Raw genomic sequence first — 57,216 nt, 5'->3', positions numbered from 1 at the left:
GAACCACGCCGACTTCCGCACGGGCCGCCTCCACGACCTCGCGGGCATCACCGCGGCGGTGCACGAGGCCGGAGGGCTCGCGGTCTGGGACCTGTGCCACAGCGCGGGCGCGCTCCCGGTCGGGCTCGACGCGCACGGCGTGGATCTGGCGCTGGGATGCACGTACAAGTTCTTGAACGGAGGCCCCGGTTCGCCCGCCTTCCTGTACGTCGCCGAGCGCCACCAGGACCGTTTCGACTCCCCGCTGCCCGGCTGGACCTCGCACGTGGACCCGTTCGCGATGGACCAGGACTTCGCGGCGGCGGACGGCGCGATCCGGGGCCGGGTCGGTACGCCCGACATCCTCTCCATGCTGGCGCTGGAGGCGGCGCTCGACGTGTGGGAGGGCGTGACGGTCGAGGCGGTACGGGCGAAGAGCCTGGCGCTGACGGACTTCTTCTTGGAGTGCGTGAGCGCGTACGCCCCGCCGGGCCGGGTCCGCTCACTCACCCCGGCCGCGCACGCGGAGCGCGGCAGCCAGGTGGCCCTGCGCTGCGCGGAAGCGCCCGCGGTGATGGAGACACTGATCGCACGGGGCATCGTGGGCGACCTGCGCCGCCCTGACGTGCTGCGTTTCGGCTTCACCCCGCTGTACGTCGGATTCGCGGACGCGGAACGGGCGGCCAGGACGCTCGGCGAGGTGCTGAACGCGGTGCCCGCGGAAACGGCCACGTCCGCGCACGCGCCGGGGTAGCCCAGGGCAGGCGGTTCACGGGGGTCCGCGGGGTCCGTGACGCTGTTGGTGACCAACAGCGTCGGGTCCGCGGGCGGGCCCCCGCTCCGTTTTCGTTGCCCTGAAGGGGGTGAGCGCCGCCCCGCGGGGCTGGTAGCGTCCCCGCTGATCAGGTCGATTCGGCCCTGTACCGAAAGGTTGGAGCAGTATGCCGGACCCCGCCGCGCACTACTCCGTCGCTCGTGACGCCGAGGAGGCCGATGCGGTTTTCACCCGTCCTGTCGTGCGGCCCGATGCCTCCGCCGCCTACGGCGACCACCCCGACCAGGTGATCGACTTCTATGCGCCCCGGGGAGACCAGGAGCGCGCGCCGCTCGTCGTCGTCCTGCACGGCGGTGCGTGGCGGACACCGTACGACCGCGCACACCTCACCCCGTTCGCGGACTTCCTCGCGCGGCGCGGTTTCGCCGTCGCCAACGTGGAGTACCGGCGGGGCGTGCCGGAGCGGGATGGCGAAGGGCCGCCGGTCGCGGGGCGCTGGCCCGAGACCTTCGACGACGTGGCGACAGCGCTCGACCGCCTGCCCGCGCTTGTCGCCGACGTGCTGCCGCAGGCCGACGCCCGGCGCATGGTGCTCACGGGCCACTCCGCGGGCGGCCATCTCGCGCTGTGGGCGGCGGCCCGGCATGTGCTGCCCGAGGGCTCGCCCTGGCGCCTGCCCGCGCCGCCGCCGCTGCGCGGAGTCGTGGCGCTCGCACCGATCGCCGATCTCGCGCGGGCGGTGGAGCTGGACGTGTGCGGCGGAGCGATACTCCAGTTGCTCGGCGGCGAGGCGGAATTCAAGGCGCGCAGGGAGAGCGCGGACCCGGCGCTGCTGCTGCCGACCGGCATCGCGACGGCGGTGGTGCAGGGCCGCAGGGACAGCACCGTGCCGTACACCGTCCCCGAGGCGTTCGTCGACGCGGCGGCGAACGCGGGCGAGACGGTCGGCCTGACACTGCTGGAGGACGTCGGCCACTTCCCGCTGATCGACCCGGGCGCGGACGCGTGCGCGGTGGTCGTGGAGGAGATCGCCCAGCTCGCCTGGTGACCGGCGCGCGGCCGTGGTGGGTCGCGCCGCTCGGGCGTGGGTCGTGGGGCACGGCGTGGGCGGGCGCGGAGCCGGCGGGGCGCGGCGTTTTCGGCGGGCGCGGGACCCCGGGCGCGGGACCCCGGGCGCGGGACCCCGGGCGTGGGACCCTTCGTGTCCGGACACGGGGCGGAGGACGACCGGGCATGTAGTACCTGGGACGGACGCCCAAGGATCCGCTTCGCTGGGGACGACCTCTTTTGCGCGGCCCCTTTACCGTTGCCATGTGACCGAGACAGATACCGGGGATCCCCGGAACACCGAGTTCCGCTTGGCCGCGGGCCTGCTCGGCGGCCTGCGCCAGGATCTTTTCCGCGGCGCCTTCTCCTTCCGCCCGCTCCCGCCCCTGCGGACGGACGGGATGCTCGCCCGGACGGTGCCACCCCGAGTACGTCAGTACGCGGCCTGGACGCCACACGCCGTGATCGTCGCGATCGCGATGTTGGTCCTCTTCATCGGCGTGGGCACCGGCAATCTGCTTGAGCTTTTCCCGGCGCTTCCCGTACTCCTGACGCTGGTCAGGCCGATCGGAGCCTGGTGGCTCTCCCTGGCCTGCTCAGCCGTCCTGAGTGTTTTCGGCTCCGTCCATGGAGGCGCCCCCTGGACGGCCAGCGCCTTCGTCGGCTACCTCAGCGTGATGACGATCGTGGCGATACGCACCCGGCCGCGCACCGCCGCCTGGATGTGGGTGATCACGGCTGGTTACGGCGTGCTGACCGAAGGGTATTTGGGTTACGCGTCCAGTTCCCCGAACTTCACCGGGCCCATGCTCTTCGTGTCCGCGCTCGTCCTGCTCGCGGTCGTGATCCTGCACGTCCGCCGTTCGGCAGAGCAGAAGGTCGCCGCCCAGCAGAGCGTCACCGCCGTCGAACGCGACCGGCGCACGCTGCTGGAGGAGCGCACCACCATCGCCCGCGAGCTGCACGACGTGGTCGCCCATCACATGTCGGTCGTCGCGATCCAGGCCGAGGCGGCCCCGTACCGCGTGGAGAACCCGCCCCCCGAGCTTGAACAGGCGTTCGTCACGATCCGCGAGAACGCCGTGGCCGCGCTGACCGAGCTGCGGCGCGTGCTCGGTGTCGTACGGGCGGCGGACTACGAGGCCCCCGAAGCTCCGCAGCCCACGCTCGCCGACCTCGGCGGTCTCCTGCGCAACGTCCGTGACGCGGGCCTGACCGTCGAGCGGACCACCACCGGCGCGGTCCGCGAGCTGCCGCCGGGCGTCGAGCTGTCGGCGTACCGCATCGTCCAGGAAGCGCTGAGCAACGCCCTGCGCCACGCGCCGGGATCGACCGCGACGGTCGAGATCTCGTACGTCCTCGGCGGCGTCGGCCTGCGGATCGTGAACACCGCGCCCCAGGGCCTGGTCAAACCCTCGCAGGGAGCGGGCCACGGCATCACCGGCATGCGGGAGCGGGTGTCCATGCTGAACGGCGAGATGACGGCGGAGCCGACTGCGGAAGGCGGTTACGAGGTCGCGGCGTTCATCCCCGTGGCCGCGTCCGTGCGGAACGGGGAAGCGGCATGACGATCCGCGTGCTCATCGTGGACGACCAGGTGATGGTCCGCGAGGGTTTCTCCGTCCTGCTGAACGCGATGCCGGACATCGAAGTGATCGGCGAGGCGGTGAACGGCCGTGAAGCCGTCACACAGGTCGCCGCCCTGCGCCCGGACGTGGTGCTGATGGACATCCGCATGCCGGAGCTGAACGGGATCGACGCCACCCGCGAGATCGTCGCGGCGGACGCCGAGGCGAAGGTCCTGGTGCTGACGACGTTCGACCTGGACGAATACGTCTACCAGGCGCTGCGCGCCGGAGCGTCCGGTTTCCTGCTGAAGGACGCCTCGGCCCGCCAGCTGGCGGACGGGGTACGGGTGGTGGCCTCGGGCGAGGCGCTGCTCGCCCCGACGGTCACCAGGCGCCTGATCACGGAGTTCTCGAAGCTCTCGGACACGCCGAAGACTCCGGCCCTGGCCCGGATCGGCGATCTGACGGAACGCGAGACGGAGGTCCTGGTCCTGATCGCCCAGGGCCTGTCGAACGCTGAGATCGCGGAGCATCTGGTGGTCGCCGAATCCACGATCAAGACGCACGTGAGCCGCGTCCTGGTGAAACTGGGCCTGCGGGACCGGACGCAGGCGGCGGTCTTCGCGTACGAGGCGCGGTTGGTGACACCGGGGTAGAGCGGCGCCGACCCCCTTGTCCACAGCCTGTGGACAAGGGGGTCGGAGGCCTTCCCCACCGGCTACCCGCGGTCCCGGCCGCCCGCCGCGGGCAGCGTGAGACCCCACGCACCGGGCCGCAGCGTCCACGTCCGCGTCCGTACCGGTCCCGTCACCCGGGCGTCGGCCCGGTACCGGAAGTCCGCGCCCGAGACCGTCACCGACAGCGCGCTCGCGCGCAGCGGCTCCGCGGGGGCCGACAGCCTGACCACGACCTCGGCCCGTCCGCCGTGCGACCGTACCGTCACCGCCTCGACCGGCGCGTCCAGATCGCTCAGCACCACTCCGTCCGCCTCGACCCGCAGCCGGTGCGTGCGCGAAGGACTCCCGCTCGCGGGAGCCGGACGCACCAGCGTCCGTACGAGCGAGCGGCAGGTGTCCCAGACGGACGCGGGCGACCCGGCGGCCGGGGCGGGACCGGGCGCAGAGCCGGAGCCCGGACCGGGCCCCGCGGCTCCCGAGGACACCGGAATCCGCAGGTCGGCCAGCACCACCCCATCGCTGTCGTCCACCAGCAGATCGAGCCGGCGCACCACGCCGTCCAGCACCGCCCGGGCCGCGGCGACCGCCCCCGTCGGCACGCCCAGCGCGTGCGCCAGCTCCACCGAGGCGCCGACCGGGACGAACGAGAGAGCCCCCGAAGAGGACAGCTCGCGCTCCCGGTGGAGCAGGGCGACCGTACGCAACAGCGCTCCGTCGTCGCCGATCACCACCGGCCTGCGGCTGCCACGTCTCGCGAGCACGCGGGCGAACTCCTCGGGTCCTCCGGGCAAACAGATCTTGACCGACGCACCCCCGCTCAATACGTCCTTCGCGATACGCACGGACTCGCCGTCGTTCCGGCGGGCGTCCGGGTCGATGACCACCAGAAGCTGCTGCGCGCCGTGATCGGCGGGCTCCGGAGCCGACACCTCGGTCCTTCCTCGGGTAGCATCTTTGTGCAAGAGCCCCTTGCGCTATTGCGCCAGGGGCTTCGTCTATTCCGGGGCAACCGGTTCGACGGTTCGGGCTGTGTCGTACAACGTGGTGCGATGTCATACGGCGCACAGGCGGCGTATGGAAGGCATCTGTGCGCCCCCCGACCTTGGACATGCCCCGCCCGGAAGGGGTGTACGCCTGTGCCCGCACTTGTGCTGCTCGGTGCTCAGTGGGGTGACGAAGGCAAGGGAAAGGCCACCGACCTGCTCGGTGGGTCAGTGGATTATGTCGTGCGCTATCAGGGTGGCAACAACGCCGGCCATACGGTCGTCGTCGGCGACCAGAAATACGCACTGCATCTCCTCCCTTCCGGAATCCTCTCGCCGAGCTGTGTTCCGGTGATCGGCAACGGAGTGGTAGTCGACCCGGCCGTCCTGTTCTCCGAGCTGAGCGGGCTCAACGAGCGCGGCGTCGACACATCAAAGCTCCTGATCAGCGGTAACGCTCACTTGATCACCTCGTACCACACGACGATGGACAAGGTGACGGAACGGTTCCTCGGTTCGCGGAAGATCGGCACGACCGGCCGTGGCATCGGCCCGACGTACGCAGACAAGATCAACCGCGTCGGGATCCGCGTCCAGGACCTGTACGACGAGTCGATCCTGCTCCAGAAGGTCGAGGCGGCGCTCGACTTCAAGAACCAGATCCTCGCCAAGCTCTACAACCGGCGCGCGGTCGACGCGGGCCAGATCGTGGAGGAGCTGCTCACCTACGCGGAGCAGCTGAAGCCGTACGTGGCCGACACGGCCCTCGTGCTGAACAACGCCATCGACGACGGCAAGGTCGTCCTCTTCGAGGGCGGCCAGGGCACGCTGCTCGACGTCGACCACGGCACGTACCCCTTCGTCACGTCCTCGAACCCGACGGCCGGCGGCGCCTGCACGGGGTCGGGGGTGGGCCCGACGAAGATCAACCGGGTCATCGGCATCCTCAAGGCCTACACCACGCGTGTCGGCGCGGGACCGTTCCCGACGGAGCTGTTCGACGACGACGGCGAGGCGCTGCGCCGCATCGGCGCCGAGCGCGGTGTCACGACGGGCCGCGACCGGCGGTGCGGGTGGTTCGACGCGGTAATCGCGCGGTACGCGACCCGCGTCAACGGGCTGACGGACTTCTTCCTCACCAAGCTCGACGTGCTCACCGGCTGGGAGCGGATCCCGGTGTGTGTCGCGTACGAGATCGACGGCAAGCGCGTCGAGGAACTGCCGTACAGCCAGACCGACTTCCACCACGCGAAGCCGGTGTACGAGTACCTGCCCGGCTGGTCGGAGGACATCACGAAGGCGAAGACCTTCGCCGACCTGCCGAAGAACGCGCAGGCGTACGTGAAGGCGCTGGAGGAGATGTCGGGAGCGCCGATCTCAGCGATCGGCGTCGGCCCCGGCCGTACGGAGACGATCCAGATCAATTCGTTCCTGTAAGGGCCCGCTTCACCGCACGGCCCGCTTCACCGAACGGTTCGCTTCACCGCACGCTGAAGCGCGTTCCACCGCACCGCCCCTGCGGCCTTTCCCGGCCGCCGGGGCGGTGCGCGTCTCAGTCCACCCGGACGAGGTCGTAGGAGTCCGCCCCGGCCGAGTCCGGATAACTGACGCGCAGGCCGTGGTTCGTTCTGGTGTACGTATGGCTGTACGACAAGGTGCAGGACGCGGCCGGTGCCGGCGCTTCCGCCGCGTACGGACCGAACACCAGGCTCGAATCGCTTACCGAGACCAGTACTTCGTCGTACGCGCACTGTTTGCCCCCGGTGGTCCTCACCGTCCTGGCGACCGCGGTGCCGATGGGGCCCTGCCTGATCGTGATCCTGTCCTTGCCGGCGGACCGGGGACCGGCGGGACGCCATGTCCCGAGATATGCCTCGGAGATGGGGGAGCTGCCGGTGACGGCCCGGGTGAGTGTCGCCGTCAGCCCGCCCGCGCGCCAGTTGAGCAACTGGCGGTTGGCCACCGTGCCACCGGCGGTCAGGGTCTGCTGAGCGAGTGGCGCGCAAGCGGTGGCGGGAGCGTTCGAAGGCGCGATGCTTGAGGTCGTGCCGGGGTTGAGCACCATCTTTCCCGCCGCCCTGGAGACGAGGGTGGACGCGCCCTCGCACAGTGCCTTGTCGCCCAGGAGGAGGAAATCGACGGCCTTCGCACCGACCGCGGCCTCGGAGACGACGATCCGTCCGAAGAGCGTGGCGCTGTCGGCGCCGCTGTCCTTGATGACCCCTTCCCAGGCGCCGGCGAAGGCGATGGGGGTGGTGTTGTCGTTGTCCGAGCGGGAGTCGAGCCCCGGGCCCGGACCGGGGTCCGGCGTCAGCAGGGCCACCACGCCGATGACCGCCATGGTGGCGAGGGTGGCCACGGCGGACGCCGTGAGGACCAGGGGGGTACGGCGGGTACGGGGCTGCTGCGTGGGCGGTGCGGACGGCGCGGGCGGCAGGAAGGGGAGAAGCGGGGGCGGCTGAGGACCGCTCAGGTCAACCGTGAAGGTGGGTACGTCTCCGAGCATTGGTACCAGTTGCGGGTCCGGCCCGGGCCCGGGATTCCGCTCCCGGTCCTGTCTCTCCCCGCGTCTCTCGCCGCGTCTCTCCCCTTGTCTCCGCTCTCGTTCCGGCTCGGGGTCCCGTTCTCCCGGATGCGCATCCTGTTCCCCCTCCCCCTCCTGGTCCTGGTCCGAATCGAAGTCCAGCAGCTCTCCTGCCCTTCGCCCGAGCAGAGCGAGGAGCGAGCCGGGCAGCCACGGTTCGGTGGTGATGCACGGTGTCCGGGCGACGAGTTCGTCGGGGGTGGGCCGGTGGCGCGGGTCCTTCGCGAGACAGCCTCGTACGAGTGCGCCGATGGCATCGGGGCCTTCCGGTAATCCGACGAGATCCGGTTCCTCCTCCGCGATCCGGAACATCAGCGCGTGCAGCCCGTCGCCCGCGGTTCCGAACGGTGGCCTGCCGGTCGACGCGTATGCCAGCACCGCCCCGAGACAGAACACGTCGGAGGCCGGGCTGACGCCGTCCCCCCGTACCTGTTCCGGTGCCATGAACCCGGGAGAGCCCATCACCGCGCCGGCGCGGGTCCTGTAGCTGTCGGGCAGTGTGTTCAGCGCGTGGACGATCCCGAAGTCGATGACCCGTGGGCCGTCGATGGTCAGCAGGATGTTGGACGGCTTGAGGTCCCGGTGAATCAGCCCCGCGTCGTGAATGGCGTGCAGGGCATGGGCGAGACCGTTGGCGAGCGCCCGTACGGAGGAGGCGGGGAGGGGCCCGTACTCCACGTCCACGACGCTCTGGAGGGATGGGCCGGGGATGTACGCGGTGGCCACCCAGGGTGTGTCCGCCTCGGTGTCGGCGCCGAGGACGGGCGCGGTCCACTGTCCCCCGACCCGCCGGGCGGCAGCCACCTCCTGCGTGAACCGCTGCCGGAATTCCTCCCTTTGGGCAAGCTCGGACTGGATGAGCTTGACGGCCACCGTCCGTCCACCGTCCGACCGCGCCAGGTAGACCCGCCCCATCCCGCCGGAACCGAGCCGGCCGATCAGGCGGTAGGGACCGATGCGGGGCGGGTCTTCCGTGCGCAATTTGTCCACGTATGAAGTCTGCCGAGGGGAAGCGCCTCAGTCGAGGGTGATGTTGCCGCGTTAGCCCGGCCAGCCCAGGAACGCCGACCAATGTGGTAGCTGGAGTTGAACAACTGGAGTAGTGGCGGGATCCAACACCGGCCGGTGGGCGGCCGGGTCACCCCGGCCGCCCCCACGTAACGCGGCCCTGGAAGCCAGTTGCCCGCTCCGGGCAGCGCTCCTGGCCAAGAGCTAGTCGATCCGGGCCTCGGCCAGGTAGAACCACCCGTCTCCGGGACCGGTGAGGCAGAGCTGAAGGGATCGGACCCGGGTGGTGTCCAGGGGGCCGAAGTCCGTGAGCGGGACAGTGTGCCGCTGGTAGCCGGGAGTGAGTGTGAGCAGCACGGTGGCCGGTATCTTGAGCGCGTAACCGGCGTCGATGGACAGACTCAGGACGGTCTCCTTCTCGGCCCGGGCCGTCAGGGTGATTTCCCGCTTTCCGCTCAGATTCACCCCGTCCTCCCCGGCGGCCGGCCCGGTGGTCTCGAAGCCGATCCCGGCATAAGCGGGTTGGAAGCCGGTGCTCGGTGTGACCGTCGTGTCGACGCGCACCGCGTGTCCGGAGGGCGCGGCCGGATCGGCTTCGACGTGAAGCGACGCCCGGGAGAGGCCGCCGCGAGCACGATCGGTCACCGGCTGCCAGTCCGCGCCCCATCGCGTGGTCGCCGTTCCGTCCGCGAAGTCGCTGATCAGGCCGTCGTCCGAGCCGTCGGGGGCGTCCCTGCCCGCGGCGCGTTCGTCGTGGAGCCGGACCTGCGCGCGCCACTGGTCGAGGTGTACGGGCCGCCCCTCGATCCACACCCCGCGTATGCGCCGGCTGTCCCTGATGTCGAGGGTCGGATCTCCGTCCACGAGCACGAGATCGGCACGGAGCCCCGGAGCGATACGACCGCGATCGGCCAGCCCGAACACCTCGGCGGGCGCCGCTGTGGCGGCGGTGAGCGCGGCGGTCGGGGAGAGCCCCGCGTCCACCAGCAGGCTCAGCTCGTGATGCAGGCTCGCGCCGTGTGCGGTGCCCGGCATGCCCGCGTCCGTCCCGGCGAGCACGGTCAGCCCGCGCTCATGGGCGGCGCGGACGTTCTCCCGCACGGTGTCGTAACTCCAGAGGGGCGGCATCCGCCAGCCGCGCTGGAGGTTGTCCCGGGCGTCCGCGCTGAGCAGGGTACGCAGCGCGGGGTCGTCGAGTACGTCGGGCCGTTCCTCGGGGAAGAATCCGCTCCGCAGCGTCGCCAGAGTGGGGACCAGCGCCATGCCCTCAGACCACGGCAGATCACGCGCGTCGTCGACGGGTACATGCATCAGGGCGTCCGCCCCGGCCGCGAGGGCCGTGGCCCCATCGGCGGCCACCGTCGCGTGCGCCACGGCCAGGACGCCGCGGTCATGGGCGGCCCGTACGACCGCGGCGACCACATCCGGTGCGAGCGAGTACTCGGGACCGCACATCGATTCGCAGATGATCTTTATGTAGTGGGCGCCTTCGGCCAGTTGAGCGGCCACGAACGCCTCCGCCTCATCGGCGCCGGTCAAGGCCGGTGTGCCGAGGCCGTACTCCGTTCCGTGGCCGCCCGGCGCGGTGGCCGGAAAAGCAGCGGTCCGGGTGTCGGCGACCGGGCCCACGCCGTGCGCGCCGAGCTTCCAGCCCGCTTGCAACTCGGGCGGACTGAACATGTCCAGAGCGGTCGTCACCCCGAAGACGGCGGCCTCCGTGGTGGCCGCGGGGGCCCACAGATGGGTATGCGCGTCGATGAGCCCGGGCAGCAGAGTCGCCCCCGCCCCATCGATCCGCCAGGCAGAGGTGCGCGCGGGGTCGGCGTACAGATCCTGGATGCGCCCCCCGCTGATCAGCACCGAGCAATCGGACAAGAGCTGAGCCCCGTCGAACACCGCGACGTTGGTGAACAGCAGTTCTGCTGAAGGTTCCTGACGCCTGCTCGCAGAACCGGCCTGTCCGGTCGTCGGCATCGGGGCCGAGACGGGCGTGGTCTGCGGCTGGATCCGGGGCCGGGACTGCGTCTGATGCTGCGAAGACATACACATGAGGGCTCCAGGAGAAGCGGAAGATCAGGAACGGACGAACTTGGGCGGGAGACCGACGCCCCGGGGGACCGAGTTCCCGGGGGGCGGACCGTCCGGCCGAGGGTCACGCTGAGGGTTCCCTCGGGGCGGCTCGGGCCGCGGTGAGGTGGGCACGGTGGCGCCGGCCCTGCCGTCGGGCTCACGGGCCGGGGCATGCGGCCTGATGCCGGTGGCCGGTGGCCTGGTGTTGCTGGGGTTTGCGGCCTGGGAGCGGGCCCGTGGTCGGCCGCTGGTCTTGGTGCGTGCGGAGATTGGGCCGGGCCGAGACTTCTGGCTTGGTGTCGTGCTGGACTGGGCTTGAGGTGCGGTGTTGCGTGGTCGCGCGAGTTGTCGGGAGGCTCAGGCCGCTGACTCGGCAGGGGCCTGAGTCGCTGACTCGGCCCGCTCGCGGGCTTCACCGGCGCGGCGGCCGTAGCTGCCGCTCCATGTCATCAGCGTGACCAGCGCGACTCCGGTCAGAACGGGGGACAGCGCGTTGGCGGTGTTCAAAGGGACGGTCATTACCAGCACGATCCGGGAAGCCGCCTCGATCAGCATGCCCACACCCCAGACCAGCGTCATGACGTTCATGCAGCGCCTGAACAGTGGGGACGACCAGGACTGATTCCACTCGGCGACCAGAGCGGGATCGTTGTCCTGCGTCGCGAACGGACGCACCAGGTAGAACATCAGCGGCCTGGCGGCCAGCATGCTCACGAGCAGGGCTGTGCCGAAGGCGCCGGTGTAGAAGGAGTCCTTGGCGACGCCGAATTGCGGATTGCCCGTGATGCCGGTGAGTGCCGCGCCGATGGCTATCCCGCCGATGACCGACAGCGAGACCGCGTTCACCTTCCTGGTCACCGCGAGCGTCAGCCCGGTCCAGACTCCGCCGGCCGCGATGGAGATCAGGGACACCTGCATGAGCGTCAGCCCGAATCGACCCTGAAGCCCGAAGTAGACGACCGGGGTCAGCGCGACGTCGATCAGGAGCTGGAGCATCCACGGCAGCCGGTGTCCGGTGCTGGAGGTGCGCGCTGCGGCCATGTCCGTATCCATTCATCGGATGGTGGTGGCCGCTGAACAGGCCACCTGGTGACAAATAAAAGGAGACCACAAACTCAATTGAGACGCAAGTATCAGTTGATGGTGGAAGCTCAACGGAGACTCCAAGCTCAGGTGGCTGGTAGGGTCTGGGTGTGTCTGCTACCCCAAAACCCCAGGTCAGCCTGCGAGAGCTGAAGAAGCAACGCGCGAAAACCGCCCTTGAGCAGGCCGCCTTCGACTTGTTCGCCCGCCAGGGATACGACGAGACGACTGTCGATCAGATCGCAGCCACCGCCGAGGTGTCGCGGGCCAGCTTCTTCCGCTACTTCAGCGCCAAGGAAGACGTCCTGAACAGCGACGATGATCGGCGCCGCGAACGATTCATGGCGGCTTTCGCCGCACGCCCGGACGACGCGCCCGTCCTCACCGCCGTGCGCGACGCGGCCCACACGTACACCGGCGGTCTGGACGAAGAGGCGCAGGCCCGCAGCGTCACCTACTTTCAGGTGCTCGTCAGCTCGCGCATGCTTCTGGGCCGCGCGTACGAGATCCGGATCCGCTGGCTTCAGGAGCTGGAGGCGGAACTGCACCGCCGCCTCGCGGACCGCGCCGACGCCGGCACCCTTGTCCCGATGCTCGCCGCCGTCACGCTGGGCGTCCTGGAAACGGCGCTGCGCCTGGCCGTCACCGAACCGGACAGCGACATCGAGGCCTTCATCAACCAGGGCTTCGCGCTTGTCAGCCTGCCGGAGGGGGGCGCGTGGGCTGAGCCGGGTCACGGCGGCTGAGCCGGGTGGCGTGGGCTGAGCCGGGTGGGTGCGGGTTCAGGCAGAGGGGTTTCGGGGTGGGCTCCGGCCTGCGCCGGACGCGACGCCAGGGTGGTGTTGTCGTGGTCGAGCGCGCCGGGCCTCCGCACCATGAGCGATGACGGCTGCGCCGTGGTCATCGCCACCCACAACGACGCCGTCCGGGACCGCTGCGACACCGTACTGACGGTCGGAAGTACGACGGAGCCGAGAGCTGTCGAGCCCGTCGAGCCCATCAAGAACAAGGAGCACGCATGAAGATCAGTCTCGCCTGGGCTGTCCCGCTCGGGACAGTCGTCCTTGCAGCCGTCGCGGTCTTCGCCGTCTACGGCACACACGCGTTCACCCTCGCGGGTCGGGTGGCTGAAACGGTCTTCTGACGGGACGCCATGGCCGTCAACCTCCCCACCGTTGACGCCTGATCACGTGACTCGGAGGGCCCGGCTGTCGGCAGAACTGCCTGCCGCACGACCTCCCGCAGCCCGGCGGGAGGTCGCGTGCCGCGTCCGCACCTGGCACGTCGACGGCACCGGCACGCTCATTCATGACCTGCTGCGGTGAAGGTGCCCGAGCGCAACAGGCGATGAGTGGTCCGCCGCGGGTGGCCCTGGAAAACCAGAGCCTCACGCGCCTTCCGGGTCGCACTCCCGCCCTCAGTCCGACCTCGTGTACGTCAGTGCCTCGCCGCTCGTTGTTACCCGGCGCAGGCTGTTGCCGTTGTCGAGGATCGTCAGCCGGGTGGGTGTGCCCGGGGTGCAGGAGGACATCGGTTCGCCGGTGGTGACGGTGGAGGGGCCGATTTCCAGTGGTGTGCCCGGTGCCGGGACGGATGTGAGCGGCGCTTCGAAGACGCAGTGGTAGCTGGTGCCTCCGCCCGACGGCGGGCCGTCCGCTGTCAGCGAGAGGACGGTCTCGCCCACATCCCCCTGCTTGATGACCAGTTGACGAGTGCTGGAGCCCTGCGCGGTGTCGACGCTGCCCGTCCACGTGCCCAGGTAGTCCGAGGGTACGGCCCCTTGTTCTTCCGACGGTGACGCGGACGGCGAAGGAGACGGTGAAGACGCCGGAGGGACTTCGTCCTCGGCCGGGGGCTTCGGCGTGGCGTCGCTGCTCGCCCGCGTCGCCTTGTCGTCCTTGGTGCCGTCGCTGCCCATGAAGGCGTAGACCAAGCCGCCCGCGCCGATCGCGACGATCGCTGCCACGACGATCAGGGCGATGGTGCCACGGGACCTGCGCGGCTCCGACGGCTCGGGCAGGGGCGGCTGGCCGTACGGGGACGGAGAGCCGGGCGGCGGGGTCTGACCGTACGGGGGAGGCGTCTGGCCGTACAGCGCCGGCGCGCCGCCGTAACCGGGTTGCGGATAGCCGTACCCGGGCTGGGGGTAGCCGTACGCGGGCGCAGGGCCGGGTGCCGGATACGGGTAACCGTACGCCGGCGCCCCGGACGTCGGTCCTTGCGGCGGCGTTCCTTGCGCAGGGCCCCGGGGAGGAGCCTGTGCGGGCCCGGTGCCCGGGGCAGGTATCTGCGCGGGCGTCGGTGCCTGCGCCTGTGTCCGGGAAGGTTCCTGTGCCTGAACCGGTGCCGGGGTCTGCGCCTGATCCGGCGCGATCGTCGGCCGCGGCGCCCGGCCCGGCCGACCTGCCTGTTCGCCCGGCCCCGCCTGGCCCGCGGGCAGTGCCCGAGGTGTCCGCGGCTGCTTCGGCGGCGCCGGAACAGCCCTCAGTGTCATCGTGTCGGCCGTCGGCGCGGCCGTCGGCGCGTCAGCCGGCGCCGCTGTTTTTGCCGCTGCCGCTCCGGGACCGAGCGCCTTCGCCTGTGACGCCGGGACCTTCCGCGTCAGCAACTGCGTCGTGTGATCGCCCAGTTGAGCCAACAGCCCGGCGGGAAGCCATGGTTCGGCCCCCGCCTTGCCCCCGGCCCCCGCCTTGCTCCCCGCTCCCGCCGCGGCCTCCGCCGCGGCCACATCCCCGACCATCGCCAGGATGTCGTTCGTAGTAGGTCGCGCCGCCGGGTCCTTGAACAGGCAGCCGCGCACCAACTCGACCAGCCCTGGCGGTACTTCGGACAGGTTCGCGGCCTCCTGCGCCACACTGCCGGCCGCGCCGAACGGCAGTCGTCCCGTAGCCGCGTACACCAGCACCGAGCCCAGGCAGAACACGTCGCCCGCGGCCGTCACCCGTTCTCCGCTCAGCTGCTCCGGGGCCATGAAGCCAGGAGAGCCCATCGCGCCGCCCGGCTGGCCCAGACCTCCGTCGGCGCTTTCCACCGCCCGGGCGATCCCGAAGTCGATGACGCGCGGTCCGCCGGCCGTCACGAGGACGTTGGACGGCTTCAGGTCACGGTGGATGAGCCCCGTGGCATGGATGTCCTGGAGTGCGTGCGCGAGGCCGGCCGCGAGAATGCGTACGGAACGCTCAGGCAGCGGCCCATGACCTCCGGCACCGGCCGACGGCCCGGCGCCGGACGCGCCGCCTCCCGCCCCGCCCGAAATCACGTCCCGCAGTGTCGGTCCCGCGATGTAACCGGTCGCCAGCCACGGCACATCCGCTTCCGTGTCCGCGTCGACGACCGGCGCCGTCCACCTGCCGCTCACGCGCCGTGCCGCCGCCACCTCCTGCCGGAAACGGCTGCGGAAGCGGTCCTGGTCGGCCAGTTCCTTGCGGATCAGCCGGACCGCGACGGTACGGCCCTTGTCCGAGCGCGCCAGAAAGACCTGGCCCGACCCTCCCGCGCCCAAGCGCGCCAGCAGCCGGTAGGCGCCGATGAGTTGTGGATCTCCTGCTGCCAGCTTTTCCATGGCCGCGCGGCCCCTCCCGTACGTCAGAAAGCCTGAACCCCGCCTGCGCCCCGGAACCGGCACCACGGCCGGCGCCCCGGGGCTGCACCTCTGTCACGCCCTGGATCATCTCTCATGCCACGGACAGCGCGCACAGGCCCCGGCCCCGCCCGTCCCACGAGACCCCGTACGGGCTCGCGGGGAAGGTCACTCGGGCCATGCCGAGTTCTCGATGACGTCCACGAAGTCGGTCCGTACGAACCCCGGTGAGAAGCGCGCCAGGACATCCGCCTTCACGTTGCCGAAGGCGGTCTCGGGCCGGTGCTCGATCCCCTGCGTGAACGCCCGCAGGATCCGCCGCTTGAAGTCCGGGCGCGGATGCGCCGCCACGACGGCCGCTCTGACCTCGTCCGATACGTTGGTCAGACCCATCCCCAGGACGTCGAGCTCGACTCCGGCCGTCACCAGTGCGATCTCCGGCTCCATATGGGCCGGGATCCCGGGGGTCGTGTGCAGCGCGATCGCCGTCCAGACGACGCGCGCGCTGTCCTGCGGCAGACCGTGCCGCAGCAGGAAGTCCCTGGCCGCGTCGGCGCCGTCGAGCTCGAAACGCTGCCGCGAGGCGCGGTACCCCTCGGTCAGACCGAGGTCGTGGAACATCGCGCCGATGTAGAGCAGCTCGGGGTCGTACGACAGCTCGCGCCGCCGTCCCTGGAGCGAGCCGAAGAGGAAGACGCGGCGCGAGTGGTCGTACAGGAGAGGTCCCGCGGTGTCCCGGATCAGCTCGGTGGCTTCGGCGGCGAGGCCGCTGTCGGGGATCTCGATGCCTGCGATGCGTTCGGACATGACGGGGGAGTCCTTTCAAGGCGGGTCCACAGAGGCCGGACCGGTTACGGAAGTCGTCCCGGACGCGGCGGTCGGAGCTCCCCACCACTCTCCGGTCCCGTCCCCGTCCCCGCCGTGCGACGCGCCTGCACATGCCCGCCGGAAGGCCCACGGGAGCGCCCCCCCCCGCGGCCCTTGCCGGCCAAAGTGGCCCAGGCCATACGCCCCGGCCATACCGTCCCCCGCCGGCCCGTCTCTACCCTGGGCCGCATGAACCCTCATGTCGCCCCCGACCCGCAGACCGGCGCGGCCGTCAAGGCCGCCGACCGCGCGCACGTGTTCCACTCCTGGTCGGCCCAGGAACTGATCGATCCGCTCGCCGTCGCCGGCGCCGAGGGTTCGTACTTCTGGGACTACGACGGCAACCGCTACCTCGACTTCACCAGTGGCCTCGTCTTCACCAACATCGGCTATCAGCACCCCAAGGTTGTCGCCGCGATCCAGGAGCAGGCGGCCAGGCTCACCACCTTCGCGCCCGCCTTCGCCATCGATGTCCGCGCGGAGGCCGCGCGCCTCATCGCCGAGCGCACGCCCGGCGAACTCGACAAGATCTTCTTCACCAACGGCGGCGCCGAGGCCTCCGAGAACGCCGTCCGGATGGCCCGCGTCCACACCGGCCGCCCCAAGGTGCTCTCCGCGTACCGCTCGTACCACGGTGGTACGTCCACCGCGATCAACCTCACCGGCGACCCGCGCCGCTGGGCCTCGGACACGGGCGCGGCCGGCGTCGTGCACTTCTGGGCGCCGTTCCTCTACCGCTCGCCCTTCTACGCCTCGACGGAGGCGGAGGAGTGCGCCCGCGCGCTCGAACACCTCGAATCGACCATCGCCTTCGAGGGCCCTGCCACCATCGCGGCGATCATCCTGGAGACGATCCCCGGTACGGCCGGCATCATGACGCCGCCGCCCGGCTATCTCGCCGGAGTGCGCGAGATCTGCGACCGGTACGGGATCGTCTTCGTGCTGGACGAGGTGATGGCGGGATTCGGGCGTACGGGGAAGTGGTTCGCCGCGGAACACTTCGACGTCGTCCCGGATCTGCTGACCTTCGCCAAGGGCGTCAACTCGGGGTACGTACCGCTCGGCGGCGTCGCCATCTCCCCCGCCATCGCCGACACCTTCGCGACGCGTCCGTACCCCGGCGGGCTGACGTATTCAGGCCATCCGCTGGCATGCGCCGCCGCGGTCGCCACGATCACCGCGATGGCGGACGAGAAGATCGTCGAGCACGCCGCGCACATCGGCGAGACGGTTCTCGGCCCGGGGCTGCGCGAGCTGGCCGACCGCCATCCCTCCGTGGGCGAGGTTCGCGGGACGGGCGTCTTCTGGGCCCTGGACCTGGTCAAGAACAAGGAGACGCGCGAGCCGCTCGTGCCGTACAACGCGACCGGCGACGCGAACGCGCCCATGGCCGCCTTCGCCACGGCCTGCAAGAAGGGCGGTTTGTGGCCTTTCGTGAACATGAACCGTGCGCATGCCGTGCCCGCCTGCAACGTCAGCGAGGCGGAGGCGAAGGAGGGGCTGGCGATCCTGGACGCCGCGCTCACCGTCGCCGACGGACACACCGTGTGATCGCCGCGTAACGCATCCCGTACCCCTCGGGCGCGCGGGCCGGACGAGGCGGGCCGGATCCGGTCCGCCTCATCACCCGTAGCAACCAGTCAACCCCACCCCCTGGCTTAAGGTGTCGTGAACCGGACACCGGAGCCGGGACCGAGGGGACGGTAGATGCCCGCCAGCGGAGCTGTGACGCGCCATACGCTGCGGCAGCAGATCGCGGACGCGCTGCGCGACGAGGTGCTGGCCGGGCGCTTGCTGCCGCTGCGGGAGTTCACCGTCAAGCAGATCGCGGAGCAGTACGGCGTTTCCGCGACCCCCGTCAGGGAAGCGCTGGTCGATCTCTCCGCGCAGGGGCTGCTCGACTCCGATCAGCACCGCGGTTTCCGCGTCCACCAGTTCTCCGTCGATGACTTCCGCGGCATGGTCGAGGCGCGCTCGCTGATCATGGACGGCATCATCCGCAAGCTGGAGGAAGCGGGTGAGGGACCGGCGGGACGGCCGCACGGTGCCGCGCTGGTGTCGGTACGGCGCAGGGCCGAGGAGGCCACGCGGGCCGCTCGGGGCGGTGACCTCGACATCCTCATCGGGTACGACCTGCGGTTCTGGCGCGAGCTGGGCGGGATCGTGGCGAACCGTTACGTCGCCGACTTCCTGCACCGGATGCGCGTCCAGGCGTGGGTCTTCTCCGTGCCGTTCCTGCGCGGGGATCCGGACGGCGGTGAGTGGCTGTGGGGCGGACACGAGCGGCTGATCGAAGCGCTGACCCTCGCGGACACGGCGGCGGTGCGGGTGGTGGTCGGTGAGTACAACGACCACTCGCTGGAGTGGGCCGAGCGGCTGGAGAGTCCGGCACGGTGAACACGGGTGGTGAGAGAGCGGGTACGGCGACCGGCACGGCGAGCGTCGACCTGACCGTGGTCGTGCCGGCATACAACGAGGAGCGCAGGCTGCGCCCCACCCTGGACGCCATCTGCGCCTACCTGCGCGCGGATCCGGAGCGCTGGGGCGACTGGGAACTGCTCGTCGTGGACGACGGTTCGACGGACGGCACGGCCCGGATCGCCGAGGAGGCCGCCGCCGCCGAGCCCCGCGTCCGGCTGCTGACGAGCGACGGCAACCACGGCAAGGGTCACGCGCTGCGGCAGGGCGTGCTCGCCTCGTACGGCCGGCGCGTGCTGCTGACCGACGCGGACCTCGCGACCCCGATCGAAGAACTCGCCCTGCTCGACGCGCGGCTCACCGCGGACGGCACCGGCGCGGCGATCGGCTCGCGCGCCCATCCCGACGCGCGGATAGAGGTACGTCAGCGGCGGGTGCGCGAATGGCTGGGCCGCCTCGGCAACGGGCTCATCCGGCTCGTCGCGGTCGACGGCATCAGCGATACCCAGTGCGGCTTCAAGCTCTTCGACGGGGACCAGGCGCGCGCCGCCTTCGCCGACTCGCGCCTCGACGGCTGGGGCATCGACGTCGAGATACTGCGGTACTTCCGGCGCTCGCGCTGGCCGGTGACCGAGGTACCGGTGCGCTGGGCGCACCAAGCGGGCTCCAAGGTGCGGCCGTTGGACTACCTCGGCGTGCTGTCCGAGCTGATACGGCTCAGGGCGCGGCGGTTCTCGCTCGTGGACCGCGACCGGGAGCAAGGCCGCGACCGGGGCCGGAGCCGGGGCCGGCGTGCGGATCTCGTCGTGGCCGCGCTGTTCCTGCTCGCGTCCGTCGTCCTCTACAAGGGGCTGTGGGCCGGCCTCGGCCACGCGTACCTCGCCGACTCGGGGGCCGACCAGGACCAGTGGGAGTGGTTCTTCGCGGTCACCGCCGACAACGTCCACCAGCTGCGGAACCCGCTGTTCACCACGTTCCAGAACTTCCCCGACGGCGTGAACCTGATGGCGAACACCGTCATGCTCGGGCTCTCCGTCCCGCTGACGCCTGTCACGCTCGCGTTCGGTCCCGACGTCACCTGGGCGCTCGTCCTCACGCTCGGTCTGGCCGCGACCGCCGTGGCCTGGTACCGGCTGTTCGTACGCCGTCTCGTGAGCGACCGCAGGGCGGCGGCCCTCGGCGCGGCGCTGGCCGCGTTCGCGCCGCCGATGATGTCGCACGCCAACGCGCATCCCAACTTCCTTGTGCTCTTCATGATTCCGCTGATCATCGACCGGGCGCTGGCGCTCTGCGATGCCGGGCGCACGGGTCGTGGAGTCGCGCGGGACGGGACGCTGCTCGGCCTCGCCATGACGTACCAGATCTTCCTGGGCGAAGAACCGCTGCTGCTCGCCGTGATGGGGATGCTCCTCTTCGCGGCGGCGTACGCGGGCGTACGCCGTGCGGAGGCACGCGCGGCGCTGTGGCCCCTGGTGCGCGGGCTCGGATACGCGGCGCAGGTCTGTCTGCCGCTGCTCGCGTTTCCGCTGTACTGGCAGTTCTTCGGGCCGCAGAGCTACCACAGCGTGCTGCACGGCGACAGCGCGGGCAACAGCCCGCTGTCCTTCCTCCACTTCTCCGGCCGCGCGCTCCTCGGCGACGAGGCGACTGCCGATCCGCTCGCGCTGAACCGCACCGAGCAGAACGCCTTCTACGGCTGGCCGTTGACCGCCCTCGCCTTCGCGATGGTGGTGTGGCTGTGGCGTTCCGCCGTGGTGCGCGCGCTGGCCTTCACGGCGGTCGCGGCCGCGCTGCTCTCGCTGGGGCCGAAGATCCGTATCCCGTACACGGACGTGGTGCTGCCGGGCCCCTGGCGGCTGCTCGCGCACCAGCCGCTGTTCGAGTCGGTCATCGAGTCGCGGGTCGCGATGATCTGCGCGCCCGCGCTGGGCGCGCTGCTGGCGCTGACGGCGGACCGGCTGCTGGACCGCGAGACCGTCACGCTCCGGCGCACGCACCGGCTTGTGGGGTTCGCCGCGATCGCCCTGGCTCTGCTCCCGATCGTTCCGACGCCGATGCCGGTACGGGAGCGGCCGCAGATCCCGGCGTTCATCGCGGACGGCACGTACCGCTCGTACCTCTCGAAGGGCCAGTCCGTCGTGCCCGTTCCGCTGCCGGCTCCCGGCAGCGCGGAGGTACTGCACTGGCAGTCGGCGGCCGTGGTGGGGACCGGCCTCGACTTCTCCGTGCCCGGTGGCTACTTCAACGGGCCCTGGGGGCCGGACCGCATGGGCATCTACGGCGCCGCGCCCCGCTACACCTCGAACCTGTTCAAGGACGTACGCGACAGCGGCCAGGTCCCCGCCGTCACCGCCGACTGGCGGGCGCAGGCGCGCTTCGACCTCGACTACTGGAAGGCCGGGGTCGTGGTGCTCGCCCCGCAGCCCAATGACGCGGCGCTCTACGAACTGCTGGAGAAACTGTTCGAGCGCCCGGGGACATGGGTGGACGGCGTGTGGATCTGGGACCTGCCGAGCGGGTAAGGAAACGGGGGACAAGCGGGGCGAGAGCCGCGGTACGGAGCGAGGAGGAGCGGGCAAAGAGTGAGCGGACGCGGGCAGGGAGTGAGCGGGGGTGCTTCGGGGAACGCGTCTGACGTACTACTTCGCTGAACGTGCCCCTCGCATTACGCTGTCTTGACCATCGCGACCAGCGCGCGGACGCGTACGAACCGGTTGGAGAGCGAGCCTCCCTTGGCCTGTGACCTGTGGTTGGTCCCCCTCGTCGATGTGCTGTGCCACAGCCCCGACAATCCCTTCGCCGAAGAGATCGCCATCTACGACAAGGCGCTCGGCGACGCCGGGCTGCCGTCCGTCCCCGTCTTCGCCTATATGCCGGGCCTCTCGGGGGATGTCGCCCCGGTCGCCGGCTTCGACTACGACGCGCTGCACTTCCTGCGGCGCGCGTACCTGCTCCAGGTCTGCGGCCTCGCTGTGACGCCCGTCGGCGAACTGGGCGGTGACTACGAGCAGTTGCTGGAGATGTTCGAGTCGACGGCCCAGCAGTCGCACCTGGTCTGGCACTACGACCACGCGGGCGCGTACGTCCCCGTGGACTACGCCGCGCCCCTCTCCAACGACGAACTGCTCGAAGGCGGAGGCCCGTTGGGCTCCACCCAGGGGCTGCTGCGCGAACTGGAAATCGTCGGCCCGGCGATCGGTATCGACCCGGCCAACCCCCCGGCACCCCCGATCCCGCCGGAACACCCCACGTCCTTGGAGGAACCGGCGGGCCATGTCCCCTACGACGACAGCCCGTTCGCCCGTGAACGGCATGTATGGCTGGGCCTGCACGCGGCTGCCACCCGTAGCCTGGGGCAGGGCTCGATGATCATCTTCAGCTGACGGCCGGTGCACGGACGCGGTGTCCGGGCGCCGGCGCACGTCGGATGACGTGCGGCGCTGCTGTACGAGTGCTGCCGCGGACGCTGCTGTGCGGGCGCGCCGTACGTCAGTTGATGTGCGGACGCATATCCACGGCAGGCTGATCCACAGCAGGCTGATTCACGGCGACGAGGGCCGGCGCACGGTGGGTGCGCCGGCCCTCATGGCCGTCGGCTACCGAGGCTCCGGCGGCCTCTGACGTGGCATGTTCGGCCGGGCGCCGGGCGGGAAAGGGAAGCGGCCGGGCATCGCGCCGGTGCCTCCCGTACGCGTGCCGCCCATCGGCACGGACTGCATCACCAGCGGCGCGTGGCCCGAGTGGAACTCCGTCATCCAGTCCGCCGTCTCGGCCCGCACCAGCTCCGTCATCTCCTCCGTGAACTTCCGCAGCACGCCGAGGCACCGCTCCGCCGCCTCGCTCGCCGTGCCCTCCGTCGGGCCGAGGACCTCGCGTACGCATTCCGACGCCCAGTCGAACTGGAGCGTCTGGAGCCTGCGCTGGACCGCCTGTGCCGCCGCGACGGCCCGCATCCAGCCCGACGTGAGCCCGAAGTACTTGTCGCAGGCCAGACTCGCCGCGCCGAGCAGCAGCAAGAGGTATCCCCACCCCGACGCCCCGCCGAGCGCCCCGATCAGATCCAGCAGGGGCAGCGCCGCGCCCGAGACGATCCCGAGCGCCGTGGCGGCCCGCAGGACGCGGGCGTAACGGCGCTTGCGCGCGCGCTCCGCCAGGTACCAGCCGACGGTGCGCAGCGCACCCGTCTCCACCCACCGGTACAGCTCGTCGAGCCGTACGGCGGGCTCGCCCCAGTCTCCGAGGGGGAACGGCCCTCCGGTCAGATCGCCGCTCGGCGGGCCGCCCTCGCCGTACACGGCACCGGCGTTCGCGCCGGACAGGGGGCCGGCCCCCTCCTCCCGGGCGGTACCTCCCTCGTGGGCAGGCCCTCCGTCCCGGGAGGGGCCTCCGGGCTGCATCTCCGGCTGGCTCACCGGGGCCACTCCTCTGCGGTCTGCTGTAACTCTGTGTGACGGGGACTCGGTAGGGCGGGGCTTTGTGTGACCGGCGGGCCGCACGCATGTCCGCCCCGCTCGGGGCGCGCGTATGCCCGCGAGCTGCTGATCCGAACTGCTGATCCACGCCGCTGATCCGTACGTATACGCACGCACATGCACTTCCTACCGCCGAATGGTGGGCCATGCGTGCGGAATCACGCTTACTCCGCCCACATGGGGGCCGTGATCAGGTAGGGGAGTCGGCGGGTCTCACCCGAAAGAGTTGGTCCCCGCCGGGTGGGGCGAGGTGCGTGGGGACCACGTAGGCTCGCTGTACAGGAAAATTGTCGACGAAATGCCAGGAGTGACTGTGATTCCCGGTGGCGGGCAGCCCAATATGCAAGAGCTGCTTCAGCAGGCTCAGAAGATGCAGCAGGACCTCGCGCGTGCGCAGGAGGAGCTGGCGGCGACCGAGGTCGAAGGCCAGGCGGGCGGAGGCCTCGTGAGGGCCACCGTCAACGGCTCAGGTGAGCTGCGTGGCCTGGTCATCGACCCGAAGGCCGTCGACCCCGAAGACACCGAGACGCTGGCGGATCTCGTACTGGCCGCAGTGCAGGCGGCGAACGACAACGCGCAGCAGCTCCAGCAGGAAAAGCTGGGTCCGCTGGCCCAGGGCCTGGGCGGCATGCCGGGGCTGCCCTTCTGAAATCCGCTCTTCAAAGGTCGGCGCGGACCAACTACCGTACGACGGAGCAGTACCCGCGGCAGTACCTCTCACTCATAGCGACACCCGGTCACCCGTAGCAGCACCTGCCGGCGGTATCGGCACTCAGGAAGGCAATCCGTGTACGAAGGCGTGGTCCAGGACCTCATCGACGAACTGGGCAGGCTGCCCGGCGTCGGGCCCAAGAGCGCGCAGCGGATCGCTTTCCACATCCTCCAGGCCGAGCCCACCGACGTACGCCGTCTCGCTCAGATCCTCCTTGAGGTCAAGGACAAGGTCCGGTTCTGTGCCGTGTGCGGCAATGTCGCCCAGGAGGAGCTGTGCGGCATCTGCCGTGACGCCCGCCGCGATCTGACGGTGATCTGTGTCGTGGAGGAGCCGAAGGACGTCGTCGCCATCGAGCGCACCCGCGAGTTCCGGGGGAAGTACCACGTGCTCGGCGGCGCGATCAGCCCCATCGAGGGCGTCGGCCCCGACGACCTGCGGATCCGCGAATTGCTGACCCGCCTCGCCGACGGAACGGTCACCGAGCTGATCCTCGCGACAGACCCCAACCTGGAGGGCGAGGCCACCGCCACCTATCTCGCCCGCATGATCAAACCGATGGGTTTGAAGGTCACACGCCTGGCCAGTGGTCTTCCCGTAGGGGGCGACCTGGAATATGCCGACGAGGTCACGCTCGGGCGTGCCTTCGAGGGGAGACGACTTCTCGATGTCTGACGCAACGCTGCACGATTCCGCTCAGGACCCGAACGACTTCGCGGTCCAGATCGCCGACCAGATCGAGAGCTTCATCGTCGCCGTCACGGAGGTGGCGAAGGGCGACGAACCCGACAGCGCGGTCCCGTTCCTGCTGCTGGAGTTCTCCCAGCTCATGCTGGCCGGCGGTCGCCTCGGCGCGCACGAGGACATCCTCCCCGCCGACCGGTACGAGCCCGACCTCGGTCCGGAGCCGGACACCGACGAGCTGCGCGAGCGCTTCGCCGTGATCCTGGAGCCGATCGATGTCTACTCCGAGGTCTTCGACCCGTACGAGCCCCGCAAGGCGCCTGTGCCCTCGCGCATTTCCGACGACATCGCGGGCGTGGTCTCCGACCTGCGCCACGGCATGGCCCACTACCGTGCGGGCCGGGTCACCGAGGCGCTGTGGTGGTGGCAGTTCTCGTACTTCTCCAGCTGGGGCTCCACCGCCTCGGCCACTCTTCGCGCCCTCCAGTCCCTGGTGGCCCACGTCCGCCTCGACCAGCCCCTTCCGGCTCTGGACGGCCTGGACACGGACCAGGACCTGAGCGAAGGCGCGGAAGACATCCTGGCGGAAGAGGCCGGCCAGGTCATGGCCGCGGAGATCGGCGCCCCCCTGGGCCTGCGCGCACTCCGCTGACGGCACCGGCCGCCCTCGCCTCAGCCTTCGTGCTGCTCGTTTCCCCGACGCCCGGCGTGGAGCTGGTGCCCGGGATTCGTCCGGCTGGGCGGCTGTGGGCTATGCCGTCGATGAGGACGTCAAGCGCCCAGTCGAACCGGGCGAGGCCACCGGAGGACAGGTCCACGTGCAGGGTGTGGATGAGCGGGAAGTCCCGCGCGGGGGCGTTCACGTAGGCGCGGGCCAGCGGACTCAACGGGCCGTTCCACGTGTGGCTCGCGCTCTGTCCGGCGGCGGTTCCGGTGACCTGGAGCAGGAGCAGGTCGACGGCCCACGCCGCGACCCGTGGGTCGACACCGCCCTCGACCAGCGGTTCCAGCAGGCTTTCGGTCAGGCGGAGGGCGTGGGGACCCGCCGCGACCGTGTTCATGGCGAGCTGCGCCAGGCCCGGCCGCTCCGTCAGTACGTTCAGATAGGAGCGGAGGACGGACTTGAGCCGCCCGCGCCAGTCGCCGGTCTCGCGCGCGACACCCTCCTGAGGCCCGACAACGTCGCCGAGCGCGCGCTCCAGTATCAGCGAGTGCAGCTCGTCCAGATTCGACACGTACACATACAGCGACGCCGGGCCGGTGTCGAGGGCGGTGGCCACCTTGCGCAGGCTCAGCCCGGACAGCCCGTACTGGCTCAGCAGCTCCAGGCCCGTGGTGACGATGGCGCCCTGGCTCAGGGGCGCCTTGGCGGGCCGGGCGCGGCGGCTGACGATCTCACGCGGTGCGTTTTCGGACATAGCGACTACGGTAGCCAGACGAACACCATTCGTAAAGTACACCGTTCGGGGGAGCTGTTGTCCGACTTTGACGCTTTCGCCGGATGCCGTGCCCTTCCGGCGTATCGTGCTCTCAACCGCGGGCCCTCGGCGCCGTGGAGGGTGTGACTACCTCGCTGGAGATCGACAGTGACGTTTGAGATCGGAACGGCGAACGCCGATGAAGTCGGCCAACTCGCCATGTGGGCGCACGAAGAGGGATGGAATCCGGGGAAGTCCGACGGTCTCGCCTTCTTCCCGGCCGACCCGGCGGGGTTTCTGTTCGGGCGGCTGGACGGTAAAGCGGTCGTGTCCATCTCCGCCGTGCGCTACGGCAGCGGCTTCGGGTTCATCGGTTTCTACATCGCCCGCCCGTCGGTGCGCGGGCGGGGATACGGAATCCAGGTCTGGCAGGCCGCCATGGCGCGGCTGGCCGGCCGCAACATCGGCCTCGACGGAGTGGTGGACCAGCAGGAGAACTACCGCAAGTCCGGCTTTCGCAGAGTGTGGAACAACATCCGCTACGAAGGCGTCCCCACCGGCCTCGACCTCACGAACGGCACCGGTGACGGCATCGCGGACGGCACGGCGGAAGCCGTCGCGGACGGCATCGCGCTGGTCGACGCCCGCACCGTCGCCTTCGATCAACTGGCCGCCTACGACCGCCGGTTCTTTCCCGCGCCGCGTGACGCGTTCCTCGCCTCATGGATCGGCCTGCCCGGCCGGACCGGCCTCGTCGCGGTGCGGGACGGAGCGCTGCAAGGCTTCGCGGCGATGCGCCCGTGCAGCGGAGCTTCGCGCATCGGGCCGCTGTACGCCTCCTCGCGGGGTGTCGCGGCCGCGCTGGTGGCCGGGCTCGCCTCGACCGTTCCCGGAGAGCCCGTGGCCCTCGACATTCCCGACATCAACGGACCGTCCGTGGCGCTGGCGGAGGAACTCGGCCTGACACCTTCCTTCGAGGCCGCGCGGATGTACACGGGCCCGGCTCCGGACGTGGACCTGCCGGGACTGTTCGCGGTCACCAGTCTCGAACTCGGCTAGCGCTCCACCGCGGCTGGCCGCGACCGTTCACGTGCGCGCCCTTGAAACGCACGCGCCCGTACAGCCCGACGGCGACGGCGCGCCCGGCGTGACGTGGCCCACGTTGTGCGTGGTCCGCGCGGTCCGGGGCATGGTTCCCCACGGAACGGCTGTGTGCGGCACCCGGTTCTTGGAGTGAGCGGGACATCTCACGCTTTGATATGAACGGGTCGCCATGCGGTCGCTCGTTAAACTGAGCCGACAACGTAATGAATGGATCGAGGAGCGCACGTGGGCCTTGTCGTGCAGAAGTACGGAGGCTCCTCCGTAGCCGATGCCGAAGGCATCAAGCGAGTCGCCAAGCGCATTGTGGATGCCAAGAAGAGCGGCCACCAAGTGGTCGTCGTGGTATCCGCGATGGGCGACACGACGGACGAGTTGATCGATCTCGCCGGGCAGGTGTCCCCGATTCCGGCCGGGCGAGAGTTCGACATGCTGTTGACCGCGGGAGAGCGGATCTCCATGGCGCTGCTGGCCATGGCGATCAAAAACCTGGGCCATGAGGCCCAGTCGTTCACGGGCAGTCAGGCCGGCGTCATCACCGACTCGGTCCACAACAAAGCGCGCATCATCGATGTCACGCCGGGCCGGATCCGTACGGCGCTGGACGAGGGCAACATCGCCATCGTCGCTGGATTCCAGGGCGTGTCCCAGGACAAGAAGGACATCACCACCCTGGGGCGCGGTGGTTCCGACACCACCGCGGTCGCGCTCGCGGCCGCGCTGGAAGCCGAGGTCTGTGAGATCTACACGGACGTGGACGGCGTCTTCACGGCCGACCCGAGGGTCGTGCCGAAGGCGCGGAAGATTGACTGGATCTCCTTCGGTGACATGCTGGAACTCGCGAGTTCCGGCTCCAAGGTGCTGCTGCACCGGTGCGTGGAGTACGCACGTCGCTACAACATCCCGATCCATGTGAGGTCCTCGTTCTCGGGGCTGCAAGGCACATGGGTCAGCAACGAACCACAAGGGGACCGCAAGGTGGAGCAGGCCATCATCTCCGGTGTCGCCCATGACACCTCCGAGGCGAAGATCACGGTCGTCGGTGTCCCCGACAGGCCCGGTGAGGCCGCCACGATCTTCCGGGCCATCGCGGACAACGACATCAACATCGACATGGTCGTGCAGAACGTATCCGCCGCGTCGACGGGCCTGACGGACATCTCCTTCACGCTGCCCAAGACCGAGGGCCGCAAGGCGGTCGACGCCCTGGAGAAGACGAAGTCGACGGTGGGCTTCGCCTCGCTGCGCTACGACGACCAGATCGCCAAGATCTCGCTGGTCGGCGCCGGCATGAAGACCAACCCGGGCGTGACGGCGACCTTCTTCGAGGCTCTGTCGAACGCGGGCGTGAACATCGAGTTGATCTCGACATCCGAGATCCGCATCTCGGTGGTCACCCGCGCCGACGAGGTCAACGAGGCCGTGCGCGCCGTACACACCGCCTTCGGGCTCGACAGCGACTCCGACGAGGCCGTTGTCTACGGAGGCTCTGGGCGATGACCGGCAGACCGGCACTCGCGGTCGTCGGTGCGACCGGTGCTGTCGGCGCCGTCATGCTCCAGATCCTGTCGCAACACGCCGATGTGTGGGGCGACATCAGACTGATCGCCTCGCCGCGTACGGACGGCCGCAAGCTGTCCGTACGCGGCGAGGCAACCGAGGTCGTCGGGCTCTCCGAGGAGGCGCTGGACGGCATCGACGTGGCGCTGTTCCTCGTGCCGGACGAGGTGTCCGCGTACTGGGCGCCGATCGCGGCCGCCAAGGGCGCGGTCGTCGTGGACAATTCGGCCGCTTTCCGGATGGACCCCGACGTACCCCTGGTCGTGCCCGAGCTGAATCCGCACGCCGTACGGTCCCGTCCGCGCTCCATCATCGCGAGCCCGGGATCGGCCACGCTGTCCATGATCGTCGCGGTGGGCGCGCTGCACGCCGAGTTCGGTGTGCGGGAGCTGGTGGTCTCCTCGTACCAAGCGGTCAGCGGCGCCGGACAGGACGGTGTCACGGCCCTGCGCGACCAGCTCTCCGTGGTCGCCGGTACGGAGCTGGGGGCGCATCCGGGGGATGTGCGCCGTGCCGTGGGCGACACCACCGGGCCTTTCCCCGGACCGCTCGCGCTCAATGTCGTGCCGTGGTCGGGATCGCTCCAGGAAGGCGGCTGGTCCTCCGAGGAGATGGCGATCCGCGAGGAGAGCAGGAAAATCCTCGACCTGCCCGATCTGCGGGTGGCGGCGACCTGCGTCCATGTCCCGGTCATCACCACGCACTCGCTGGCCGTGCACGCGCGCTTCGAGCACGAGATCACGGTCGACCGGGCGCACGAGATCCTGGCGACCTCGCCGGGTGTGGTGCTGTTCGACAACCCGGGGGCGGGCGATTTCCCGACGCCCGCCGACGTCGTGGGGACGGACCCGACGTGGGTGGGGCGCGTGCGCCGCTCGCTGGACGACCCGAGGGCGCTGGAGTTGTTCGTCTGTGGCGACAACCTCCGTAAGGGCGCTGCGCTGAACACGGCTCAGATCGCCGAGACCGTGGCTGCGGAACTGTCGCAGCGGCTTTCTGAATAGCCGCAGGCCGGCCCGCCGATGCGGTCCGCTGTCCGTTCCGTGAAACTCTCCTTCTTTTTTTGTGCGTCTTGTGAACGTCCTGTGATCAAGTCGGTGGTCTGTACCACTTGAACTGGGACGTCGTGATGTCCGACGATGCCCCAGTTGGCTTTCCGTCCGGGTTCGCAACCGCTCGCCGACACGGATGCGTCTACGTGGTAGCCCCATGCGGCGCGGCGCATATCGGGGCACTGGGGGAGATCGGTTACGTATGAGGGTAATGAGTGCAGCGTCAAAAGTGGTGGCGTGCGCGTACAACCCTGACGGGGGGAAGCGTGTCCAACAGACGTGGCAGAGGTTCTCGACATCACAGCGATCGGCCCGATACGCGGCGCGATACGCCCTCCCCGGCGACCCCGCACGCCCGAGGGCATGCCGGTGATCGCTCCCGTGCCGACGACGCGGCCCGCCCGCATCCCGTCCCAGCGTGAGAGCGCTGACGACTCGATGACCGCGGGCACGACCGTCGACCATCTGACCGAGACCTACCGCGCCCATTACCGTTCGCTGCTCGGCCTCGCCGCGCTCCTCCTGGACGACACCGCCTCCTGCGAGGACGTCGTCCAAGAGGCGTTCATCCGGGTCCACTCGGCGCGCAAACGCGTACGGGAGCCGGAGAAGACCCTCGCGTACCTGCGGCAGACTGTCGTCAACCTTTCCCGGTCCGCCCTGCGCCGTCGCATCCTCGGTCTCAAGCTGCTCTCCAAGCCGATGCCGGACATGGCGAGCGCCGAGGAGGGCGCGTACGACCAGCTGGAGCGGGACGCGCTGATCAAGGCGATGCGCGGGCTGCAACGGCGTCAGCGCGAGGTACTGGTCCTGCGGTACTTCTCCGACATGACGGAGGCGCAGGTCGCCGAGACCCTGGGGATATCCCTGGGCTCGGTGAAGGCCTACGGTTCCCGGGGCATCGCGGCGCTGCGCGTCGTCATGGGGGCCGATTCATGAATGAGCGCGGGCGGAGCGGGCAAAGACCGAGTGGGCGCGGCCCCGGTGGTCGGCGGGACCGCGAGAACCAGCCGCAGAGGCCTCAACGGCACCAGCGGCATCAGCAGCGGAACAAACGGATCGATCAGGACGGGCCGGACGGGCCGTTGCGCGACCTGAGTGGGAACGGAATTGTGAACAACGGGCCGGAGAACGAGTCGAGCGGCCTCGGCGGTGAGGAGCAGGCGCTGCGCCGGCTGCTGCACGGCGCCGTAGAGGACCTGGAGCCGTCCGACGGCACCCTCGATCATCTGCTCAAGGCAGTGCCCCGCAGGCGGGCCAGGAAGCGGCAGGCGCTCGTGGGCGCGGCCGCCGCCGTGCTCCTGTTCGGTACGGCGATTCCTGCTTTCGTCCACGTCGCGGGGGCCGGCGGTACGGCTCAGGACCACGCCGTCAACGCCGGTCACGGCCAGCAGGCCCAGGGCGGCGCGGGCGGTGACACGAGCACGGGCGGCGCGGCAGGGCAGAAGAACGGCAAGCCCTCGGGCACGATGACCGGTGACGAGGGTGACCCCGGCAAGACGAAGGAGTCCGGCGGCTCCGAGTCGGCCGACCCCGAAGGCGGCGGTGCCGGCGGCGCCCTGGGTGGCGCCCTCGGCGGTGCCTTTGGCGGCACTCCCGGCGGCGTCCTGGGTGGCGCCTCCAGCTCCACGAACCCGTTCAGTGCCTCCTCACCCGTGTGCGACCCCGGCCAGCTCGGGATCACCGCCGCCGAGGCCGGCGAGCCGGACGGGGCGGGCAGGGTGTACGGGACTTTCCGCGTCGCCAACGTCTCGGGCAGCGACTGCGCGGTAACCGGCGCCGGATCCATCGGCTTCGAGGCGATGGGCGCGGCCGACCCCGGCAGGATCCAGGTCGTGGAGCACGTGTCGGGTGACCCGGCGTCCGGGCTGCCCGACCCGTCGCAGGAGGCCGCCGCGCTGCTGCTCGCGCCGAACACCTCCTACGAGGTGAGGTTCGCGTGGGTGCCCTCCGACACGTGTCCGGCCTCCGAGCCCACGCCTTCCCAGACGCCCGCACCTTCCGGGGACGACTCTTCGGAATCCTCGGACGAGAGCGGTGGTTCCGGCTCGGTCCCCGACGCGAAGACAGAAGCGGGATCCGGCGCGGAAACGGCGAATCTGGAGCCCCAGCTCCTCACCGAGGACGCCGCGGAGGACGGCAGCGTCTCCGTGTCGCACACCCCTGAGCCGGGCGCGTCGAGCGCGTCCGCGACGATTCCCAACGCCTGCGCGGGCACGATCTACCGAACGGGCGTCCTCAGCACTCCGTAGTGCCGCTCGTCGGCTGCGAGGACGGTCAGGCAGCGGTTTCCAGCCCGAGGGCCTCGTCCTTGACCGCCTCGACCTCGCGGCGCAGCAGCCGGAACCACATGAAGACCACGAACCCGGCGAAGACGAACCACTCACCGGTGTAGCCCAGGTTCTGGAACGCCTTGAGGTCGAGCCCGGTGTTCTGCGGCGCCGCCGCGGGTACGGGGAGCAGTCCGTCCGGCGCCCGGGCGACCGTGATCCACGCGTTGTACACCTCGTACGGGACGAGGTTGACCAGCGACGCGGCGCTGATCATGCCCAACTGGCCGTGCGGCAGGCCGACGCCCGTATGCACCACGCCGTCGCTGCCCGACGTCTCCGACGCCTGGAGCGCGCCGACCACGGTGACGTCGCCCTGCGGCGGCGCGGGCGCTTTCCTGCCCGGGGCCAGCCATCCGCGTACGACGGGCAGCGCCTTGCCGCCGTCCGTACGCAGCATGGTCAGGACGTACGAGCCGTTCTTGCCGTCCAGCTGCCGGTCGGGCACCAGGAACTGGTCCTCGTACCGTCCGCTCGCCGTGGCGTGCCGGCCTGAGGTCTCCTGGTCGACGGGCAGCAGCTTTCCGAGCGGCTCCGCTTCCCGATCGGCGGGATCGGGGCGCGCCTCGGCGGCCTTGTGCGTATCGACGCGGTCCTCGAAACGGCCGAGCTGCCAGGTCCCCATGAAGACGCAGAACGGGATCGCCAGCAGGACGAAGACATTGATTCCCCACCAGCGCGGAGTCACCAGAAACCGGTACACCCCTCCACGGTACGGAACCTTCGCCCACGGCTCGGCCCCGGGGCCCCGGCGGCCGGGGTCCGGAAGCGCGGCGACCGCTTCCGGGCCCTCGTCCGTGCGCGGCCGACCCCCTTGGCTGTCCCTGCGCCCGGGCACCGGCCTGTCGCCGCCTCGGGGCGGGGCCCGTACCTGCTTCAGAGCCCGAGAGCGGGCGCCTGAAGCAGGTAACCGCCATCCGTCACCCGCTACCCCAGATGCTTGGCCGCGAAGTCCAGCTCCAGCTGGACCTGCTTGATCCGCTCCTCCACCACGAGCGAGCCGTGGCCCGCGTCGTACCGGTACACCTCATGCGTGGCACCGCGCGCCGCGAGGCGGTCCACGTAATTCTCGACCTGGCGGATCGGGCAGCGCGGGTCGTTGACGCCTGCCGAGATGTACACCGGCGCGCGCACCGCGTCGACGTACGTCAGCGGCGACGACGCCTCGAACCTCTCGGGCACCTCCTCCGGCGTACCGCCCAGCAGCGTGCGGTCCATCGCCTTCAGGGCCTCCATCTCGTCGTGGTACGCCGTGACGTAGTCGGCGACCGGCACCGCGGCCAGCCCCACGGCCCAGGCTTCCGGCTGGACGCCCAGCCCGAGCAGCGTCAGATAGCCGCCCCACGACCCGCCCGCCAGCACCAGCTTCGCCGGGTCGGCGAGCCCGGAGGTCACGGCCCATTCCCGGACCGCCGCGATGTCCTCCAGCTCGATCAGCCCGATCCGGTGCTTGAGCGCGTCGGTCCAGGCCCGCCCGTAACCGGTGGAGCCGCGGTAGTTGACCCGTACGACCGCGTATCCGTGATCGACCCAGGCGGCCGGGCCGGCCGCGAAGGCGTCACTGTCGTGCCAGGTCGGGCCGCCGTGGATTTCGAAGACCGTGGGGAACGGACCCTCGCCGGCCGGCCGCTGCACCAGCGCGTGGACCCGGCCGCCGGGGCCCTCCACCCAGGCGTCCTCCACCGGCACCGACGCGGGCGCCTTCATCCCCGGTGGGTCGAGCACGACACCGCCCGCGGTGGAGCGCACCACTGGTGGCCGCGCGGCCGACGACCACAGATACTCCACGGTCCCGTCCGGCCTGGCGGTCGCGCCCGACACCGTCCCCGCAGGGGTCTCGACCTTCGTGAGCGCCTGCTCGGCGAAGTCGTAGCGCCACAGCTCACCGCGGGCCTCGAAACTGTGCGCCACCAACAGCCCGGAGCCGTCCGCGTACCACTCGGCGTTGACGTCGCCGGGCAGTTCGATCGCGAGCTCGGTCTGCTCGCCGGTCAGCGGATCCCAGACGATCGGCTCCCAGCGGCCACGCCGCTGATGTCGGATGAGCAGCCTGCTGTCCCCGGCCACCGGAGCGAAGCCCAGTACCTCGAGCCCCAGCTCACGCGTGCCGCCCTCGGTGTCGTCCAGCTCCGCCACCACAGAGCCGTCCAGCCGCAGCACCCGCACCGCGGAGTGCATCGCGTCCCCGTGCTCGGTGTGCTCGATCGCGAGCAGTGAACCGTCGTACGACAGGTCCCCCACCCCGGCCGACTCCCGGTGCCGGTAGATCTCGACCGGTGCCTCGCCCGGCCGTACGACATGGAGGGACGAGCCGTCCTCATCGGTCGACCGCCCGACGACCGCCGTGCCGTCCCGGCCGAGGGCGAGCCCGGCCGGATAGGAGGGAGCGAGCCCGGGCGCGGCGGGCTCGTCGGCGACTCCGTCCGGCCTCCCGCCGAACGGCTGCCGCATCCAGACCCCGAACTCGTCCCCGTCCGAGTCCGAGAACCACCAGATCGACTCACCGTCGGGCGAGAGGACCCCGTCCGTCGTCCCGTTCTGCCGGTCCGTCGCCTGCCGCTGCGCGCCGCTCGCCCGGTCCCACGCGTACAGCTCGTACGTCCCGGTCGCGTTCGACACGAACAGCGCGCGGTCAGGCGCGTCCTCCGCCCAGTCGGGCAGCGAAACCCGCGGCGCCCGGAAGCGCTTCTCCCACTCGGGCATCTCGGGCGCCGGGGCGGGCAACGAACCGTTGTTCTCAGTCATGCCCCCCATTCTGCGCCCGCCCTCGGACATCCCGACAGGGTCCCCTCACGCCTGTGGACAACTCCGCGGGCTCGGCTGCTTCACCGCGGCTGCCGGCTGCTTGCGCGCGACCGTCGTGTTCATCGCCGAGGAGATGTTCGCGGCCCACTCCCACGGCGCCGCCGTGCCGCCCGGGTCGGAGTTGAAGTACTCCCAGCCCGCGACGCCGCCGAAGTCCGCGTACGTGGAGGCGAGGGAGGAGACGGTCGACCTGAGGGTGTCCATCGGGACGTAGCCGCTGCCGCAGTTCGCCGCGTTCGTGAGCGTGCCCGCCACCACCTTCGAGGCGGGGACCACTCCGTGGTCCACGATGCCTTCGTAGCCGCTGGTGTTCGAGAGCGAGCCCCAGCCGCAGTAGAACTGCGCGTTGAACCAGCTGATGGACGACGCGCGGTCGCGGTAGAGGTCGTCGTAGCTGAAGCCGGACAGGTTGCCGCCGCCGTTCAGTGCCGTGGCGACGGGGGCCAGGGTGACCAGAAAGCCGGCGCCGAAGTCCGCGTGCAACTGGTCTATGACGCGTTCCACGCCCGGGAGGGACATCTGCTCCTCGACGTCGAGGTCTATGCCGTCGAGGTGGTGGGTGGAGATGACGTCTTTCAACATCGGGTAGTACGTGTCGAATTCGGTGTCCAGCCGCTGAAAGCTGCCCTGAGCCGCACCGCCGAGCATGCCCAGCACGTGCACGCCCTTGCTCTGCATGTCGCCCAGATCGCTCCACATCTGATCGAACTTGGCGTCGCTGGGCGGGTTGTCGTTGAGCGTCACGACGCCGTCGCCGTTGAGGTGAATGGCGCCGACGAGTACGTCCGTCGTGCCGGTGTTGTTGTCCGTGAGGGCCCGGGGGGACACATACGTACCGTTGTTGTACTGGGTCTGGTAGTAGACGACGACGCGTCTGTTCTCCGCGGCGCTCGCCGGCCCGGCCGCCGCGAGCGGCGCCGCGAGCCCGACGGCCGCGAGGGTCAGTGTGGTGATCAGTTTCCGCAAGCGCATGATCGTCTCCTTGTGGGGGGGGCATGACATAAAAGCGCTCCCGTACGTGCTCCACAAGGCCGCGTACGTCGTGATCGTGTGCGGCGGTGCCCCAGAAACCCCGGGCGGGGCAGGCCGTCGAACGGCCCGCCCCGCAGGGGTGATCGGTTGCTCAGGCGCCTCTGCGACGTCAGGCGCCTCCAGGACATCAGCGTCTGTCTACAGCGTGCGCTCCAGCCGGTCCGCCATCAGCTTGATGAAGCGGGACGGGTCGCTCAACTCGCCGCCGTCCGCCAGAAGGGCCATTCCGTAGAGGAGTTCGGCTGCCTCCGCGAGACTCGCGTCAGCCTCCCGCTCGGTGTGCGTCTTCTTCAGCCCGGTGACCAGCGGGTGGGTGGGGTTGAGTTCGAGGATGCGCTTGATCTCGGGCATCTCCTGGCCCATGGCGCGGTACATGTTCGCCAGGGTCGGGGTGACATCGTTCGTGTCCGAGACGATGCAGGCCGGCGAGACGGTGAGCCGCGACGAGAGCCGTACTTCTTTCACGCTCTCACTCAGTTCGGTCGTCATCCAGCTCAGCAGACCGGCGTAGTCCTGCTGCTGCTTCTCACGCTCGGCCTCGACCTCCTTCTTCTCCTCCTCGGTGTCGAGGTCGACCTCGCCCTTGGCGATCGACTGCAATTGCTTGCCATCGAATTCCGGAACGGACTGGACCCATACCTCGTCAACAGGATCGGTGAGAAGCAGCACTTCGAAGCCCTTGGCCTGGAAAGCCTCCATGTGGGGAGAACTCTCGATGGCCGAACGGGACTCGCCCGTCATGTAGAAGATGTGCTGCTGCCCCTCCTTCATACGCTCCACGTACTCCTGGAGGGTGGTCAGCCGCTCCTCGTCCTGCGTCGAGGCGAATGACGTGATACCGAGAATCGCGTCCCGGTTCTCGAAGTCGCTGAGGAGCCCTTCCTTGACGATCGGGCCGAACTCCTTCCAGAACGTCAGGTAGCGGTCCGGGCTGCCGGACATCAAGTCCTTCACCGTCGACAGCACCTTCTTCACCAGGCGGCGGTGCATCAACTGGATCTGACGGTCCTGCTGAAGGATTTCACGCGACACATTGAGCGAGAGGTCCTGCGCGTCGACGACACCCTTGATGAAGCGAAGATACTCGGGCATGAGCGCTTCGCAGTTGTCCATGATGAACACGCGCTTGACGTAGAGCTGAACTCCGCGCTTGTGCCCCTGGGTGTACAGGTCCTGCGACGCGTGGGACGGGATGAAAAGCAGCGCCTGGTATTCGAACGTACCTTCCGCCTGCATGCGGACGGTCTCCAGCGGATCGGACCAGTCGTGGCTGATGTGCTTGTACAGCTCGCTGTACTCGTCATCGGTCACCTCGTCCCTGGACCGGGCCCACAGCGCCTTCATCGAGTTGATCGTCTCGACCTCGGCGGAGGCTTCGCTCTCTTCCGCGGCCTCGGCGGGGGATTCGGAGCTCATCCGGATGGGCCACGTGATGAAGTCCGAATAACGCTTGACGATTTCCCGGATTTTCCACGAGGACGTGTAGTCGAAGAGCTGATCCTCGGTGTCCTCCGGCTTGAGCCGCAACGTGACAGACGTTCCTTGCGGCGCCTCGTCGACCGTCTCGACCGTATACGTACCCTCACCGCTGGACTCCCAGCGCGTGCCCTGGCTCTCTCCCGCGTGCCGGGTCAGCAGCGTGACTTCATCGGCGACCATGAAGCTGGAGTAGAAACCGACACCGAACTGTCCGATGAGTTCCTGCGAAGCCGTCGAGTCCTTGGCTTCCTTCAATTCCTTCAGGAATTTAGCGGTGCCGGAGTTCGCGATCGTTCCGATCAGCTGAACCACTTCGTCGTGCGACATCCCAATGCCGTTGTCACGTACGGTAAGGGTGCGCTGATCCCTGTCCACCTCGATGGCGATGTGGAGATCGGATGTGTCGGCCTTCAGCTCGCTGTTGCGGAGAGACTCCAGCCGCAACTTGTCCAGCGCGTCAGAGGAGTTGGAAATGAGCTCGCGAAGGAAAACGTCTTTGTTCGAATAGATGGAATGAATCATCATCTGCAGGAGTTGACGCGCTTCTACCTGAAACTCGAATGTCTCGGCCGGCATATGTACGGATCCCTTTCCACAGTAAAACGGCTGCGCCAATGCGGTGAGCTGATCCACATCGTATCGAGCCGGTACGACCGCATGGGACCTGTCCCAGGACGGGCAGCCGGAGCGACTCCCTCGCCCATGGCTGACAGAGCGGGCTTCATCCGAGAGTGAAGTAGCGCAGCCAGATGTAGACAGCTGAGATCGCCAGGGTGGCCGCCGTGACGACGAGCCCGTACTTGGTGAATTGCCAGAAGGAGATGCGGGTGCCATTGCGTTCGGCGATGCCGAGCACGACGACGTTCGCGCTGGCACCGATCGCGGTGGCGTTGCCGCCGAGGTCGGCGCCCAGGGCGAGGGCCCACCACATGACGTGGTCGCTGTCGCCGCCCAAGCTGTGTACGAGGTCGGCCGTGATGGGCGCCATCGTGGCAACATAGGGGATGTTGTCGACAATTCCGGACAGAACGCCGGAGGCGACAAGGATCAGCAGGGAGCCGCCTTGCTCGTTGTCGCCGACCGCGTTGGCGAGGGCTTTGGAGACTTCGCCGATGACACCGGTGTCGATGAGACCGCCGATCATGATGAACAGTCCGGCGAAGAACGCGAGGGTGGGCCACTCGACCTCGGCCAGGACCTCACCGGTCTCGACGGTGGAGACGGCGACGAGCAGACCGGCTCCGAGGAGTGCGACGATGCTCGGTTCGAAGTGCAGTACGGGGTGCAGGACGAACCCGATGATGACCAGAGCCAGCACGCTCAGACCCTGGATGAGCAAGCGCGGGTCGCGGATGGCTTCCTTCTCCTCCAGTTCCATGATTTCCGCCGCACGGTCTTCGTCGTAGCGGAAGGATTTACGGAAGAGGAAGCGGCAGATCGCAATGAGCACGAGTGTCAGCAGGGCTGACAGCGGCGCCAGATGGACGATGAAGTCGTTGAAGTTCAGGCCGGCGCGGCTGGCGATGATGATGTTGGGCGGGTCGCCGACCAGGGTGGCGGTGCCGCCGATGTTCGACGCGAGTACCTCGGCGATCAGGAACGGCGCGACGGGCAGAGCGAGCCGGTCGCAGACCAGCAGAGTGACGGGTGCGATCAGCAGCACCGTGGTGACGTTGTCCAGCAGGGCCGAGGCCACCGCGGTGATGATGATCAGCATGGCCATGACCCGGAAGGGCTTGGCTTTCGCCTTCTTCACGGACCAGATGGCCAGGTACTCGAAGAGGCCGGTCTTCTTCAGTACCCCGACGATCACCATCATGCCCAGGAGCAGGAAGATGACGTTCCAGTCGATGCCGGAGTCCTCGGAGTAGAACGCGGAGGCATCATCCGTCGCGCCTATCGCGAGCATCAGGCCCGCGCCGCCCAGTGCCGCGGCGACGCGGTGGACCTTCTCACTGATGATCAGGGCATACGTGCCGACGAAGACGGCGATCGCTGCCCAACTGTGCCAGTCACTCACATGGTCTCCAACTAGGGGTTTTCAATAAGCTGATGGAGCAGGTGGGAGGCGGTGATCACCCCCAGCAGACGGGTGCCCCGCTCGTCCTTTTCGGCCACCGCCACGAGGGGGCTGTGGGCCTGAGCCATCAGGGCGGCGACTTCCAGGGCGGTGTCTTCGGGGGCGGCGACGGGCGGTGGGCCGGCCTTGGCGGGGAGGCAGTCGCCCACGCTCCGGCCGGCCAGAGCGTGGCCCAACCGGTCGGCGTGCTTCTCGTCGATGACCGCGGCGAGGGTGGGGTCCTCGATCACGTAGGCAGGCACGAGTACCTTGACCAGCTGTGACGCGGGCAGGACCGCCACGGGGGCTCCCGCCCGGTCCACCACCATCAGGGCAGGCAGTTTCTGTTCCGCCATCAGGCGGGCGGCGTCCAGAGCGTCGCTGTCGATCAGGACCGTCTCGTACTCCGCTGCGAGATCACGTGCGCGCAAGGTCGTCTCCCTTTTGCCGGCGCTGGCTGTCCTCGGGGTCATCGTCGGCATCCGGGATTCCCACGAGGTCATTGACGTGGAACATACGGGCAACCGGCACATCGGTGCTGCTGTGCGCAACGATCGAGAAGGCGATGCACACGGCGACGAGCGTGTACGCCTGCTCGGCGTGCGGAATACCTGACTGGAGCACCAGCAGCCCGTAGACCACAGAAGCGAAGCCCTTCGGCCCGAACCAGGCCGCGGCCAGCTTTTCCCGTCGGTCGATCCCTGTCCCGATCAGGGAGAGCAGCAGGGACGCCGGGCGGATGACCACGATCGCCAGCACCACGGCCACATACCCGCCGAGCGGGAGATCCCCGAAGAGACGCGGGGTGAGCAGCGCGCCGAAAACCAACAGCGCGGCGAACTTGGCCAGTTCGGCGAGCGATTCGCCGAGGGGTTCGAAGGCGCGTTTGGCCTCGGGGGATACGGAGGCGAGGACCGCGCCGGCGGAGAACGCGGCGAGGTAGGGGTTGGCGTCGGTCAGATGGCACAGGGCGTAGAGCGTGATGCCGGTGGCCAGCGGCAGCAGCGGCTGTAGTTTGGGCTCCGCCCCGAGCAGCGGGAGCCGGGTGACGGCGTTGATGACGAGCGGGATCACGACGCCCAGGACCAGACCGAGAGCCAGCTCGACACCGATCTTCGAAGGTGACGCCTCCGCGTGGGCACCTGCCACCGGGCCTGCGGCGGCGATCAACAGCAGCACGACAGGCAGGGCGAGCCCGTCGTTCACGCCGCTTTCCACGTTCAGCAGCTGGCGCAGCCGGGCCGGCACCTCCTTGCGCCCCACGATCGCCGAGGCGAACACCGGGTCGGTCGGTGCCAGTACGGCACCGACCAGGAACGACGTCGTCCAGTCCAGTCCCACGAGGTAGTGGGTCACCAGTGCCATGAAGACAAACGCGAGTGGCATGCCCAGGCCCAGTGCGCGTGCCGGGTTCCTCCAGGCGCGACGCAGCGCGGGGAAGGACACGTGCATGCCATCGGTGAACAGCACGGCGAAGAGTGCGAGATCGGCGGTTACGGACACGATGCCGCTGTCCGGCGTGATGTGGATCAGCCCGAGGGCGCCGTCGCTGACAAGAGCGCCGCCGGCGAGGAAGAGGAACGAGGTGGAGAGCACAGTACGGGCGGCGAGTCCGGACAACAGGACCGCCACCAGCAGGGCGACACCGAATACGGCGATGAGTACCACGAGATCAGGCCCCCGATCGGCAGAGCTCTGAGCCGGAGATCCTTGGAGCGGATCCCCTTGCTCGCCGACCAGACTTCCCGGCACACCGTGGTGAACCGTACAGGCTCTCTACGCGTCCTTGACAGCCCAGTTGTTCGCAGAGGTGCAGGGTGCAGTCCTGCCGGTACGGAAATGTCCCGGACTGCCCTGTGCTGACCCCGTCCCGTGCGCCGGCAGCCCTCTCAGCTCCTCCCTCGCCACTGGCGAAGACCGTCTCAACCGTCCGCGGTTCCGTCTGATGGCGGCCTTCCGGCCCACAGGACAGCCAAACTCGCTGTCCTGCCCTGGTCGGCCATGAACGCGGCTGCCGGGTGGTCTTCCGCTTGCACGGAGATCTTGGGCGCCTTCTCGCTCACGGACGAAGCGGGTCGCGCACGTAACCGCAGCCTCGCGGATTCTCGGCAACACTGGGCGCGATGTCTCGGTGGGCCCCATGGCACCTGGTACGACGGCTGTATCTACCCGGAGAGCACCGAACGGCTGGGTACGGCCCTGGGCACGATCAAGACTCGGATGCGAGACGGACTGATCTGACTTCGCGATCGCCCCGGCACCGCCTGATCTCGCTGCCCGGATCCGGGCGTCTTCCTGGCTGGACGGGTGGGGCCCGACACCGCCCATCGGAGATTGCGCGCCGGGGAGGAGTCGACCAAGACCTGACCCCGAGTGGACCCCTCGGGAACTCCGGCACAGCTTCGTGTCACTGCTCTCGGACCACGGCATCCCGCTGGAGCGGAGCGCGATGCTTGTGGGACACAGCAGCCAGGCGACGACGGAGGCCGTCTACCGCAAGCAGCTCCGTCCCGTGATCACGCAGGGGGCGGACGGAGGTCATGGACGGGATGTTTGGATTCGAGTCCGGCCCCGGTGACGGAGAGGGCTGATCAGGAGCCTCTGGCCCCCTGTTTGGCCCCTGGGCACGACGGAGGCCCATTCGCAATCAAGCGAATGGGCCTCTGGCCTGTGTCGGGGTGGCGGGATTTGAACCCACGACCTCTTCGTCCCGAACGAAGCGCGCTACCAAGCTGCGCTACACCCCGATGCCGCCCATTGTCCCGGCGACATCGATTACTTTAGCCCACCGCTCGCCGGAGACGAAATCCGGTTTCGGGGGTGCCGGGGGCGGCCGGGGCGGTGAGGCGTGGGGGTGGTCAGGGGCGGGCGGTCAGGGTGAGCAGCGTGGCTTCCGGGGGGCAGGCGAAGCGGACGGGGGTGTAGCGGTTCGTGCCGCAGCCAGCTGAGACGTGCAGGTAGGACGTGTGGCCGTCGGCGCGGTGGGTCGAGAGGCCCTTGACGCGGTCTGTGTCCAGGTCGCAGTTGGTGACCAGGGCGCCGTAGAAGGGGATGCACAACTGCCCGCCGTGGGTGTGGCCCGCCAGGATCAGGGGGTAGCCGTCGGCCGTGAAGGAGTCCAGGGCGCGCAGGTACGGGGCGTGGACCACGCCGATGGAGAAGTCCGCGTCCGATTCGGGCCCGCCCGCGACCCTCTCGTACCTGTCCCGCTTGATGTGGGGGTCGTCGACGCCGGTGAAGGCGAGTTCCAGGCCGTCGAGCTTGAGCCGGCCGCGGGTGTTCGTGAGGCCGATCCAGCCCGCCGAGTCGAAGGCGTCGCGCATCGGCTCCCACGGGTTGTGGATGGCGGCGACGGCCGGGGCGTTGCCGTTGAGGCCGTGGCGGCCCTGGGCCTTCTCAAGGAGGTAGCGGGCCGGGTTGCGCAGCTTGGGGCCGTAGTAGTCGTTCGAGCCGAAGACGTAGACGCCCGGGAACTCCATCAGCGGGCCCAGCGCGTCCAGCACCTCGGGGACGCCCTCCGGGTCGGAGAGGTTGTCGCCGGTGTTGACCACGAAATCGGGGCGCAGGCCGGCCAGCGACTGGAGCCAGCGCTGCTTCTTGAGCTGTCCGCTCACCATGTGGATGTCGGACACCTGGAGGACGCGCAGATCGCGCATGCCGGGCGGCAGCACGGGCACGGTGACCCGCCGGAGCCGGAATGAGCGGGCTTCGAACCCGGCTGCGTAGGCGATACCCGCGGCGCCGACCGCCGCGATGGACAGGGGTACTCCGTAGCGTGCGCGCATCTGCCCATCGTCGCAGACGTCCTGCCGGACGTCGTACGCGGTACGTGAGGGTGTGCGGGCGTCCGGCGGGGCGCCGTACCGGGGGCGTACGGCTCCGCCCGGATGGGAAACCAGAGGGGAATGCGGGTGGGAAGCCGCAGAGAAGCCGGGTGGGAAATCCGTGGGCGGGTACGGCGGTGTACCTGCCACACTTGCCCCATGACCAGCCTCAAGACCAAGCTGCACAACGACCTCACCGACTCCATCAGGGCACGCGACGAGCTGCGCTCCGCCACGCTCCGGCTGACCCTCTCCGCGATCTCCAAGGAGGAGGTCTCGGGCGAGACGGCGCGCGAGCTCTCCGACGACGAGGTGCAGAAGGTGATCGCCAGGGAGGCGAAGAAGCGCCGTGAGGCCGCCGAGGCGTTCGCGCAGGGCGGGCGGACCGAGCAGGCCGAGCGTGAGAGGGCGGAGGGCGTCCTGCTCGACGCCTACCTGCCGCAGCAGCTGAGTGACGAGGAGCTGGACGCGATCGTCGCGCAGGCCGTCGAGGAGGCGAAGGCGGGCGGCGCCGAGGGACCGCGCGCGATGGGCGCCGTCATGAAGATCGTGAAGCCGAAGGTGGCGGGTCTCGCCGAGGGCGGCCGCGTCGCCGCCGCCGTGAAGCGGCTCCTCGCCGGATGATGCCCTGAGGGTGACGCGGAGGCGCCCGGCCGGTCATATGACCAGCCGGGCGCCTTCGCGTTTTCAGTTGTCGACGGTCGTTACCGGAACGCAGGCGGTCGTTACGGGAAGATCCCGCCGCCGTCGCCTCCGCCGTCGCCGCCCCAGCCGGGCGGGAGCGAGATGCCGCCGGGGCCCGGCCTGCCCCCGCCGTTCCGGCCGCCGTCGCCACCGGGCTTTCCGTCGCCCGGGTCGCCCTGCCCGGCCTGGTTGTCGCCGCCGTCGCCCGGCTTTCCGTGGTCCTTGCCGCCCTTCGGCGCGTCCGGGATGTTCACGGTCGTGAAGCCGGGAGCCTCCTTGCCGTCCAGCGCGCCGTTCATGGCGTCCCGCCAGATCGGTCCCGGAGTGTCACCACCGAAGACCAGGTCGTGGTAAACGCCGCCGATCGTGATGTTCTGCATCTCGACCTGCTGGGAGGCGCTGCCGACCCAGACCGCGCCGGACATGTTCGGGGTGTAGCCGACGAACCACGCGTTCTTCCGCTCGTCCGTCGTACCCGTCTTGCCCGCGTTGTCGCGGCTCGTCAGACCCGCCTTGTCACCGGTACCCGAGTCGACCACGCCCTTCAGCAGGGTGTTGATCGTGTCGGCGGTGGTCTCGGGCATCGCGCGGCTGCACTTCGACTTCGGTACCGGCATCGGCTTCTTGTCCGGGCCCGTGATCGCCTCGATGGCGATCGGGGTGCAGTACATACCGCGGTCCGCGAAAGCCGCGTACGCCGTGGCCATCGTCAGCGGCGCGATGCCCTGCGAGCCCAGGGTGAGCGCGGACGGTGACTCCGGGAGCTTCTTGCCGTCGCCCTGGACGACGCCGAGCTTGTCGATCGTCTCCGTCACCGGGCAGAGGCCGACCTGTCCGATCATCTGTACGAAGTAGGTGTTGATCGACTTGGCCATGGCCTCCTTGAGCGAGTACGGCCCCTTCTCGGACTCGTTCTCGTTCTCGGCCTCGGCCCCCTCCACGTTGACCCACGGCTTGCCGCCGCAGGTCGCGATCGACTGCGGGTACGGCATCTTGTACGGCGACGGGTAGACCTGAGTCGCCGGTACGCCGCGCTCGATGGCGGCCGTCGCGAGGAAGGGCTTGAAGGTCGACCCCGTCGGGAAGCCGTAGTTGGAGCCGCCCATGTCGTGGTTGACCGAGAAGTTGATCTGCGTCTCGTCCTTGCCGAAGCCGTACGGCTTCGACTGACCCATGCCGAGGATCTTGCCGGTGCCCGGCTCGACGAGGGTGACGGCCGTGGCGACCGTGTCGCTCTGGTTGACGTGGGCCTTGATCGACTCCTGCGTCGAGGCCTGCGCCTTCGGGTCCAGCGTCGTGCGGATGGTCAGACCGCCCTGATTCCAGACCTTGGCGCGCTCTTCGCGGGTCTTGCCGTAGACCGGGCTGTTCAGGAAGGCCTGGCGTACGTAGTCGCAGAAGAAGCCCGCCCCGCTGACCGCCGTGATGCAGCCGTTCTTCGGCTTGCTCACATCGAGCTTGATCGGGGTGGCGATGGCGCGGTCGGCTTCCGCCTGGGAGATGTCCTTGACGGCGGCCATCCGCTGCAGCACGGTGTTGCGCCGCTTGGTCGCCTCTTCCACGTTGTTGACGGGGTCGTAGCGGCTCGGCGACTGGACGGTGCCCGCCAGCATCGCCGCCTCCTCCAGCTTCAGGTCCTTGGCCGGCTTGGAGAAGTAGCGCTGGGACGCCGCCTCGACACCGTAGGCCTGCTGCCCGAAGAAGGTGATGTTCAGGTAGTTCTCAAGGATTTTCTTCTTACCGAGCTCCTCCTCGACCTGGATCGCGTATTTGAGTTCCTGGATCTTGCGGCCCGGCGTCTGCGCGACGGCCTGGGCGACCTTGTCCGGGTCGTCGCCGGCCTCTTCCACGAAGACGTTCTTCACGTACTGCTGTGTCAGCGTCGAGGCGCCCTGTGCGACGCCGCCCTCCTGGGCGTTGCGGTTGATCGCGCGCAACACGCCCTTGAGGTCGATCGCTCCGTGCTCGTAGAAGCGGGAGTCCTCGATCGCGACGATCGCCTTCTGCATGTACGGAGAGATGTCCTTGAGCGGCACGACGGTGCGGTCGCGCGAGTAGACCGTGGCGATCCGGCCGCCCTGCGAGTCCAGGATCGACGTGCGCTGACTCAGCGGAGGGGTCTTGAGGTTGGCCGGGATTTCGTCGAAGCCCTGGACCGTGCCCTTGGCCGCGAGCCCCAGGGCTCCGGCGGCGGGAAGGGCGATTCCTGCCAGCACCGCTCCCGCGAGCACACTGACACCGAGGAACTTGGCGGCCTGCTGGGTCCCGGTCAGACCCCCGCCCGAGCGCTTCTTTGGCATAGGGGCAGCCTACGTTCTCATTTGCGGGACACACGTCAATGCTCTGGCCTAAGCTGCACTCAGCTGTCACAAGAGCGCGGTCGTGCATCACGCGTGCATCAAGGTCCGAGTCGCTGTCCCGGTCCTCTTCCGCACCTTTTCCGCACCCCCCTTTCGCATTTCCTCCCGGCCTCACGCACTGCCCTCTCTCCGACATGAACACCCGGTGAACCCGAACCACCGGAAAGTCGTGTCCGAATTGATGCTGTACGACCGTCATTGTCCGTTCCGAAGTGGTTGAACTGCCCCACTCTGTCGGGTTGCTCCTCTATGTCCTCGGCTCACTCCTCTGGGTGATCTGCCGCGTACGCATAGTCCGTTCGGGCCATTCAAGATTGGGCCCGAGGGGGGTGTTGCGCTGTGCGCACCTTCCGTAACGTCCTCAACTGGCAGCGGTGAATATGCCGCTTCCGCCGTGGGGGAGCCTCGATTCGGGAGAGGACGGCGCCGGCATGGGCTGGGTTACCGACTGGAGTGCGCAGGCAGCCTGCCGCACTACCGATCCGGATGATCTGTTCGTTCAAGGTGCAGCGCAGAACAGGGCCAAGGCGGTGTGCACCGGATGTCCGGTGCGGACCGAATGCCTGGCCGACGCGCTGGACAACCACGTCGAATTCGGCGTGTGGGGTGGGATGACCGAGCGGGAACGCCGCGCGCTTCTGCGCAGGCGGCCCACCGTCACATCGTGGCGGCGGCTGCTTGAGACGGCTCGTACGGAGTACGAGCGGAGCGTGGGCATTCTTCCCGTGGGCTTGGAGGACGACGAGACGTACGAGACGTACGCGGCCGTCGGGTAGCACTCCGCGCCCGCGAGGCGCGGCGGTGGCGGCGGTGACGCTTCGGTTGGTGGTCCGGTGAGGACCTGCCGGTGATCATGCTTGTCCAGCGTCGAAGTGCGCCTCCCGCCAGCGCTGTTGCGGCCTGGCCGGTCGCGCCGCCAGGCTCCCGCACGCCTTTTCGACGCCCTTCTGCTGAATCGGTTCTGCTGGCGGGAGCGGCCAATCCGCGCTGGTCAGCCCGTGGAACGGCCGGTCGCCAGGCGCTCGCCGATCGCCCTGAGTCCCGCCAGGTCGTGCACGTCTCCCGGCAGGGCGGGCACGTCGGTCACCGCGACCTCGGGGTGCAGTGAGGTGAAGCGGTCGCGCGTGCGCCGCTCATGCGCGAGCACCTGCATGCGCTCGGCGTGAAGGTGCAGCAGCCCCGCCGTCAGTTGTTCCACGGTTGTGACAGAAGAGGTCTCCGGCGCGGGCGTGACTGAAGGTGCATCTGCGACAGATGCGGATGGGGGGGACATCGGCTGGGAGGACCGACTCTCGGGGGATCCGGCTTCTGCTTCTGTGATTTCTTCCGCTTCTCCGGTGTCCGCGGACTCCCCGGCCGCCCGCACCTCGGTGGCTTCGGGAGAGGAGTACACCGGGGTGGCGGGGTCACCAGCCGCGGCGGTGTCACCGACAGGAGCTTTCCCGGGCTCCTGATCCACAATGCGGCCCTCTTCAAGATTTTCCGCGGCGGCCTGCGCCCGCTCGGCCGACAGCCGGGCGGCGCCGCTGCTGTGCACCCGGTTGAGAACGAGACCCGCGAGAGGCATCCCCTCGGCCGCGAGCCGTTCCACGAAGTACGCCGCCTCACGCAGCGCGTCCCGCTCCGGGGCCGCCACCACGAGAAAGGCCGTGCCCGGCGCCTGGAGCAAGCGGTACGTCGCGTCAGCGCGCGTACGGAAACCGCCGAACATCGTGTCCATCGCGGCCACGAACGTCTGCACATCACGCAGGAATTGGCCGCCCAGCAGCTTCCCGAGCGTGCCGGTCATCATCGACATACCGACGTTCAGAAATTTCATCCCCGCGCGACCGCCCACCTTCGCAGGGGCCATCAGCAGCCTGATGAACTTCCCGTCGAGGAAGGAGCCGAGCCGTTTCGGCGCGTCCAGGAAGTCCAGCGCCGAACGCGAGGGAGGGGTGTCGACCACGATCAGATCCCACTCGTCACGCGCCCGCAGCTGCCCCAGCTTCTCCATCGCCATGTACTCCTGCGTGCCCGCGAAACCGGCTGACAGGGACTGGTAGAAGGGGTTCTCCAGAATGGCGCGTGCGCGGTCCTTGTCCGCGTGACCTTCGACGATCTCGTCGAAGGTCCGTTTCATGTCGAGCATCATCGCGTACAGCTCACCGGGGCCCTCGACGCCCCGCACCCGCCGGGGCGTGTTGTCGAGGGAGTCGATCCCCATCGACTGGGCCAGCCTGCGCGCGGGGTCGATGGTGAGGACGACCACCTTGCGGCCGCGCTCGGCCGCCCGTACCCCGAGAGCCGCCGCGGTCGTCGTCTTGCCGACCCCGCCGGAACCGCAGCACACGATGATGCGCGTGGCGGGGTCGTCGAGCAGCGGATCGATCTCCAGCGGGGCAGCCGCCGAGTCCAGCTTCATGAGGCCTTCCCGAGGTCGCGCAGCACTCCCGCGAGCTTGTAGAGACCGGCAAGGTCCATTCCCTCGCCGAGCAGGGGGAGTTCGTACGTGGGCAGCTCCAGCTTCCTGAGGACGGCGCGCTGCTCGCGCTCCAGCTCCACGCGCTGGGCGTGCTCCGCGGCCTGTTCGAGGAGCGGCCCCACCAGCTTCGTGGGCGCGGGCAGACCGGCCGCCGCGAGCGCTTTGGCCACCTCCTTGCGGTGGCCGCCGGCCGCGGCGCTCACGGCCGCCTCATCGAGGAGATGCGGGCGCACCATGTTCACGATCACCTTGCCGACGGGCAGCTCGGCCGCCCGCAGCTCGGCCACACCGTCCGCGGTCTCCTGGACCGGCATCTCCTCCAGCTGCGTCACCAGATGGACCGCCGTCTGCCGCGATTTCAGGACGCGCATCACGGCCTGTGCCTGGTTGTGTATCGGGCCGATCTTCGCGAGCCCGGCCACCTCGTCGTTGACGTTCAGGAAGCGGGTGATGCGGCCGGTGGGCGGGGCGTCCATCACGACGTAGTCGTACGTGAAACGCCCCTGCTTGTCGCGGCGCCGCACGGCCTCGCACGCCTTGCCGGTCAGCAGCACGTCCCTGACGCCCGGCGCGATCGTCGTGGCGAAGTCGATCGCGCCTATCTTCTTGAGCGCCCGGCCGGCGCTGCCCAGCTTGTAGAACATCTGGAGGTAGTCGAGGAGCGCGCGCTCGGCGTCGATGGCCAGCGCGTACACCTCACCGCCGCCCGAGGCGACAGCGATCTTGCGCTCCTCATAAGGAAGTGCCTCCGTCTCGAAGAGCTGCGCGATGCCTTGCCTGCCCTCGACCTCGACGAGGAGGGTGCGCTTGCCCTCCGTCGCGAGGGCGAGCGCGAGGGCGGCGGCGACCGTTGTCTTACCGGTCCCGCCCTTGCCGCTGACGACCTGGAGCCTGCTCACACATTCGAGCCTAACCAGTAAGGCCACGGGCTACGCACGAGGCTGCCACGCGGTACGGATACAGTCGGGTCCATGACCAAGTGGGAATACGCGACCGTGCCGCTTCTCGTGCACGCGACGAAGCAGATCCTGGACACCTGGGGCGAGGACGGCTGGGAGCTCGTCCAGGTCGTTCCCGGGCCGAACAACCCTGAGCAGTTGGTGGCCTACCTGAAGCGGGAGAAGTCCGCATGAGTGAGGCTGCCGGGGCCGTCGAGAGCGCCCTCGCCGAGCTGGGACTGAGCCTGCCGGAGGTCGTACCGCCGCTGGCGTCGTACCAGCCCGCCGTGCGGACCGGCCTGTACGTCTACACCTCGGGCCAGCTCCCGATGGTGAACGGCAAGCTCCCGGTGACCGGCAAGGTCGGCGCCGAGGTCACCCCCGAGGAGGCCAAGGAGCTGGCGCGCACCTGCGCGCTGAACGCCCTGGCCGCCGTGAAATCCGTCGTCGGCGACCTGGACCGCATCGCGCGTGTCGTGAAGGTCGTGGGCTTCGTCGCCTCCGCCGCGGACTTCACCGGCCAGCCCGGGGTCATCAACGGTGCGAGTGAGCTGCTCGGCCAGGCCCTCGGCGACAAGGGCGTGCACGCGCGCAGCGCGGTGGGCGTCGCGGTGCTGCCGCTGGACGCGCCGGTCGAAGTCGAGATCCAGGTGGAGCTGACCGAGGACTGAGCGCCGAAGGCGTGACGGAGATCCCGCGTGGTGCGTACGCACCACGCGGGATCTCTCTTTTATGGGGCCGGATTGTGGCGTGTTACCGCCATTCGTGACAGGGGGGCGCGCACCACCTGCCTCTCGAACATCCGCGCGTCAGCGCATAGCATCCGGCCATGCCCAATGGTCAGTGGTACCCGCCCGAATGGCCCGAGCGGATTCGCGCCCTTGCCGCGGGGGAGATCGCGGCGGTGGTTCCGCGCCGGTCGGCGACGGTCATGCTCCTCAGGGACGAGACGGCCGCCGCTTCCGGCGGATCTCCCGGCGGCGCTTCAGGTCCCGCTGTCCACATGCTGCGGCGGCAGGCGTCCATGGCCTTCGCCGCGGGCGCCTACGTCTATCCCGGCGGTGGCGTCGACCCGCGGGACCACGACCGGCTCGTCCGCTGGGCGGGCCCGGACCGTGACGCATGGGCACACCGCCTCGGTGTCGACGCCGCTTCGGCGCAGGCCATCGTGTGCGCGGCCGTCCGGGAGACCTACGAGGAGTCGGGCGTCCTGCTCGCGGGGGAGAGCGCCGAAACCGTCGTCGACGACACCACGGGCGACGACTGGGAGGCCGACCGGCTCGCACTGGTCGGCCACGAACTGTCCTTCGCGGACTTCCTCGACCGGCGGCGGCTCGTACTGCGCAGCGATCTGCTGGGTGCCTGGGCCCGCTGGATCACACCGGAGTTCGAGCCCCGCCGCTACGACACCTGGTTCTTCGTAGCCGCGCTGCCCACGGGCCAGCGGACGCGGAACGCCTCGACGGAGGCGGACCGGACGGTGTGGATCAGGCCGGCGGAGGCGAGGGAGGCGTACGACAGGGGTGAGCTGCTGATGATGCCGCCGACCGTCTCGACGCTGCGCGGCCTCGAACCGTACGGCTCGGCCGCCGAGGCGCTCGCGGCAGCGGGAGGCCGCGATCTGGCGCCGGTCCTGGCAGAGGCCCGGCTGGAGGGCGGGGAGCTGGTTCTGAGCTGGCCTGGCCATGACGAATTCACCAAGCGAATCGATCCTGCCGGGGCGGTCGCCCCGGCAGAACCGGCTGGTTCCGATGAAGCGGCTGGTTCCGCTCAGCCGGCTGCTTCCGCTTCCGCGCACCGCTCGGCTTCCGTGCACCACTCGACTTCTGGGCAACGCTCCGAGGGAGGCCCGCGATGACCGACGCAGCCGCTCTGCCCGGCCAGCCGCGCGGCGGGGCGCTGTCAGGTGCCGCGAGCGTGCGTGCCGTCAACGTCCTCGCGCCCAATGCCTCCCCGATGACCCTGGACGGCACGAACACGTGGATCGTCTCCGAGCCGGACTCCGGCCTCGCGGTCGTCATCGACCCCGGCCCGCTGGACGACGTACACCTCAAGGCGGTCATCGCCACCGCCGAGAGGGCCGGGAAGCGGATCGCGCTGACCCTGCTCACCCATGGCCACGCGGACCATGCGGAAGGCGCCGCGCGCTTCGCCGCCCTGACGCGTACCGGCGTCCGCGCCCTGGACCCGGCGCTGCGGCTCGGCGACGAGGGCCTGGCGGGCGGGGATGTCATCACGACAGGCGGCCTCGAACTGCGCGTCGTGCCCACCCCGGGGCACACGGCCGACTCGCTCTCCTTCCACCTGCCCGCCGACCGGGCGATCCTGACCGGCGACACGGTCCTCGGCCGGGGCACGACGCTCGTGGCCCACCCCGACGGGCGCCTCGGCGACTACCTCGACTCGCTCCGCCGCCTGCGTTCGCTCACGGTCGACGACGGTGTCGATACGGTGCTCCCGGGCCACGGCCCGGTGCTGGAGGACGCCCAGGGCGCGGTCGAGTTCTACCTGGCCCACCGCGCGAACCGTCTCGCCCAGGTGGAAACGGCGGTCGAGGACGGCCACCGGACCGCGTCCGAGGTGGTGGCGCATGTCTACGCGGCGGTGGACAGGTCGCTCTGGCCGGCGGCGGAGATGTCCGTACGGGCGCAGTTGGCGTACCTGAGCGAGCACGGGCTCATCTAGCCGCTTCAGAGGTCCCGTCGGCCCCGGAACGGCGTCCGGCCCTGTTCCCCTTCCGCGTTCGGAGAAGGGGAACAGGGCCGGACCGAGGGGCAGCGCGAATGCGCGGACCGAGGGTCAGCGCGAACGCTTCGCGAGGCGCTCCACGTCCAGCAGGATCACGGCGCGTGCTTCCAGCCGCAGCCAGCCGCGCTGCGCGAAGTCGGCCAGGGCCTTGTTGACCGTCTCCCGGGACGCGCCGACCAGCTGGGCCAGCTCTTCCTGGGTCAGGTCATGGACGACGTGGATGCCCTCCTCCGACTGCACACCGAAGCGGCGCGACAGGTCGAGGAGCGCGCGGGCCACGCGGCCCGGAACGTCGGAGAAGACCAGGTCGGACATCTGGTCGTTCGTCTTGCGCAGCCTGCGGGCGACGGCGCGCAGAAGGGCCGTGGCCACCTCCGGGCGTGCGTTCAGCCAGGGCTGGAGGTCGGGGTGGCCGAGGCCGAGAAGCTTGACCTCGGTGAGCGCGCTCGCCGTGGCGGTGCGCGGGCCGGGGTCGAACAGCGACAGCTCGCCGATCAGCTCACCGGGGCCCAGGACCGCCAGCATGTTCTCGCGGCCGTCGGGGGAGGTGCGGTGCAGCTTGACCTTGCCTTCAGTGACCACATAGAGGCGGTCGCCGGGGTCGCCCTCGTGGAAGAGAGCGTCACCGCGGGCGAGCGTCGCTTCACTCATCGATGCGCGCAGCTCCGAGGCCTGCTCGTCGTCGAGCGCCGCGAAGAGCGGGGCACGCCGCAGAACGTCGTCCACGTGTTCTCTCCTTGTCGACCTGCTCAGGGGACCGTGATCCCCATGATGCCGTACGTGCTGCGTCTTTCCGGGTGGCCCGTGATCACACGGCTGCTTCACCGTCTGCGGGGCCTCCGGTTGCCTGGCTCATTGACCGCCTGATGAAACATGCGATCAGTCACAAGTTTGACGTACAACTGTGCTGGAGAGTGCCCTGGGGGCCGAATCGAGTGGTCGTCGGCCGGGGCCCGGCCGTATGTCACTGCTGGGCTCTACGCTGGCCGGGTGTCCAATTCGCGGGTGAGAGCGCAGGCCAAGGGGGCGGAACGGGTGTCCGGAGAGCGTGATTCCGCTGTAGGCGAACAGCCCCCGGCGAAACCGAAAAAAGCCGCAAAAGGTCCAACGGGCGAGGCCTCGGATTCCCGGCTCGCCGCATCGGGGAAACAGCCCACCGAATCGGCGAAACGGCCGGCCGGCGCCAAACCGTCGGCGGGCGCCACACCGGAGTCGAGGCTGACGATGGTCCGCCGGGCGCGCCGGATCAATCGGGAGCTGGCCGAGGTTTATCCGTACGCCCACCCGGAGCTGGACTTCCGTAACCCCTTCGAGCTGCTGGTGGCGACGGTCCTCTCCGCCCAGACGACGGATCTGCGGGTCAACCAGACCACGCCCGCGCTGTTCGCGGCGTATCCCACGCCCGAGGACATGGCCGCGGCGGTCCCCGAGGAACTGGAGCAGGTCATCCGGCCGACCGGCTTCTTCCGGGCCAAGGCGAAGTCCCTCATCGGCCTGTCCACCGTCCTGCGCGACGACTTCGGCGGCGAGGTCCCCGGCCGGCTGGCCGATCTGGTGAAGCTGCCCGGCGTGGGCCGCAAGACGGCGAACGTGGTGTTGGGCAACGCCTTCGGAGTCCCCGGGCTCACGGTCGACACGCACTTCGGCCGGCTGGTCCGCCGGTGGAAGCTGACCGAGCAGCAGGACGCGGAGAAGGTCGAGGCGGAGATCGCCGCCATCTTCCCCAAGAGCGAGTGGACGATGTTCTCGCACCGGGTGATCTTCCACGGCCGCCGTATCTGCCACTCCCGGAAGCCCGCCTGCGGAGCCTGTCCGATCGCGCATCTGTGCCCCTCCTACGGAGAGGGCGAGACGGACCCGGAGAAGGCCAAGAAGCTGCTGAAGTACGAGATGGGCGGCTACCCGGGCCAGCGCCTCAGTCCGCCCGCCGACTACCCGGGCAAACCGGCCCCGCCGCTGGGCGCCGCGCCGGACGCCGGATGACGCGCGATACGGAATGACCGGACGACATGACCGGAATGACCGGACGGCGGGCAGTGCCTTCATCGCCGCGCCCCTCTCATCAGTACACGTGTGGCTGATTCCGGGAGAGGGCGGAACGATCCCGAAGACGGCCGGCGTTGTACGACAGGGGTGCCTATGACGCGCGCTGAAGAGACCTGTGACGACACGACGGCCGAGAGAGCCGTCACCGTCACCACCGACGGGCTGCCCGAGTGGCTGACACCTGTCGTGGACGCCGCGCGGACGGTGGCGCCCGAACAGCTCAGCAGATTCCTGCCGCCCAAGAGCGGCGGCCGGCAGTCCGCCGTCCTCGTCCTCTTCGGTGAGGGCGAGCGCGGCCCCGAGCTGCTGCTCATGGAGCGCGCGAGCAGTCTCCGCTCGCATCCGGGACAGTCCTCGTTCCCCGGCGGCTCCCTCGACCCCGCCGACGGCGACCCGGCCACCACGGGACCGCTGCGCGCGGCGCTGCGCGAGGCCGAGGAGGAGACCGGGCTCGATCCGTCGGGAGTCCAGGTCTTCGGTGTGCTGCCCAAGCTCTACATTCCGGTCAGCCACTTCGTCGTGACGCCGGTTCTCGGCTGGTGGCACACTCCCACGCCGGTGGGCGCCGTCGACCCCGGCGAGACGGCCCGGGTCTTCACCGCCTCCGTGGCCGATCTCACGGACCCGGCCAACCGGGCGACGGCCCTCCACCCGAGTGGTCATCAGGGTCCGGCTTTCCTTGTCGCGTCGGCCCTGGTCTGGGGGTTCACGGCGGGCGTGATCGACCGGATCCTGCATTTCGCGGGGTGGGAACGGCCGTGGGACCGCTCCAGGCACGTCCCGCTCGACTGGCGCGCATGACAGGCTGATCCCGCTGACTCACGTCCCCGGCAGCGCGGGACGACCGGAGACGAATCTGCGAGGCAATTGACGGTGAACGTGCTGGACATCTTGCTGCTGCTCGCCGCCGTGTGGTTCGCGGTCGTCGGGTACCGCCAGGGATTCGTCGTCGGCATCCTGTCGGTGATCGGCTTCCTCGGCGGCGGTCTCGTGGCCGTGTACCTGCTCCCGGTGGTCTGGAACCAGCTCACCCAGGACGCGAACGTCTCCGCCACGGCAGCCGTCGTGGCCGTCGTCATCGTGATCGTCTGCGCCTCCGTGGGACAGGCGTTCACGACGCACCTCGGAAACAAGCTGCGCCGTTTCATCACCTGGTCGCCCGCCAGGGCCGTGGACGCGACCGGCGGCGCGCTCGTCAACGTCGTGGCGATGCTGCTGGTCGCCTGGCTGATCGGTTCCGCGCTCGCCGGGACCTCGCTGCCGACCCTCGGCAAGGAGGTCCGCGGCTCGAAGGTCCTCCTCGGGATCTCCCGGGTGATACCGACTCAGGCGTCGACGTGGTTCACGGACTTCTCCGGTGTGCTCGCCCAGAACGGCTTCCCGCAGGTCTTCAGCCCGTTCGCGAACGAGCCCATCACGGCCGTGGATCCGCCCGACCCGGCGCTCGCGGGCAGCTCGGTCGCCGCACGCGCGCGCAAATCCATCGTCAAGGTCGTCGGTACGGCCACCGGCTGCGGCAAGATCCTCGAAGGCTCCGGCTTCGTCTTCGCCGAGCGCCGCGTCATGACCAACGCCCATGTGGTCGGCGGCGTGGACGAGCCCACGGTCCAGATCGGCGGCCAGGGAAAGCTGTACGACGCGAAGGTCGTCCTCTACGACTGGCGGCGCGACATCGCCGTACTGGACGTGCCCGGTCTGTCCGCGACCCCGCTGAAGTTCGCCGACAACGACGCGAGCAGCGGGGACAGCGCGATCGTCGCCGGCTTCCCGGAGAACGGCGCGTACGACGTGCGCTCCGCGCGCGTCCGGGGCCGTATCAACGCCAACGGACCCGACATCTACCACCGGGGCGAGGTCACCCGTGACGTCTACTCGCTCTTCGCGACCGTCCGCCAGGGCAACTCGGGAGGCCCGCTCCTCACGCCCGAGGGCAAGGTGTACGGCGTCATCTTCGCCAGGTCCCTCGACGACCCTGACACCGGTTACGCCCTGACGGCCGATGAGATCCGCGACGACATCAAGCTCGGCCGCACGGCCAATCAGCAGGTCGACAGCCAGGGGTGCGCGCTGTAGGGGCAGGTCTCGCGGCTGATGTCCGCGTCATGGCGCAGGTCATGACCGGGCAGGCCCTCAGCCGCGCTGGTGGCGCAGCCGGGCCGAGACCCAGCGCGCCCTGCGGCGGAGAATGAGGGGAATGCCAAGCCGGGGGTCGTGGCCCTGATGATCTTCGGGGCCACTCCTCTCGTGCGTGATCGGCACCGTGGCCGAGCGGCGGTTGCGTGCTGCGTCACCGTAGTCGTGCGTCCAGCCCATGTACCGACGTGTGCCCGTGGCTCATGGTCGGTAATCGCGCCAGAGCCGGTCAATTGGCCTATGCGCGCGGCAATTGAATGTTCGTAGGACAGACGTTCGCAGTGAGGGCGCCGTGGCCCTCGGGCCGGACGGGTCAGCGGTCCGGTTCCGGGTCCTTGAGCCAGTTGATCAGCTCTGTGGAGAACGCCGCGGGGTCCTCCTCGTGCGGGAAATGACCGAGACCGTCGAAGAGCCGCCACCGGTACGGCGCCTCCACGTACCTCGCGGAACCGGCCGTGCTGCGCGTCCGCATGGCCGGATCGAGCGATCCGTGCAGCTGAAGGGTCGGCACCTGCACCGGACGTTTCATCCGCCGGTTGAACTGGATACCGTCGGGGCGTGCCAGCGACCGCACCATCCAGCGGTACGGCTCGATCGAGCAGTGCGCCGTCGACGGAATGGTCATCGCGCGCCGGTAGGTCTCGATCGCCTTGTCGTCGGGCAGTGTCGGGCCTGA

General features: G+C 69.5%; 51 protein-coding genes, 1 tRNA gene and 1 pseudogene (2 of these 53 only partly in view). 30 read left to right on the top strand and 23 right to left on the bottom strand.

Annotated elements, in window-relative coordinates:
• The 4 genes from kynU to ACIP6N_RS21920 all read left to right on the top strand — a co-directional run.
• A protein-coding gene (gene kynU, locus ACIP6N_RS21935) for a kynureninase (RefSeq protein WP_401817776.1) crosses the window boundary here: on the top strand, positions 1-733 show its 3' portion. 557 nt of this gene lie to the left of the window's left edge; 733 of the gene's 1,290 nt are visible here — the last part of the coding sequence; its start codon lies off the left edge, out of view; its stop codon occupies positions 731-733.
• A gap of 187 nt (positions 734-920) precedes the next feature.
• Positions 921-1,802 carry an alpha/beta hydrolase gene (locus ACIP6N_RS21930; protein WP_401817773.1) on the top strand — a complete coding sequence of 294 codons (882 nt, stop codon included), beginning with the start codon at positions 921-923 and terminating at the stop codon, positions 1,800-1,802.
• 265 nt (positions 1,803-2,067) lie between these two features.
• The gene (locus ACIP6N_RS21925) at positions 2,068-3,369 is read left to right on the top strand and encodes a sensor histidine kinase (protein ID WP_401817772.1); all 1,302 of its coding nucleotides are present in this window, start codon (positions 2,068-2,070) and stop codon (positions 3,367-3,369) included.
• Positions 3,366-4,025, top strand: coding sequence for a response regulator (locus ACIP6N_RS21920; protein WP_401817769.1), 660 nt, complete (start codon positions 3,366-3,368; stop codon positions 4,023-4,025). Before ACIP6N_RS21925 ends, ACIP6N_RS21920 begins: the two co-directional genes overlap by 4 nt.
• A 62-nt stretch (positions 4,026-4,087) precedes the next feature.
• Here the strand turns inward: ACIP6N_RS21920 and ACIP6N_RS21915 are convergent, their stop codons facing one another.
• Complete coding sequence (locus tag ACIP6N_RS21915) at positions 4,088-4,975, bottom strand: diacylglycerol kinase family protein (protein ID WP_401817768.1); 888 nt, start codon at positions 4,973-4,975, stop codon at positions 4,088-4,090.
• Between the two features lie 207 nt (positions 4,976-5,182).
• Between ACIP6N_RS21915 and ACIP6N_RS21910 the strand changes: the two genes are divergently transcribed.
• Positions 5,183-6,466, top strand: coding sequence for an adenylosuccinate synthase (locus ACIP6N_RS21910; protein ID WP_401817766.1), 1,284 nt, complete (start codon positions 5,183-5,185; stop codon positions 6,464-6,466).
• 115 nt (positions 6,467-6,581) lie between these two features.
• Here ACIP6N_RS21910 and ACIP6N_RS21905 read toward each other — a convergent pair whose 3' ends face one another.
• The 3 genes from ACIP6N_RS21905 to ACIP6N_RS21895 form a co-directional block, all read right to left on the bottom strand.
• Positions 6,582-8,603 carry a serine/threonine-protein kinase gene (locus ACIP6N_RS21905; RefSeq protein ID WP_401817765.1) on the bottom strand — a complete coding sequence of 674 codons (2,022 nt, stop codon included), beginning with the start codon at positions 8,601-8,603 and terminating at the stop codon, positions 6,582-6,584.
• Positions 8,604-8,825: 222 nt separating this feature from the next.
• Positions 8,826-10,664, bottom strand: a complete 1,839-nt coding sequence (locus ACIP6N_RS21900) for an amidohydrolase family protein (RefSeq protein WP_401817763.1) — start codon at positions 10,662-10,664, stop codon at positions 8,826-8,828.
• 384 nt (positions 10,665-11,048) lie between these two features.
• The gene (locus ACIP6N_RS21895) at positions 11,049-11,732 is read right to left on the bottom strand and encodes a VC0807 family protein (protein ID WP_401817760.1); all 684 of its coding nucleotides are present in this window, start codon (positions 11,730-11,732) and stop codon (positions 11,049-11,051) included.
• A gap of 152 nt (positions 11,733-11,884) precedes the next feature.
• Here ACIP6N_RS21895 and ACIP6N_RS21890 point away from each other — a divergent pair, with 152 nt between their 5' ends.
• The 3 genes from ACIP6N_RS21890 to ACIP6N_RS21880 all read left to right on the top strand — a co-directional run bounded on the left by ACIP6N_RS21890 (position 11,885) and on the right by ACIP6N_RS21880 (position 12,918).
• Positions 11,885-12,520 (top strand): TetR/AcrR family transcriptional regulator, encoded by a 636-nt coding sequence (locus tag ACIP6N_RS21890; RefSeq protein ID WP_401817757.1) that lies wholly within the window; start codon positions 11,885-11,887, stop codon positions 12,518-12,520.
• A gap of 129 nt (positions 12,521-12,649) precedes the next feature.
• On the top strand, positions 12,650-12,796 hold the full coding sequence (locus ACIP6N_RS21885; protein ID WP_401817755.1) for a hypothetical protein: 147 nt from the start codon (positions 12,650-12,652) through the stop codon (positions 12,794-12,796).
• Positions 12,793-12,918 carry a hypothetical protein gene (locus ACIP6N_RS21880; RefSeq protein WP_401817754.1) on the top strand — a complete coding sequence of 42 codons (126 nt, stop codon included), beginning with the start codon at positions 12,793-12,795 and terminating at the stop codon, positions 12,916-12,918. Before ACIP6N_RS21885 ends, ACIP6N_RS21880 begins: the two co-directional genes overlap by 4 nt.
• A 273-nt stretch (positions 12,919-13,191) precedes the next feature.
• Here ACIP6N_RS21880 and ACIP6N_RS21875 read toward each other — a convergent pair whose 3' ends face one another.
• Positions 13,192-15,336: a protein kinase gene (locus ACIP6N_RS21875; protein ID WP_401817752.1), complete on the bottom strand. Its 2,145-nt coding sequence runs from the start codon at positions 15,334-15,336 to the stop codon at positions 13,192-13,194.
• A 186-nt stretch (positions 15,337-15,522) separates the two neighbouring features.
• Positions 15,523-16,161 carry an HD domain-containing protein gene (locus ACIP6N_RS21870; RefSeq protein WP_401817750.1) on the bottom strand — a complete coding sequence of 213 codons (639 nt, stop codon included), beginning with the start codon at positions 16,159-16,161 and terminating at the stop codon, positions 15,523-15,525.
• 249 nt (positions 16,162-16,410) lie between these two features.
• Between ACIP6N_RS21870 and ACIP6N_RS21865 the strand changes: the two genes are divergently transcribed.
• From ACIP6N_RS21865 to ACIP6N_RS21850, 4 genes are all read left to right on the top strand, one after another.
• Positions 16,411-17,772, top strand: coding sequence for an aspartate aminotransferase family protein (locus tag ACIP6N_RS21865; RefSeq protein WP_401817747.1), 1,362 nt, complete (start codon positions 16,411-16,413; stop codon positions 17,770-17,772).
• Between the two features lie 156 nt (positions 17,773-17,928).
• A complete protein-coding gene (locus ACIP6N_RS21860; protein ID WP_401817745.1) occupies positions 17,929-18,618 on the top strand; it encodes a GntR family transcriptional regulator in 690 nt (229 codons plus the stop codon).
• Complete coding sequence (locus ACIP6N_RS21855) at positions 18,615-21,161, top strand: glycosyltransferase (protein WP_401817742.1); 2,547 nt, start codon at positions 18,615-18,617, stop codon at positions 21,159-21,161. The genes ACIP6N_RS21860 and ACIP6N_RS21855 overlap by 4 nt, the downstream gene beginning before the upstream one ends.
• A 210-nt stretch (positions 21,162-21,371) precedes the next feature.
• Positions 21,372-22,022, top strand: a complete 651-nt coding sequence (locus ACIP6N_RS21850) for a hypothetical protein (protein ID WP_401817898.1) — start codon at positions 21,372-21,374, stop codon at positions 22,020-22,022.
• Positions 22,023-22,235: 213 nt separating this feature from the next.
• Here ACIP6N_RS21850 and ACIP6N_RS21845 read toward each other — a convergent pair whose 3' ends face one another.
• On the bottom strand, positions 22,236-23,051 hold the full coding sequence (locus tag ACIP6N_RS21845; RefSeq protein ID WP_401817739.1) for an SLATT domain-containing protein: 816 nt from the start codon (positions 23,049-23,051) through the stop codon (positions 22,236-22,238).
• 373 nt (positions 23,052-23,424) lie between these two features.
• Between ACIP6N_RS21845 and ACIP6N_RS21840 the strand changes: the two genes are divergently transcribed.
• From ACIP6N_RS21840 to ACIP6N_RS21830, 3 genes are all read left to right on the top strand, one after another.
• The gene (locus tag ACIP6N_RS21840) at positions 23,425-23,760 is read left to right on the top strand and encodes a YbaB/EbfC family nucleoid-associated protein (RefSeq protein ID WP_401817896.1); all 336 of its coding nucleotides are present in this window, start codon (positions 23,425-23,427) and stop codon (positions 23,758-23,760) included.
• Positions 23,761-23,898: 138 nt separating this feature from the next.
• Positions 23,899-24,498 (top strand): recombination mediator RecR, encoded by a 600-nt coding sequence (gene recR / locus ACIP6N_RS21835; protein ID WP_401817736.1) that lies wholly within the window; start codon positions 23,899-23,901, stop codon positions 24,496-24,498.
• Positions 24,491-25,159 (top strand): DUF5063 domain-containing protein, encoded by a 669-nt coding sequence (locus ACIP6N_RS21830; protein WP_401817734.1) that lies wholly within the window; start codon positions 24,491-24,493, stop codon positions 25,157-25,159. Before recR ends, ACIP6N_RS21830 begins: the two co-directional genes overlap by 8 nt.
• On the opposite strand, the gene ACIP6N_RS21825 is transcribed toward ACIP6N_RS21830, so the two are convergent.
• Positions 25,110-25,925: a TetR/AcrR family transcriptional regulator gene (locus ACIP6N_RS21825; RefSeq protein WP_401817732.1), complete on the bottom strand. Its 816-nt coding sequence runs from the start codon at positions 25,923-25,925 to the stop codon at positions 25,110-25,112. The genes ACIP6N_RS21830 and ACIP6N_RS21825 overlap by 50 nt on opposite strands.
• A 219-nt stretch (positions 25,926-26,144) precedes the next feature.
• Between ACIP6N_RS21825 and ACIP6N_RS21820 the strand changes: the two genes are divergently transcribed.
• The 5 genes from ACIP6N_RS21820 to ACIP6N_RS21800 all read left to right on the top strand — a co-directional run bounded on the left by ACIP6N_RS21820 (position 26,145) and on the right by ACIP6N_RS21800 (position 31,890).
• Positions 26,145-26,984, top strand: coding sequence for a GNAT family N-acetyltransferase (locus tag ACIP6N_RS21820; RefSeq protein ID WP_401817893.1), 840 nt, complete (start codon positions 26,145-26,147; stop codon positions 26,982-26,984).
• A gap of 270 nt (positions 26,985-27,254) precedes the next feature.
• Positions 27,255-28,526 (top strand): aspartate kinase, encoded by a 1,272-nt coding sequence (locus ACIP6N_RS21815; protein WP_401817730.1) that lies wholly within the window; start codon positions 27,255-27,257, stop codon positions 28,524-28,526.
• Entirely contained in the window at positions 28,523-29,590 is a 1,068-nt protein-coding gene (locus tag ACIP6N_RS21810; protein ID WP_401817727.1) for an aspartate-semialdehyde dehydrogenase, read from the top strand. Before ACIP6N_RS21815 ends, ACIP6N_RS21810 begins: the two co-directional genes overlap by 4 nt.
• A 327-nt stretch (positions 29,591-29,917) precedes the next feature.
• Positions 29,918-30,577, top strand: a complete 660-nt coding sequence (locus tag ACIP6N_RS21805) for a SigE family RNA polymerase sigma factor (RefSeq protein ID WP_401817725.1) — start codon at positions 29,918-29,920, stop codon at positions 30,575-30,577.
• A gap of 173 nt (positions 30,578-30,750) precedes the next feature.
• Positions 30,751-31,890, top strand: a complete 1,140-nt coding sequence (locus tag ACIP6N_RS21800; RefSeq protein WP_401817723.1) for a hypothetical protein — start codon at positions 30,751-30,753, stop codon at positions 31,888-31,890.
• A 25-nt stretch (positions 31,891-31,915) separates the two neighbouring features.
• On the opposite strand, the gene ACIP6N_RS21795 is transcribed toward ACIP6N_RS21800, so the two are convergent.
• The 7 genes from ACIP6N_RS21795 to ACIP6N_RS21765 form a co-directional block, all read right to left on the bottom strand.
• Complete coding sequence (locus tag ACIP6N_RS21795; RefSeq protein ID WP_401817720.1) at positions 31,916-32,671, bottom strand: SURF1 family protein; 756 nt, start codon at positions 32,669-32,671, stop codon at positions 31,916-31,918.
• 224 nt (positions 32,672-32,895) lie between these two features.
• Positions 32,896-34,713, bottom strand: a complete 1,818-nt coding sequence (locus tag ACIP6N_RS21790; RefSeq protein WP_401817717.1) for a S9 family peptidase — start codon at positions 34,711-34,713, stop codon at positions 32,896-32,898.
• Between the two features lie 45 nt (positions 34,714-34,758).
• Positions 34,759-35,745: a chitinase gene (locus tag ACIP6N_RS21785; protein ID WP_401817716.1), complete on the bottom strand. Its 987-nt coding sequence runs from the start codon at positions 35,743-35,745 to the stop codon at positions 34,759-34,761.
• Positions 35,746-35,943: 198 nt separating this feature from the next.
• Entirely contained in the window at positions 35,944-37,860 is a 1,917-nt protein-coding gene (gene htpG / locus ACIP6N_RS21780) for a molecular chaperone HtpG (protein ID WP_401817891.1), read from the bottom strand.
• 145 nt (positions 37,861-38,005) lie between these two features.
• Complete coding sequence (locus ACIP6N_RS21775; protein ID WP_401817713.1) at positions 38,006-39,304, bottom strand: SLC13 family permease; 1,299 nt, start codon at positions 39,302-39,304, stop codon at positions 38,006-38,008.
• A gap of 11 nt (positions 39,305-39,315) precedes the next feature.
• Positions 39,316-39,774: a CBS domain-containing protein gene (locus ACIP6N_RS21770; protein WP_401817712.1), complete on the bottom strand. Its 459-nt coding sequence runs from the start codon at positions 39,772-39,774 to the stop codon at positions 39,316-39,318.
• Positions 39,761-41,011 carry a cation:proton antiporter gene (locus tag ACIP6N_RS21765; RefSeq protein ID WP_401817710.1) on the bottom strand — a complete coding sequence of 417 codons (1,251 nt, stop codon included), beginning with the start codon at positions 41,009-41,011 and terminating at the stop codon, positions 39,761-39,763. The genes ACIP6N_RS21770 and ACIP6N_RS21765 overlap by 14 nt, the downstream gene beginning before the upstream one ends.
• Before the next feature lie 703 nt (positions 41,012-41,714).
• On the opposite strand from ACIP6N_RS21765, the pseudogene ACIP6N_RS21760 reads away from it, so the two are divergent.
• A pseudogene (locus ACIP6N_RS21760) lies at positions 41,715-41,921 on the top strand (hypothetical protein); the annotation flags it as partial.
• Between the two features lie 95 nt (positions 41,922-42,016).
• Here the strand turns inward: ACIP6N_RS21760 and ACIP6N_RS21755 are convergent.
• Both ACIP6N_RS21755 and ACIP6N_RS21750 read right to left on the bottom strand, forming a co-directional pair.
• Positions 42,017-42,090 (bottom strand) — tRNA-Pro (locus ACIP6N_RS21755).
• 111 nt (positions 42,091-42,201) lie between these two features.
• Positions 42,202-43,128 carry a metallophosphoesterase gene (locus ACIP6N_RS21750; protein WP_401817708.1) on the bottom strand — a complete coding sequence of 309 codons (927 nt, stop codon included), beginning with the start codon at positions 43,126-43,128 and terminating at the stop codon, positions 42,202-42,204.
• A gap of 198 nt (positions 43,129-43,326) precedes the next feature.
• Here ACIP6N_RS21750 and ACIP6N_RS21745 point away from each other — a divergent pair, with 198 nt between their 5' ends.
• Positions 43,327-43,791, top strand: coding sequence for a GatB/YqeY domain-containing protein (locus ACIP6N_RS21745; protein ID WP_401817705.1), 465 nt, complete (start codon positions 43,327-43,329; stop codon positions 43,789-43,791).
• Between the two features lie 101 nt (positions 43,792-43,892).
• Here the strand turns inward: ACIP6N_RS21745 and ACIP6N_RS21740 are convergent, their stop codons facing one another.
• Positions 43,893-46,151, bottom strand: coding sequence for a transglycosylase domain-containing protein (locus ACIP6N_RS21740; protein ID WP_401817702.1), 2,259 nt, complete (start codon positions 46,149-46,151; stop codon positions 43,893-43,895).
• Positions 46,152-46,642: 491 nt separating this feature from the next.
• Here ACIP6N_RS21740 and ACIP6N_RS21735 point away from each other — a divergent pair, with 491 nt between their 5' ends.
• Complete coding sequence (locus ACIP6N_RS21735) at positions 46,643-46,987, top strand: WhiB family transcriptional regulator (protein WP_401817701.1); 345 nt, start codon at positions 46,643-46,645, stop codon at positions 46,985-46,987.
• Positions 46,988-47,202: 215 nt separating this feature from the next.
• Here ACIP6N_RS21735 and ACIP6N_RS21730 read toward each other — a convergent pair whose 3' ends face one another.
• Together ACIP6N_RS21730 and ACIP6N_RS21725 are read right to left on the bottom strand one after the other, a co-directional pair.
• On the bottom strand, positions 47,203-48,615 hold the full coding sequence (locus ACIP6N_RS21730; protein WP_401817699.1) for an ArsA-related P-loop ATPase: 1,413 nt from the start codon (positions 48,613-48,615) through the stop codon (positions 47,203-47,205).
• A complete protein-coding gene (locus tag ACIP6N_RS21725; protein WP_401817697.1) occupies positions 48,612-49,574 on the bottom strand; it encodes an ArsA family ATPase in 963 nt (320 codons plus the stop codon). The genes ACIP6N_RS21730 and ACIP6N_RS21725 overlap by 4 nt, the downstream gene beginning before the upstream one ends.
• A 72-nt stretch (positions 49,575-49,646) precedes the next feature.
• On the opposite strand from ACIP6N_RS21725, the gene ACIP6N_RS21720 reads away from it, so the two are divergent.
• From ACIP6N_RS21720 to ACIP6N_RS21705, 4 genes are all read left to right on the top strand, one after another.
• Positions 49,647-49,808 (top strand): DUF4177 domain-containing protein, encoded by a 162-nt coding sequence (locus tag ACIP6N_RS21720; protein WP_075033571.1) that lies wholly within the window; start codon positions 49,647-49,649, stop codon positions 49,806-49,808.
• A complete protein-coding gene (locus tag ACIP6N_RS21715) occupies positions 49,805-50,284 on the top strand; it encodes a RidA family protein (RefSeq protein ID WP_401817694.1) in 480 nt (159 codons plus the stop codon). The genes ACIP6N_RS21720 and ACIP6N_RS21715 overlap by 4 nt, the downstream gene beginning before the upstream one ends.
• Before the next feature lie 158 nt (positions 50,285-50,442).
• A complete protein-coding gene (locus tag ACIP6N_RS21710; protein ID WP_401817693.1) occupies positions 50,443-51,471 on the top strand; it encodes an NUDIX hydrolase in 1,029 nt (342 codons plus the stop codon).
• Positions 51,468-52,298, top strand: a complete 831-nt coding sequence (locus tag ACIP6N_RS21705; RefSeq protein ID WP_401817691.1) for an MBL fold metallo-hydrolase — start codon at positions 51,468-51,470, stop codon at positions 52,296-52,298. Before ACIP6N_RS21710 ends, ACIP6N_RS21705 begins: the two co-directional genes overlap by 4 nt.
• Before the next feature lie 114 nt (positions 52,299-52,412).
• Here ACIP6N_RS21705 and ACIP6N_RS21700 read toward each other — a convergent pair whose 3' ends face one another.
• Positions 52,413-53,087 (bottom strand): Crp/Fnr family transcriptional regulator, encoded by a 675-nt coding sequence (locus ACIP6N_RS21700; protein ID WP_401817688.1) that lies wholly within the window; start codon positions 53,085-53,087, stop codon positions 52,413-52,415.
• A 264-nt stretch (positions 53,088-53,351) separates the two neighbouring features.
• Here ACIP6N_RS21700 and nth point away from each other — a divergent pair, with 264 nt between their 5' ends.
• The 3 genes from nth to ACIP6N_RS21685 all read left to right on the top strand — a co-directional run bounded on the left by nth (position 53,352) and on the right by ACIP6N_RS21685 (position 56,480).
• Complete coding sequence (nth, locus tag ACIP6N_RS21695) at positions 53,352-54,344, top strand: endonuclease III (protein ID WP_401817686.1); 993 nt, start codon at positions 53,352-53,354, stop codon at positions 54,342-54,344.
• A 156-nt stretch (positions 54,345-54,500) separates the two neighbouring features.
• Entirely contained in the window at positions 54,501-55,208 is a 708-nt protein-coding gene (locus tag ACIP6N_RS21690; protein WP_401817684.1) for an NUDIX hydrolase, read from the top strand.
• Positions 55,209-55,280: 72 nt separating this feature from the next.
• A complete protein-coding gene (locus ACIP6N_RS21685; protein WP_401817683.1) occupies positions 55,281-56,480 on the top strand; it encodes a MarP family serine protease in 1,200 nt (399 codons plus the stop codon).
• 57 nt (positions 56,481-56,537) lie between these two features.
• Here ACIP6N_RS21685 and ACIP6N_RS21680 read toward each other — a convergent pair whose 3' ends face one another.
• Positions 56,538-56,720 carry a hypothetical protein gene (locus ACIP6N_RS21680; protein ID WP_401817681.1) on the bottom strand — a complete coding sequence of 61 codons (183 nt, stop codon included), beginning with the start codon at positions 56,718-56,720 and terminating at the stop codon, positions 56,538-56,540.
• A gap of 133 nt (positions 56,721-56,853) precedes the next feature.
• Positions 56,854-57,216, bottom strand: the 3' portion of a protein-coding gene (locus tag ACIP6N_RS21675) for an alpha/beta fold hydrolase (protein WP_401817679.1). The gene runs 636 nt beyond the window's last position; only the last 363 of its 999 coding nucleotides appear in the window; its start codon lies off the right edge, out of view; the stop codon is at positions 56,854-56,856.

The sequence above is a fragment of the Streptomyces sp. NPDC088725 genome (assembly GCF_044751305.1).
Taxonomy (GTDB): domain Bacteria; phylum Actinomycetota; class Actinomycetes; order Streptomycetales; family Streptomycetaceae; genus Streptomyces.
Note: the sequence above shows the minus strand (reverse complement) of the source record. Positions and strands in the feature narration are given on the sequence as shown.

Excerpts from the sequence above, each read along its gene's own strand:
- ACIP6N_RS21920 (WP_401817769.1), top strand. The coding sequence starts at position 3,366 with ATGACGATCCGCGTGCTCATCGTGGACGACCAGGTGATGGTCCGCGAG.
- ACIP6N_RS21730 (WP_401817699.1), bottom strand. The coding sequence starts at position 48,615 with ATGAAGCTGGACTCGGCGGCTGCCCCGCTGGAGATCGATCCGCTGCTC.
- ACIP6N_RS21820 (WP_401817893.1), top strand. The coding sequence starts at position 26,145 with ATGTGGGCGCACGAAGAGGGATGGAATCCGGGGAAGTCCGACGGTCTC.
- ACIP6N_RS21735 (WP_401817701.1), top strand. The coding sequence starts at position 46,643 with ATGGGCTGGGTTACCGACTGGAGTGCGCAGGCAGCCTGCCGCACTACC.
- ACIP6N_RS21810 (WP_401817727.1), top strand. The coding sequence starts at position 28,523 with ATGACCGGCAGACCGGCACTCGCGGTCGTCGGTGCGACCGGTGCTGTC.
- ACIP6N_RS21880 (WP_401817754.1), top strand. The coding sequence starts at position 12,793 with ATGAAGATCAGTCTCGCCTGGGCTGTCCCGCTCGGGACAGTCGTCCTT.
- ACIP6N_RS21750 (WP_401817708.1), bottom strand. The coding sequence starts at position 43,128 with ATGCGCGCACGCTACGGAGTACCCCTGTCCATCGCGGCGGTCGGCGCC.
- ACIP6N_RS21715 (WP_401817694.1), top strand. The coding sequence starts at position 49,805 with ATGAGTGAGGCTGCCGGGGCCGTCGAGAGCGCCCTCGCCGAGCTGGGA.
- ACIP6N_RS21870 (WP_401817750.1), bottom strand. The coding sequence starts at position 16,161 with ATGTCCGAACGCATCGCAGGCATCGAGATCCCCGACAGCGGCCTCGCC.
- ACIP6N_RS21785 (WP_401817716.1), bottom strand. The coding sequence starts at position 35,745 with ATGCGCTTGCGGAAACTGATCACCACACTGACCCTCGCGGCCGTCGGG.
- ACIP6N_RS21830 (WP_401817734.1), top strand. The coding sequence starts at position 24,491 with ATGTCTGACGCAACGCTGCACGATTCCGCTCAGGACCCGAACGACTTC.
- ACIP6N_RS21900 (WP_401817763.1), bottom strand. The coding sequence starts at position 10,664 with ATGTCTTCGCAGCATCAGACGCAGTCCCGGCCCCGGATCCAGCCGCAG.
- ACIP6N_RS21690 (WP_401817684.1), top strand. The coding sequence starts at position 54,501 with ATGACGCGCGCTGAAGAGACCTGTGACGACACGACGGCCGAGAGAGCC.
- ACIP6N_RS21790 (WP_401817717.1), bottom strand. The coding sequence starts at position 34,713 with ATGACTGAGAACAACGGTTCGTTGCCCGCCCCGGCGCCCGAGATGCCC.
- ACIP6N_RS21745 (WP_401817705.1), top strand. The coding sequence starts at position 43,327 with ATGACCAGCCTCAAGACCAAGCTGCACAACGACCTCACCGACTCCATC.
- ACIP6N_RS21720 (WP_075033571.1), top strand. The coding sequence starts at position 49,647 with ATGACCAAGTGGGAATACGCGACCGTGCCGCTTCTCGTGCACGCGACG.
- ACIP6N_RS21680 (WP_401817681.1), bottom strand. The coding sequence starts at position 56,720 with ATGGGCTGGACGCACGACTACGGTGACGCAGCACGCAACCGCCGCTCG.
- ACIP6N_RS21895 (WP_401817760.1), bottom strand. The coding sequence starts at position 11,732 with ATGGCCGCAGCGCGCACCTCCAGCACCGGACACCGGCTGCCGTGGATG.
- ACIP6N_RS21825 (WP_401817732.1), bottom strand. The coding sequence starts at position 25,925 with ATGTCCGAAAACGCACCGCGTGAGATCGTCAGCCGCCGCGCCCGGCCC.
- ACIP6N_RS21865 (WP_401817747.1), top strand. The coding sequence starts at position 16,411 with ATGAACCCTCATGTCGCCCCCGACCCGCAGACCGGCGCGGCCGTCAAG.
- ACIP6N_RS21885 (WP_401817755.1), top strand. The coding sequence starts at position 12,650 with ATGAGCGATGACGGCTGCGCCGTGGTCATCGCCACCCACAACGACGCC.
- ACIP6N_RS21860 (WP_401817745.1), top strand. The coding sequence starts at position 17,929 with ATGCCCGCCAGCGGAGCTGTGACGCGCCATACGCTGCGGCAGCAGATC.
- ACIP6N_RS21705 (WP_401817691.1), top strand. The coding sequence starts at position 51,468 with ATGACCGACGCAGCCGCTCTGCCCGGCCAGCCGCGCGGCGGGGCGCTG.
- ACIP6N_RS21930 (WP_401817773.1), top strand. The coding sequence starts at position 921 with ATGCCGGACCCCGCCGCGCACTACTCCGTCGCTCGTGACGCCGAGGAG.
- ACIP6N_RS21875 (WP_401817752.1), bottom strand. The coding sequence starts at position 15,336 with ATGGAAAAGCTGGCAGCAGGAGATCCACAACTCATCGGCGCCTACCGG.
- ACIP6N_RS21710 (WP_401817693.1), top strand. The coding sequence starts at position 50,443 with ATGCCCAATGGTCAGTGGTACCCGCCCGAATGGCCCGAGCGGATTCGC.
- ACIP6N_RS21740 (WP_401817702.1), bottom strand. The coding sequence starts at position 46,151 with ATGCCAAAGAAGCGCTCGGGCGGGGGTCTGACCGGGACCCAGCAGGCC.
- htpG (WP_401817891.1), bottom strand. The coding sequence starts at position 37,860 with ATGCCGGCCGAGACATTCGAGTTTCAGGTAGAAGCGCGTCAACTCCTG.